A 56,850-nucleotide genomic window follows, 5' to 3' on the forward strand; every position below is an offset into this window, starting at 1 on the left:
GCCTACTTCTACAGTGAAATAAAGACTCAGGAGACACTAGCGCTTGTTCGCGAACTTCCAGGCGGTGGGCAGCGCGCCCATCGCCAGCACGGCCTTCAGGGCGTCGCCGAGCAGGAACGGGGTGAGGCCGAGCGCGACGGCCCTGGTGAGCGAGACGTGGGCGGCGAGGGCAAGGTAGGGCACGCCTACGGCGTAGATGATCGCCTCACCGAGGAGCATCGTGCCGGCCATGCGCAGCGGCGAGCGGTCGGCGCCGTGCCGGGCCAGGGCGCCGACGGCGGCCGAGGCGAGCAGCATGCCGAGGACGTAGCCGAAGGAGACCATGCCCGCGCCGGAGGAGCCGTCCGCGAACCACGGCATGCCCGCGACACCGGCGAGCGCGTACAGGGCGAGGGAGAGGAAGCCGCGGCGGGCACCCAGCGCGGTACCGACGAGCAGCGCGGCGAAGGTCTGGCCGGTCACCGGCACCGGGGAGCCGGGCACGGGGACGGCCACCTGGGCCGCGAGGCCGGTGAGCACGGCGCCGCCGACGACGAGGGCCGCGTCGCGGACGCGGGACGCGGGGAGCAGGTCGGCGAGGACTGCGCCGGGGCGAGCTGTGGCGGTGGCGATGCTCATGGGGACTCCGCGGGTGAGTGGGCAGGTGGGAACACCGTGACGCTATACCGCGTCCCTCAGGCCGATCACCGTCACCGGTCGACAAAGGCGTGCGCGGGGGCTTGGTGGGCTCCGGACAAAGGATGGTCGCCTCACCGGCTTCGGCGTGATACCGGTCACTGAGGTGGAGTGGCCCGCGCTACCTCGGCATCTGACGGGCCGTCTGTAGGGTCCCGCCAAAGAGGGAGATCGCGATCGCCGCCCACATCACCGCTGCGAACTCGTCCTCCTGGACGACCGGACGAGCCGGCACCACGCCCTCGAGGCCGACGCCTCGCACGACACGCCTCTGCTCGGGGAGGGCGTGACCGGCCGTTGACGCTGTGTGTTCCGGCTGTCCGGATGTTGGGCGGCTCCTGCGCCCGAGTGGACGGGCCGCCCAGACTGGCGGCGTTTTTGCCCGACCATTGCCTTGCCCGGGAGAGCCGCGCCCCATGCCCAGCAGCACGACCACCGAGACGCCGCCGCAGCAACGGGACGGCGCCTCCCTCTCCCACGGCCTCAAGCAGCGCCATCTGTCGATGATCGCCCTGGGCGGGGTCATCGGCGCGGGTCTGTTCGTCGGCTCCGGAGCGGGCATCGCCGCCGCCGGCCCGTCCATCGTGATCGCCTACACGCTCTCCGGCCTGCTGGTGATGCTGGTGATGCGGATGCTGGGCGAGATGTCGGCCGCGTACCCGTCCTCCGGTTCCTTCTCGGTGCACGCCGAGCGGGCGATCGGCCCCTGGGCGGGCTTCGCCGCCGGCTGGTCCTTCTGGGTGCTGCTGTGCACGGCCGTCGGCCTTGAGGGCATCGGCGCCGCGAAGATCGTCCAGGGCTGGCTGCCGGGCACCCCGCAGTGGATGTGGGTGGCCCTGTTCATGGTGGTGTTCTGCGGGACGAACCTGGCCGCCGTGAAGAACTTCGGCGAGTTCGAGTTCTGGTTCGCCGCGCTGAAGGTCGGCGCCATCGGCCTGTTCCTGGTCCTCGGCGTGCTGGCGATCGCCGGGTTGCTGCCCGGCACGCACTCCCCCGGCGCCGGGAACCTGACCGACTTCATGCCGCACGGAAACCAGGGCCTGCTGGTCGGCCTGCTCGCCTCCGTCTTCGCCTACGGCGGCCTGGAGACGGTCACCATCGCGGCGGCCGAGTCCGAGAACCCGGTGCGCGGCGTGGCCTCCGCCGTGCGCACCGCCATGTGGCGCATCGCCCTCTTCTACATCGGCTCGATGGCGGTCGTCGTCACACTGGTCCCCTGGAACTCGGCGGAGGTCGTGGCGAAGGGCCCGTATGTCGCGACGCTCGACCACCTCGGCATCCCCGGTGCGGGCCAGTCGATGAACGTGGTCGTCCTGGTCGCCCTGCTGTCCGCGATGAACGCCAACATCTACGGCTCCTCGCGCATCGCCCACTCGCTGGTCGAGCGCGGCCAGGGTCCGAAGGCGCTGGTCAGGCTGTCCGGCGGGGTCCCCCGGATCGCCGTCCTCACCTCCTGCTTCTTCGGTTTCGTCTGCGTGCTGCTGAGCTACTGGCGCCCGAACGACGTCTTCCCGTGGCTGCTGAACATGATCGGCGCGGTCATCCTGGTCGTCTGGATCTTCATCGCGGTCTCCCAGCTGCTGCTGCGCCGCCGTATCGAGCGCGAGGCCCCCGAGAAGCCGGTCGTGCGCATGTGGGCGTTCCCATGGCTGACCTGGGTCGCGCTGGCGGGCATGGCCACGATCTTCGTACTGATGGCCCGTGAGCCGGACACCCGCGTCCAGCTCCTGTCCACCGGCGGCATGACCGTGGCCCTTGCGGTCGTCGGATACCTGTGGCAGCGGGCCCGCGCCAGGCGCTGAGCCCCCGAAGCGGCACTGCCTCACGACAAGTGAAGGCCGCCGACGACAGGCTGGAGCAGCTCGCCGAGGCGTCCCTTCGCCGCTTTCAAGGCCCAGCTGCCCAAGCCCGCGTCCCCCGTGCACGGTTGGGGCCGGGGCGAGAGCGGCCCACGAGCCGCTCAGCGGCCGGCTGATCGTGGAGCAGGTCTTCGACCATCAGGGAGGGCGGACTTCGCCTGGACCATCGGACAGGTGGTCGACCGGCGGGACGCGGCCCGCCCCTACGGCGCCGTCGGGTACCGCGCCAACTCCTTCTCCTGGCTCCCTGAAGAGCCCGTCGCTCGCCCTGCCGCTCCGGTGATCACTTTCCCGGCGCATGCGCCGGGAGTGCGGGCCCGGCGCGGGGCGGCACCGGGCCCGCGCGGGGGCTCACAGGTTGCTGAAGTCCGGGCCCTTGGTCCGGGTCCGCTTGATCTCGTAGAAGCCCGGTACCGAGGCGACGGCGACGGCGCCGTCCCACAGGCGGGCCGCCTCCTCGCCCTTCGGGGCGGGGGTGACGACCGGGCCGAAGAAGGCGATCTGCTCGCCGTCGGGGCCCGGCAGCGCGATGACCGGGGTGCCGACGTCCTGCCCGACCTTGTCGATGCCCTCCTTGTGGGAGGCACGCAGCTCGGCGTCGAACTCGAAGTCCTCCTGCTCGGCGTACTCGATCAGCTCGGCGGGCAGGCCGACGTCCGCCAGGGCGCCGGCGACGGCCTCCAGGGTGGGACCCTCGCCGTTGTTGTGGATGCGGGTGCCGAGCGCGGTGTAGAGGGGGCCGAGTACGTCCGCGCCGTGCTTCTGCCAGGCCGCGGTGACCACGCGCACCGGCTGCCAGGCCTTGGTCGCAAGCATCTCCCGGTAATCCTCGGGCAGCTCGTCCAGCTTGTTCTCGTTGAGGACGGCGAGGCTCATGATGTGCCAGCGGACCTCGATGTCCCTGACCTTCTCCACCTCCAGCACCCAGCGGGACGTCATCCAGGCCCAGGGGCACAGCGGGTCGAACCAGAAGTCGACGGGGGTCTTGCCGGACTCGGACATGGCTCTCCTCAGCAAAGGCGCTCTTTCAGGCGTCAACGACGTCCTCGCCATCCGCATTCCCTGCTGACCCCTGTCAGGGGCACATGGCAGGATCGGTCCTGTTCCGCCTCATCCACGCGATCACGAGGGAGTGCCGTCCGTGCCCGGTGAGAATCTGTCCCGCGACGAGGCCCGGGAGCGGGCCGCCCTGCTGTCCGTAGACGGGTACGACGTGTCCCTGGACCTCAGGTCCGCCGTCGGCGACGGGGACGGCGGGCCGCGTACGTTCCGCTCGGTGACCACGATCCGCTTCCGCTGCAACGAGCCGGGCGCGTCGAGCTTCGCCGATCTGATCGCGCCGAGCGTCACCGCCGTCTCGCTGAACGGCCGGGACCTGGACCCGGGCGAGGTCTTCGACGGCGCGCGGATCGCCCTGGAGGACCTGGCCGCGGAGAACGAGCTGGTGGTGGACGCGCAGTGCGCCTACTCCCGCACCGGCGAAGGCCTGCACCGCTTCGTCGACCCCGAGGACGGCGAGGTCTATCTCTACACCCAGTACGAGCCGGCCGACGCCCGCCGGGTCTTCGCCAACTTCGAGCAGCCGGACCTGAAGGCGCCGTACCGTTTCGAGGTGCGGGCGCCCGAGGGCTGGACGGTGTGGAGCAACGGCGTGGGAGAACCGGCCGACGGCGTCTGGCGGTTCGCGGAGACCAAGCCGATCTCGACATACATCACGTGCGTGGTGGCAGGTCCGTACCACTACGTCACCGACTCCTACACCCACACCTTCGAGGACGGCACCAGGCTGGAGATCCCGCTCGGCGCCATGTGCCGCAAGGGCCTCGCCCCGCACTTCGACGCCGACGACGTCTTCCTGGTGACCAAGCAGGGCCTGGACTTCTTCCACGAGCACTTCGACTGTCCGTACCCGTTCGGGAAGTACGACCAGGCGTTCGTGCCCGAGTACAACCTGGGCGCGATGGAGAACCCGGGCCTGGTGACCTTCCGCGAGGAGTACATCTTCCGCGGCAAGGTGACCCAGGCGTCGTACGAGGCCCGCGCCAACGTGATCCTGCACGAGATGGCGCACATGTGGTTCGGCGACCTGGTCACCATGGAGTGGTGGGACGACCTGTGGCTGAAGGAGTCCTTCGCGGACTTCATGGGCACGTTCGCGAACGTGGGGGCGACCCGCTTCAAGGACGCCTGGATCACCTTCGCCAACCGGCGCAAGGCCTGGGCGTACCGAGCGGACCAGCTGCCGTCCACGCATCCGGTCACGGCGGACATCCGTGACCTGGAGGACGCCAAGCTGAACTTCGACGGCATCACCTACGCCAAGGGCGCCTCGGTGCTCAAGCAGCTGGTGGCGTACGTCGGCCAGGACGCGTTCCTGGAGGGAGCCCGCCGCTACTTCAAGCGGCACGCGTACGGCAACACCCGGCTCGGCGACCTGCTGTCGGTGCTGGGCGAGACCAGCGGCCGCGACATGTCGACGTGGGCGCGGTCCTGGCTGCAGACGGCCGGGGTCAACTCGCTGACCCCGCAGGTGCTGCTGGACGCCGGGGGCCGGGTGGCCGAGCTGGCGGTGGTGCAGGAGGCGCCCGAGTCACACCCCGAGCTGCGCCCGCACCGGATCGCGGTGGGTCTGTACCGACGTGCGCCCGGGGGTGCGCTGGAGCGGTACGCGCGCGTGGAGGCGGACGTGCACGAGCCGCGCACGGTGGTCGCGGACCTCGCGGGCGCCGAGGCCCCGGATCTCGTCCTGGTCAACGACGACGACCTGACGTACTGCAAGACCCGCTTCGACGACACCTCGCTGGCCACGCTGAAGGAGCACCTGGACGCGCTGACCGACCCGCTGGCCCGTGCGCTGTGCTGGTCGGCGCTGTGGAACATGACCCGGGACGCGCTGCTGCCGGCGCGGGACTTCGCCGGCCTGGTGCTGCGGTTCGCGGGCCGGGAGTCCGACATCGGTGTGCTGCAGATGCTGCACGCGTGGGCGAACTCGGCGCTGGTGCACTACGCGGCGCCGAAGTGGCGGACGGCCGGCGGCGACCTGCTGGCCGAGGGCGCGCTGCGGGAGCTGCGGGCGGCCGCGCCGGGCAGCGAGCACCAGCTGGCCTGGGCGCGGTTCTACGCGACCGTGGCCTGTGCGGAGCCGGACCTGAAGCTGCTGAGGGACCTGCTGGACGGGACGGCGGAGATCGACGGTCTGGAGGTGGACCAGGAGCTGCGCTGGGCGTTCCTGGAGCCGCTGGCCGCGCACGGGGCGGCGGACGAGTCGGTGCTGGCGGCCGAACTGGCCCGCGACGACACTGCGTCCGGCAAGCGCCACCAGGTCCGCTGCCTGGCGGCCCGCCCGTCGGCGGCGGTCAAGGCGCAGGCCTGGGCGCAGGTGGTGGAGTCCGACACGCTGTCGAACGCGCTGGTGGAGGCGACCATCGCGGGCTTCGGCCAGCCGTCCCAGCGGGAGCTGGTCGCGCCGTACGCGGAGCTGTACTTCGCGGCGATCGAGCGGGTCTGGCGGGAGCGGTCGATCCAGATCGGCATGGACGTCGTACGGGGTCTGTTCCCGGCGCTGCAGGACCGCGCCGAGACGCTCGAGGCGACGGACGCGTGGCTCCAGGCGCACCAGGACACGGCGCCGGCGCTGCGCCGGCTGGTGCTGGAGGCGCGGGACGACCTGGCACGGGCACTGCGCGCGCAGGCGTGCGACGCGTCGGCTGCCGGCCACTGACCTTTGGCCTGAGCGCGCCCGGTCGGTGACCGTTACGAAATTCGGTCAAACAGAGCCGTAACCCCTGGTCCGCACCCGACGGGACCAGGGGTTACCCGTCCCTACTCGGCAACCGAACACGTGACCTTTAGTCCCGCATCGTCCGTGTTTCTCGACGGGCGTGTAACAGCGGTTAAGGAGGGGACCGGGCGCGGGAATCCCGACGCCATGACGCACAACACCCCGCTCTCCCCCCGCCCCCTCGGGCATCTGTCCCGGGTCCACCGCCGCGTCCTGACGACCGCTCAGCTCCGCTCGCACGGTGTGACGACGGCCGAGCTGAACGAGCAGTGCCGGCCCGGCGGATCCTGGCAGATGCTGCTGCCGAACGTGGTCCTGCTGCGCCCCGGCCCGCCCACGAGCGAGGAGCGTCTGCACGGGGCCCTGCTGTACGCGGCCCGCGAGTCCGCGCCCGGCGTCCCGGCCCAGCCCACGGCGGAGGAGCCGCACCGCCAGGTCTACGCGGAGGCGGTGATCACCGGGCTCGCGGCCCTCACCCTGCACGGCTTCTCCGCCACCCCGCCGCTGCTCTCGCTGGACCGCGTCGACGTGCTGGTGCCGCGGCTGCGCCGGGTGCGCTCCACGGGCTACGTCCGGGTCCTGCGCACCCCCGCCCTGCCCACCGCGGTCGCGGTGACGGGCCTGCCGGTGGCACCGGTGCCGCGGGCGCTCGCGGACGCGGTGGCGGAACTGACTGACGCGGAGGCGGTTCGGCGGCTGCTGACCGAGGCGGTGCGCGGCCGCCACTGCGAACCGGCGGCCGTCGTGAGGGAGTTGACGCAGGCGAAGCTGCTCGACCTCCCGCACGTGGTGGACGCGGTGGACGCGCTGCTGGCGGAGGGTCGCTCGATCGCCGAGAACCGCCTGTACCGGATGGTCCGCGAGTACGGCCTGCCCGACCCGATGTGGAACGTCGACCTGCGGCTGCCCGGCGGCCCGCACCTCGGCGGCCTGGACGCGTACTGGCCGGACCAGGCGGTGGCGGTGGAGCTGGACACGAGGGCGCCCCGGCGGGACGACGACGAGCCGTGGCCGGAGTACGCGCGCAAGCGGGAGTATCTGGAACGGCTCGGGATCACGGTCGTCCACATCAACCCGAAGAAGCTCAGCGAGGCGATGGAGCAGCAGGCGACCGTGGTGCGCACGGCGCTGATGGCCTCCGCCGACCGGGATCCGGCGGCGTACGTCGTGGTGCTGCCCCGGTAGTGACGGACCGGGAGGCGCCGGGAGGGGAGAGGAGGGGCCACCGGGGGCGGTTACGGTGGCCCCTCCTCACGGGCTTCTGCGGCTCCGGGCCGCAGGCGGGCCGCATCACCCGAACGGACGAGCCTCGCGGGCGGTGCCGTTCGGGCCGCGAAAGATGAGAGGTATGCGACACAACCGGATAGCCGCGTGTACGTCCGCCCTGGTGCTCGCCACGGCCTGCCCCGCCGCCGCCCCCGCGGCGGCACAGGCGGCGCCCCGGACGGTGGCCGTGGGCTATGTGGCCCTCGGCGACTCCTACTCCTCCGGTGTCGGCGCCGGCGACTACCTCCCCGGCCGGAAGGACTGCAAGCGCAGCAGCCGCGCGTACCCCGTGCTGTGGGCCTCGGCCCACAGGATGGCATCCTTCGCCTTCGCCGCCTGCGACCATGCCCGGACGAGCGACGTCCTGGCCCACCAGCTCGGCGCGCTCGGCCCCCGTACCCGGCTGGTCACCCTCACCATCGGCGGTGGCGACGCGGGCTTCGCCAGCGTCATGACGACCTGCGCGCTGGGCGGGACCGGGCTGTGCCTGTCCGCTGTCTCCGGCGCCCGCTCCTACCTGGAGGGGCCCCTCCCGGCCGACCTGGACCGGCTCTACTCGGCCATCCGGCACCGGGCTCCCGCCGCCCGTGTCGTGGTGCTCGGCTATCCGCACCTGTACCGGATCGGCGGCATCTGCCGCTCCGGCCTCGAGGACGGCGAGCGGGCCGCCCTCAACCGCGCCGTGGACCAGCTCGACGCGGTGATCGCCCGGCGCGCCGCCGCCCACGGCTTCACCTTCGCCGACGTCCGCGCCGCCTTCTCCGGCCACGAGATCTGCTCCCGTGCCCCCTGGCTGCACAGCGTCGACCTGCTGGCCCTGACCGAGTCGTACCACCCCACGGCCCCCGGCCAGGCCCTCGGCTATCTCGCGGCGCTCGACCGGGTCTCCTGAACCCGCCCCGCTACCGCTCGTCCGGCGCCTCGTCGCCGAGCGCGCCGTGATGCGCGTCGAGACCGGCGCCGAGGACGTCGGCGGGCAACGAGCCCTGGAAGAAGCCGGGTTCGCGGGCGAGGGCGTACCGCGGGGCCTCGCCCTCCGAGGCGACCGGCGGCGCGATCACGTCGGCTACGGCGTGCGGCGCCACGATCCCCTGCCCGCCGACGTGCGCGGCGTACACCTCGTCGAGCAGCGTGGCGTACGCCGCGATCATGCGGGTGCGGCTGAAGCGCTCGCGGGCGGCCTCCAGCGCCGGGGCCAGCTCCGTGCGCCCGGCCACCGCCGCGGACCAGGCCAGGGCGATCGCGCCCGGGTCCGGCGGGGTGACGAAGCCGTGGCCGGTGACGATGTCCGCGCTGTCGCCGACGTCCGTGGTCACCGGGACCGCGCCGCACATCATGCCCTCGATCAGGCACAGCGGCGCCGCCTCCCCGGAGACGGAGGTCAGGGCGACGACGTCGGCGGCGGCGTACACGGCCGGCATGTCGTGCCGTACGCCGAGCAGGTGCACCCGCTCGGTGAGGGACGGCGCGTCGGCGAAGGCGTCGGCGAGATCCGCGCGCAGCCCGGGGTTGCCGGGGGTCATCCCGGCGCCGCACATCAGCAGGTGGCCGCCGCCCTCGCGGGCCAGCCAGGCACGGGCAGCCCGGAGCAGCAGCGGGACGTTCTTCATCGCGGCGTACCGGGCCGCGAAGACGATCACCGGCGCCCGGTCCGCGATGCCGAGGCAGGCGCGCAGGGCGAGGCGGGCGGCGGGGTCGGGGCGAAAGCGGAGCAGGTCGACGCCGTTGGGGATGACGTGAAGGAACCGGCCCGGGATGCCCGCGGCCTCGTAGGCGGCCCGGGTGGACTCGGCACAGCACACGCACGCGGCCACCGTGCCGTCGGCGAGGGCGGCCCTGAGCGCGTCGAGGGCGGGACCCTGGTTCTCCGGATCGGAGCGGTGCAGGCAGACCACGACGGGGCGGCGCGGCAGGCCTGCCTGGTTGAGCAGGGCCAGCGGCTGCTCCTTCAGGGAGAGGATCACATCCGCCCCGGCCATCGACCGAGCCGTTTCGGCCAGCTCGGGCCCGCTGAAAACGTTCGCCGCGAGCGAGCCGTCGACCAGGCCCGCGCTGCGGCCGAGCGAGGTGACCCCGACGCCGCCGGCGGTCAGCGACCGGTAGCAGTGGTCGTCCTCCATGCGCTGCCGGGTGGCCTCGCGATGGACCTCGCCGTGGATGCTGAGTACCTGGTGGGACTGGCCGCCTTCGGCCAGCCCCAGTACGACGTCGCTGTGCACGATCCGGGCTCCTCCGGAGAAGAAGCCCTCGTAGACCGACAGCACTCGCAGTCCGTGCCTCGCGCGCACGCGACCACCCGCCTTGCATAAATGATCGAGAAGATCGAGCCATCCCCGTCCAAAGCGGGTTAGCCGATATGAGGCGGTACGGACATTGCGTCCGCGTTAACACGGAATGACGCGAATGAAACAGCGGCTAACAGAATTCCCCGTCGATCACCGACCGGGGGTCCCCGGCCCAGTCGCCGTTGAAATTGACGGCGATCGCATGCTCACCGTCTGCCGTCGTGACCGCCGAGGACACCGATCCATGGATCCCGCCGTCATGACCCCACACATGAACTCCGCAGGTCAGGCGTGTGTCCATGAGTCCGAGGCCGTAGCGCGTGCCAGGGATGCCCGTGGCCTCGACGGTGGTCTTCATCTCTTTCAGCTGCCGGGGCTTCAGGAGTTTTCCGCCGAGCAGGGCGCTGTAGAAACGATCGAGGTCGGCGGAGTCCGAGATCATTTCACCGGCGGCGGAGGCGAGGGACGGATTCAGTGTGGTGACGTCGCGGACCGGGCCTTTCGGATCGGTGAATTTCGAGTAGGCGCGGCTGCTCGGGCGGGGCACGGTGACCCGGGTGCCGGGAACGGACGTGCCCCGCAGCCGCAGCGGCGCGATGATCCGGCGCTCGATCTCGGTGGCGTACGCATGTCCCGTCACCTTCTCGATCACCATGCCCGCCAGGACGTAGTTGGTGTTGGAGTACTTCCAGGAGGTGCCCGGCGCGAAGTCCGGCCTGTGCCGCATGGCGATCCGCACCAGCTCGCCCGCGGTGTGGGTGTCGTAGCGGTGCCGGAGGAAGCCGTCCTCGGTGAAGACCGCCCGGTCGAAGTCCACGTCGCCGGTGTAGTCGAAGACACCGCTGGTGTGGTTCAGCAGCTGCCGGACGGTGATGTGCCGGCCGTCGTGGCCGTGTCCGCGGACGACGCCCGGCAGCCACGTGTCCACCGTGTCGTCCAAGGACAGGCGGCCCTCCGCCTCCAGTTGGAGCAGCACGGTGGCGAGGAAGGTCTTGGTGATGCTGCCGACGCGGTACCGGTCGGCGGTGGAGCGCGGTCGGCCTGTGCCGATGTCGCCCACCCCGGCGGTCGTGGACCAGGTGCCGTGGCCGTCCTCGGCGGTGGTGGTCACCCCGGGCACGCCGGCCGCGACCGCCGCCTCGACGGCCTTGCGGGTTCCGGCGTGTCCATGGCCCCCGGAGGTGGCGGCGGCCGGAGCCACCGGGGCCGCCGAGAGGAGTAGGGCCGTGGCGGCCACCAGGGTCGTGCGTACGCGCATGTGTTCCCCCAACCTGCTGTTCGGTGCGGTCGGGGGAGGAAACCCGCGCGGTGTGCGCGAGGGTTGCTCCGCGCTGGGCCGGTTGGGTGACTCTCAGCCCTTCTTGAGCACCAGTTCGGTGTTCCGGTCGCCGCGCCGCCCGCCAGGGTCTTGTTGGCGCCGGGGGCGTTGAAGGCCAGCTCACGGTACAGGGCGGCGAGACCGGTCTGGGAGAGGTCGGAGAAGTCGGTGCGGTGCGGGGCCGCCGACTCGATCAGGGTGGTGAACACCGAGAGCGTGCCGTCCTTGTTGTCCACCAGCTCGATGACGCGGGCCAGGTGCGGGTGGTCGACGTGCGAGGCGGTGGAGATCTCCCAGAAGGAACGGCCGCCGGAGGCCTGGTGCGGGGTGATGACGTTCCTGTGGATGTGGCTGTTCACCCAGGCCAGGACACCCAGGCCAGGACATTGGCGTGGGCGCTCAGCACCGAGATCACCTCGGCGCCGCCGTGCCGCTTCTCGCCCGGACGGGGCGGGGTCGGGGCGGGTGTTGTCCATGGTCGTGCTGGTGTGGTGGCTGAAGACGACGGCGTGGGAGTCCTTGTGGTCCGTCAGCGTCCTGTCCAGCCACTTCTCCACCGACGCGCACGCCTGGCGCCCCCAGCGGCGGCAACGCGCAGCGCCGATCACCGTACGCGGATCACGGGGTACCGGTCGCGGTCACGCAGTGGATCGCGCGCGTCCGGGGGGCGGTTGATCCTCGTTCATCTCCTGGGGTACGGGAGTGGTCCCGGCGGTGAGATGACCGTGCGCGGGGCGCTCCCGCCAGAGCCGCAGCGCGGTGTCGACCAGGGGCACCCGGTTCAGGGTCGGTACGGCGGAAAGGTCCTGCCATGCAGCGAAGTCGGTGGATCCGCCGATCTCGTGGCGGAGTTCGCCGCCGACGACCTCTCCTTCGTAGACGAGACGCAGGGCGTGGTGGTCGGTGCCGCGGCCGGCGTGGTGACCGTGGACGAGCCGGAAGGAGTCGACGCCGAGGAGACCGGTCACCTCGACGTGGTAGCCGGTCTCCTCCATGAGTTCGCGGCGGACGGTGTCGTAGGGGTCCTCGCCGTGCTCCATGCCGCCGCCCGGCAGCACCCACTCGGGGGTTCCGCCGGGTCCGGGCGAGCGGGCCAGGAGGAGTTGCCCGTCACTGACGCACACGGCGTAGGCCGCCACTCTCAAGTTCCGTCGCATGGACGGACGTTAGCGCGGGGCGTCCGGATTCGCCGGTGAGTATTCCGGCGGCGACCAGCGCAGCGGCAGGGCGGCCGGCGTCCACAGGGCCCCGGTGAGGGTGAAGCGGACGTTGCGGTCGCCCCCGGCGGTGAACTCGGTGTGCGCCTCGCCGGTGAGCTGCAGGGTGGTGCCGGTGGTCCAGTCGAGGAAGAGCAGTCCCGCGCGGGGGTCGCCGCGCAGATTGCCGAGGGAGAGGAACATGGCGTTGCCGGGATAGTCCGGCCAGGTCAGTTCGCGCGGGGACGTGACCTGGACGAAGCCGGGGTTGCCGCCCCGGTGGCTGGCGTCGGCTCCGCCGGGGTGGACCGTGGCCAGGAAGAAGGTGTCGGCCGCGCGAATGAACTCGCTCTGCCGCGGGGTGAGTTCCGTGAGCCGGTGAGGTGTTCCCGGCGTGCGGTCGGCGAGTGTCTCGTACGACTGCCTGCGCTGGATGTATTTGGGGCAGTTGGAGAAGACCTGGTCCGCCTCCACCGCGAACCCCCCGGATGTCGGTCTCAGGCGGCCGTTGAGGCGCATACGGCGCCGGGTCCGGGGGTCCAGGGCGATGGTGCCGACGGGGGTGCCGGGGGTTTTCAGCGCGGTCGCGAGCCGTCCGGTGTCCACAAGCACCGACATCTGGCGGGGGCCCGTCGCCCGGACGAAACCCGGGGGACCCGTGAGCGCCGACGCCCACACCCTCCCGGTGCCCGGATCCGCCGCGCCCACCACCAGCAGGGGCTGTGCCTCCAGGAAGGCCGCCGCGATCGGCTTGATGCCCTGACCGAGGGAGCGGCCCACATGGGCGGCACGGTCGCGGACGCCCAGGAGGTCCTGCAGAGCGAGCGAGCCCGCGTGATAGGCGCCCATGGCTAGAAGAAGCCGCACGTCGGGGCGTCGGCATGGGGGGCCGGGGCGCCGTCGGGGCCGAGCGGGGCGGAGATCTCCAGGCGGATGCCGTCGGGGTCGTTGAAGAAGATCCCGCCCGAGGCGGCGCCCTCGCGGTGGGCGACCACGCCGTCGTAGGCGAAGGACACCCCGGCGGCCCGCAGCGCGGTCTCGTACGCGCGGACCCGGTCGACCGAGTCGACCGTGAGGGCGAGGTGGTGCAGTCCGGGCCGGCCGCTGTCGTACGTCCCCCGCGCCTGCTGCCAGAGGGTGACGAGCGGAGCGCCGCCGGGCTCTCCCAGCATCGCCCAGCGCCGGCCGTCCTCCTTGCCCTCGGCGAGCACGGCGAAGCCGAGGAGGTCGCGGTAGAGGGCGAGCGAGCGGTCGAGGTCGGTGACGTTCAGGCCTGTGTGCGAGAGGCGCGGGGTCATGGCTCTTCCCTTCGATATGACTAACTGTCGTAATGGACATTAGATGGTTAGATACGACGGGTCAACCGGTCACGTAGTCTTGAGGGGTTAGACCAGAAGGAGTGCCCGATGCCCCGCAGCCGCGACCCCCGCCCGCTCACCGGCGAGCCCCTCGCGCTCGACCTGCTCAACACCCGATGGAACCGGGAAGGCGCCACCCAGGACCTGCTCGCCGACACGGACGGCCTCGCGGTGTGGCTCACGAGCAACGGGCTGGCCGGGGACCATGCGGCCGGCCCGGAGGTGCTGGAGCATCTGCGCGCGGCGCGCGCGGCGCTCAAGGCGGCGGTGGACGGGTCACCGGCCGAGGCCGCGCCGCTCGTGGACGCCGTACTGGCCCACGGCCGGATCCGGGCCCGGTTGACCGCGGACGGCCCCGCCGAGGAGCCGGAGTTCGCCGACCCGTCCTGGGGACCGGCCTGGCTCGCCGCCCGGAACTACCTGGACCTGATCACCCTGGGCCCGGAACGGATCCGGACCTGTGCCGGGAGCGGCTGCATCCTGCACTTCTTCGACACGTCCCGGAACGGCACCCGCCGCTGGTGCTCGATGGCCGCGTGCGGCAACCGCGCGAAGGCGTCGCGCCATTACGCACGCTCGAAGGAAAGCTGACCGGACCGCCGTGCCCGCGGCGTCCGTCGGGCAAGGCTGAGCGCCCTCGACCGCTCGGTTCCTTCACCTCACGTGCGCGGCCCCGGACGGCGAGCCGGCCCGCGCCACCTCGCTCGGCGTCGCCGTCGAAGGCGTCTCGGGCACGGCCGCCGACCTCGGCCGGCCCGTGTACGCCCGTGTACGAGTGAGCGGCAGGCAGGTCGTCCGGTCCGCCGACGGCGACTCGCAGGAGCGGCGTCGTCCCGGCCCCCGCCGCCGGCACGAACACGGACGCGTTCTTCTCGCCCACCCCCGGCTCGGCCACGGTGGACGGCGCCACGCCGGTCGAACCCGGCGCGGGCGGGTCGGCCACGTCACCGGCCGAGCGACGGCCGCCGCCGAGGCCCCGGCCGGCCGTGGGTTCTTCGGCCGGGTCCAGTTGGTGGACGCGTGCGGCACGGTCGCGGGCGTGGGCAGCGTGACGGTCCGGAAGGTCACGCCGTGACGACGGGGTGCCTTCGGTGGGGCAGGTCGTGTGCCGGGACTCGGGCAGGGTTTCGGTGATCCAGGCGCGGTCGGCGGCCACGCGCATGTCCCCGACGGCCCACAGGCTCGCCCGCTGCTGTCCCGCGCCGACCAGGACGAGCACGTGCTGTCCCGGGCGCGGAGCCGGTTCGGCACCGTCGCCGAGCGCGAAGGCCACCTGGGCCGGGCCGTGCGGAGGGACGTACGCGGGCTTGTAGGAGCGGATCACGGTCAGCGTGATCCGGCGGGATGCGGGGTCGGGCTTGCGCTGCTCCACCTCGGCCACGGTGCCCTCCACGACCAGCCGGGAGCAGGCCAGGTCGCGCACCCGGTCGGACGGCCGCCCGCCGCCGGAGACCTTGCCGCCCGCGTCGGCGGCCCGCTTGTCCGCGCTGCCGGCACTGGCACTGTCCCCCCGGGCGCCGGAGTGCGTCACCATCCAGCCGAACCCGGCGACCAGCGCGAAGGCCACGGCCCCGGCGAGCGTCCCGAACACGATCCGCAGCGCCCGGCGAGGCCCGGAGGGCCGGCCGGGGCGCGGGGGACGGCGCCCGGCACGCACCGGCCGCGCGCCACCGCGGGGCCGCGATGCCGATCGCGGACGCCTCACCGGCGCTTTGGGGTGCAGCGCCCTTTCCGCCTCCGGTTCCGGCCCACTCTCCGCGGGCACCGCCCGCTCCCCGGTCAGCGCCTCCGCGATCCGGCCAAGCTGCTCCCTCAGCACCGCCACGTCGGCCTCGGCCGCGCGGTGCTCGGCGAGGAAGGAGGGATCCCGACGGGCCTCTTCAGGCAGCGGCTCCCCCGTGATCGCGGCCATCAGCGCGTCCATGCCGCCGTACTCCCCGCCGCTCTGCGCACGGGCCCCGCCCCCGGCGCCGCCCGCGCCTTCGTGTCCGGCGGTCACGTCACACCACCTCGTCCTCGTGCAGGCGGGCGCGCAGGGCGCGGACCGCCGTGTGCAGCCTGCTCTTGACCGTGCCCTCGGGGATGTCCAGTTCCTCGGCGATGGCCCGGACGGGCAGGTCGGCGAAGAACCGGAGGACGAGCACCTGCCGCTGGGCGGCGGGCAGTCCGTCCAGGCCCCGGGCGACGGCGAGGGAGAGCAGGCTGGTCTCCTCGCCGGAGGGGTGCGCGGGCTCGCGCAGCGCGGCCAGCCGCTCTCCCAGCCGCTCCTGGCGCCGCTTGGCCCGGTGCCAGTCCATGGCGAGATTCGAGGCGACCACCGCCGCCCACGCCGACACGTCCCGCGGCGCCTCCCGCCCGCTCGCGGTCCGCTCCAGCAGCCGCAGCCGTACCTGCTGCACCCCGTCCGGCAGGTCCGACTGCGGCACCCCACCGAGTGCGAGCACCGCCCGCACCCGGCGTTCCTGGACCGCGTCCAGCGGATCGCCGCCGGTACGGTCCCCGCGGTCCGCACCGGCCGCGTGCACCGCCCGGTCGCGGCGCGCCCCTCCGCGCAGCACAAGCCACCCCCTCACGCGTCTGCCCTACGACGCGGGAGCGCGCGGAAACGTTCGGGCAGGTTTCCGGAGGTCCGCAGAGGCGTACGTCACACCGCGGTGTGGCCGGTGACCCTACGGGCAGGGGCCGGGACAGCACAGCTTGCGGCCCGGGTGCCCGGCAGAGGGAATTTCTGCCGCTCGGCGGGGCTTGCGGGGGACGTTCGGAACCGTCCGGCGGGTGATCGTGTCCCACTCCTCGGGCACGCGTCGCAAAGAATTGGACAGGTGGACCGGGGTCGGCCGCATGATGGAAAAGCCCCGGTCATGCACGAGACACAAAGAGGGAGTCACTGTGAGGGTCGGAATCGTCGGAGCCACCGGTCAGGTCGGCACGGTCATGCGCAGGATCCTCACGGAGCGGAACTTCCCGGTGACCGAGCTGCGCCTGTTCGCCTCGGCGCGCTCGGCCGGCACCGTGCTGGACGGGGTGACGGTGGAGGACGCGGCGACCGCCGACTACACGGGCCTGGACATCGTGCTGTTCTCCGCGGGCGGCGCGACCTCCAAGGCGCTGGCGCCGGAGGTCGCCGCACAGGGCGCCGTCGTGATCGACAACTCCTCCGCCTGGCGCAGGGACCCCGAGGTGCCCCTGGTGGTCTCCGAGGTGAACCCGCACGCGGTCGCCGACCGCCCCAAGGGCATCATCGCCAACCCGAACTGCACCACGATGGCCGCGATGCCGGTGCTGAAGCCGCTGCACGAGGAGGCGGGCCTGCAGGCGCTCGTCGTCGCCACCTACCAGGCGGTGTCCGGCTCGGGTCTGGCGGGCGTGGCCGAGCTGCACGGCCAGGTGCTGAAGGTGGCCGACGAGGCCGACAAGCTGACCCACGACGGCGCGGCGGTCGACTTCCCCGAGCCGAACGTCTACGAGCGCACCATCGCCTTCAACGTGCTGCCCTTCGCCGGCAACCTCGTCGACGACGGTCTGAACGAGACCGACGAGGAGCAGAAGCTGCGCAACGAGTCCCGCAAGATCCTGGAGATCCCCGAGCTGAAGGTCTCCGGCACCTGCGTGCGCGTGCCCGTCTTCTCCGGCCACTCCCTCCAGGTCAACGCCCGTTTCGCCCGCCCGCTGTCCCCCGAGCGCGCCACCGAGCTGCTCGCGGGCGCCCCGGGCGTGGCCCTCTCCGACATCCCGACCCCGCTGCAGGCCGCAGGCCAGGACCCGTCGTACGTCGGCCGCATCCGCCGCGACGAGACGGTGGACAACGGCCTCGCCCTGTTCGTCTCCAACGACAACCTCCGCAAGGGTGCCGCGCTGAACGCGGTCCAGATCGCGGAACTGGTGGCGGCTGAGCTGTCCGAGAAGTAGGTCGCCCACCGGGCACAGGGGCGGTCACGGTCACGTGGCCGCCCTCGCCGTTTCCCCGGCCCGGCGCCGCCCGTCCGGCCCGGCTCGCCGGTCCGCTCCCTCGGCTCGGCCCCGCCGCACCTCGTACAGGAAGCACCCGTACTCCACCGCCCGCACGTGCACCAGCGCCACCTCCGGGTCTGCGAAAGCCTCGGCGAGGGCGGGAGGGAAGTCCTCGGCACGCTCCACCAGGCGGCCGCCCAGGATGCGGCCGTCGGCCGAGTAGCGGCGCAGCGTGCGGTGGGCGTCGGTGAAGGGCAGGCCGGTGCCGGACGGGCCGGGGCAGTCGCCCGCATGGATGAAGACCGGGCCCTGCTCGTCGTAGGCCCCCGGGTCCGCGCCCGTCTCGGCGGCCCAGCGGCGCAGCGGCGCGTACGAGACCAGGGCGATGTGTTCGCCCGGTTCGCTGCGGCGCAGGCAGCAGCGCAGCGGGGCGCCGCCCTCCTCGTCGGCGAAGGGGGCCGGGGGACGGCCGGCGTCGTCGGACGTCCGCAGCTCCCGCAGGACCCGGGGCGGGACGGGGCGAGCGGTGTACGTCCGTGCCGTCGGTGTCGTTCCTGCGGTGTGCGCCATCTGTGTGGTGTGTGTGGGGTGTGCCGTGGTCATGCGTCCGGCGTCCCGCCCCGGCGGCCCGCCCACCGGCGGGAACCGGACATCGCGTTCCCTGCGGGTCCCGTGGAAGGATGGCGCAACCGACACATATCGAGGAGATGACCGCGTGCCTGGCACAAACCTGACTCGCGAAGAGGCGCGGCAGCGGGCCGAGCTGCTCACCGTTGACTCGTACGAGATCGAACTCGACCTCTCCGGCGCGCAGGAGGGCGCGACCTACCGGTCCGTGACCACGGTGCGCTTCGACGTGGCCCGTGGCGGCACCGAGTCCTTCATCGACCTGATCGCGCCGAGCGTCCACGAGGTCACGCTGAACGGGGACGCGCTGGACCCCGCCGAGGTCTTCAAGGACTCGCGGATCGCCCTGCCCGGGCTGCTGGAGGGGCGCAACGTGCTCCGGGTCGTCGCGGACTGCGCCTACACCAACACCGGCGAGGGTCTGCACAAGTTCGTGGACCCGGTCGACGACCAGGCCTACCTCTACACCCAGTTCGAGGTGCCGGACGCCCGCAGGGTGTTCGCCTCCTTCGAGCAGCCCGACCTGAAGGCCACCTTCCAGTTCACCGTGCGGGCGCCCCAGGGCTGGACCGTCGTCTCCAACTCGCCGACGCCCGAGCCCGAGGACAACGTCTGGGTCTTCGAGCCGACCCCGCGCATCTCCACGTACATCACCGCGCTCGTCGTCGGCCCGTACCACAGCGTCCACAGCGTGTACGAGAAGGACGGGCAGAGCGTGCCGCTCGGCATCTACTGCCGGCCCTCGCTCGCCGAGTTCCTCGACGCGGACGCCATCTTCGAGGTGACCCGGCAGGGCTTCGAGTGGTTCCAGGAGAAGTTCGACTACGCCTACCCCTTCAAGAAGTACGACCAGCTGTTCGTGCCCGAGTTCAACGCGGGCGCGATGGAGAACGCCGGTGCCGTCACCATCCGCGACCAGTACGTCTTCCGGTCCAAGGTGACCGACGCGGCCTACGAGGTCCGGGCCGAGACGATCCTGCACGAGCTGGCCCACATGTGGTTCGGCGACCTGGTCACCATGGAGTGGTGGAACGACCTGTGGCTGAACGAGTCGTTCGCCACCTACACGTCCATCGCCTGCCAGGCGGCCGCCCCCGGCTCGCGCTGGCCGCACTCGTGGACCACGTTCGCCAACTCGATGAAGACGTGGGCGTACCGGCAGGACCAGCTGCCGTCCACGCACCCGATCATGGCGGACATCCGCGACCTGGACGACGTGCTCGTCAACTTCGACGGCATCACGTACGCCAAGGGCGCGTCCGTGCTGAAGCAGCTGGTCGCGTACGTCGGCGAGGACGAGTTCTTCAAGGGCGTGCAGGCCTACTTCAAGCGGCACGCGTACGGCAACACCCGCCTGTCCGACCTGCTCGGCGCGCTGGAGGAGACCTCCGGGCGCGACCTGAAGACGTGGTCGAGGAAGTGGCTGGAGACGGCGGGCATCAATGTCCTGCGCCCGGAGATCGTCACGGACGCCGACGGTGTCGTCACCTCCTTCGCCGTCCGCCAGGAGGCCCCGGCCCTGCCCGCCGGCGCCAAGGGCGAGCCCACCCTGCGCCCGCACCGCATCGCGATCGGCCTGTACGACCTCGACGGCGGCTCCGGCAAGCTGGTGCGCACCGAGCGGCTCGAGCTGGACGTCGACGGAGAGCTGACGGCCGTACCGCAGCTGACGGGCAAGCGCCGCCCGGCGGTCGTCCTGCTCAACGACGACGACCTCTCGTACGCGAAGGTCCGCCTGGACGAGGACTCCCTGAGGACGGTCACCGAGCACCTCGGCGACTTCACCGAGTCCCTGCCGCGCGCCCTGTGCTGGGCCTCGGCCTGGGACATGACGCGGGACGCCGAGCTGGCCACCCGCGACTACCTCTCCCTCGTCCTGTCCGGCATCGGCAAGGAGTCGGACATCGGCGTGGTGCAGTCGCTGCACCGCCAGGTCAAGCTCGCCATCGACCTGTACGCCGACCCGGCCGCGCGCGAGTCCCTGCTGACCCGCTGGACCGACGCCACGCTCGCGCACCTGCGTGCGGCCGCGCCCGGCAGCGACCACCAGCTGGCCTGGGCCCGCGCCTTCGCTGCCACGGCCCGCACCCCGGAGCAGCTGGACCTGCTGGAGGCGCTGCTGGAGGGCACGCAGACCGTCGAGGGCCTCGCTGTCGACACGGAGCTGCGCTGGGCGTTCGTCGAGCGGCTCGCGGCGGTCGGCCGCTACGACGAGGCGGAGATCGCGGCGGAGTACGAGCGGGACAGGACGGCCGCCGGTGAGCGCCACGCGGCGACCGCCCGCGCGGCCCGGCCCACGCCTGAGGCCAAGGCGGAGGCGTGGTCCTCGGTCATCGACTCCGACAAGCTGCCGAACGCCGTGCAGGAGGCGGTGATCGGGGGGTTCGTGCAGACCGACCAGCGCGAGCTGCTGGCGCCGTACGCCGACACGTACTTCGAGGTCCTCAAGGGCGTGTGGGAGGCCCGTTCGCACGAGATGGCCCAGCAGATCGCCGTCGGCCTGTACCCGGCGATCCAGGTCTCCGAGGCAACCCTGGCCAGGACGGACACGTGGCTGGCCACGGCCGAGCCGAACGCGGCGCTGCGCCGCCTCGTCTCGGAGTCCCGCGCGGGCGTCGAACGGGCGCTGAAGGCCCAGGCGGCGGACGCGGCGGCCGGCGCGTAGCCCGAGTGAGGGCGCCCGGACCGTGTGCCGGGCGCCCTTTCCCTGTGCCCGGCTACCGGCGGTCCCGTACGAGTGCCGCGAACCGCAGGGCGACCTCTCGCCACACGGGGGCGGCGGCAGGGTCCTGCCGCAGCGCGTCGCGGTACAGCCGCGCCGGGTCCACTCCGTAGCGCTCCAGCCGGCCGGCAGGCCACTGCGGAACGCGGTCCGGGCCGATCTCGGGGTGGAACTGCACCCCCCAGGCCGCGTCCCCCACCCGGAACGCCTGGTACGGACACCGCTCGCTGCCGGCCAGCCACCGGGCCTCGGCGGGCAGCCGGACGATCGCGTCGACGTGGTTCTCCATCGCCGTGACCCGTGGGGGCAGCCCCGCGAACAGCGGGTCCCCGGCCGCTTCCGTGCGCAGCGTCAGCACGGTGCTCCCGAACTCGGGTTCGCCGTACTCCGCTTCCACCCTTCCACCCGCCAGCTGCGCGAGCATCTGCCCCCCGAGGCAGATCCCGAACACGGGCGTGTTCCGGTCCAGGGCCCGGCTCATCAGGGCCCGCGTCTCCGCCAACCACGGTGCCCGCTCGTCGTCGTCCGGCATGTACGCACCGCCCAGCACGATCAGCGCGTCATGCTCCAGCCGTGCCGGCAGCGCCTGCCCGGTGTCCGCCCGGACCACCTCGAGCCGGACTCCGTCCTCGGCCAGCCAGTCACCCCACCGCCCGGGCCCGCCGTGCGCGGTGTTCTGCACCACCAGCACCGTGGCCGCACTTCCCATGGCTCGATACCGCCTTTCGCCGGCACGTCCGGCCGGCCCACCCGCCGTCCGAACCGTTCTCATACCGGACGCGCCGATGCCAACCCTGGCCGATGGACGCCGAGACGCTCTTCGTCGACGCGACGACGCTGCTCCTCTCGAGGATCGCCGTCGTGACCCCCACCCTGACACTGCGCCGGATCCGCCTGATGCACAACTCCGACCAACTTTCCTTCGCACCGAACCTGTTCAGGGAGTGCTGCGCTCCCGAATCCGTCCGCCGCGAAGAGCGTTCACGTCCGTCGAATCTTTTCGATGCCTCTTTGCAGCGATCCCGAGCGATCGCGACCTGCCTCCCCCGAGCTGTCCCGCGATCGCCGCTGTGAACGCCAGCGCCGTGCCCGCCACCTGCACCGGTGTCAGCGCCTGCCCGAGGACCGCCCAGCCGACGAGGGCCGCGGTCAGTGGGGAGAGCGGGCCGAGGAAGGCGACCTGGGTCGCGGTGAGCCGGCCGATGCCGCGGAACCAGAGCCAGTACGCCACCGCCGTGTTGACCAGGGCGAGATAGAGGTAGCCCGCCGCGGCACGGCCGTCCAGGGCGGGCGGGGCGCCCTCGGCGAGGAAGGCGACCGGCGCGATGAGCAGGCCGCCCGCGGTGAGCTGCCAGCCGGTGAGCGCCAGCGGGCCGACGCCCTCGGGGCGGCCCCAGCGTTCGGTCAGCACCGTGCCGGCGGCCATGGAGGCGGTGGCGGCGAAGGCCGCGAGTACGCCGACCGCATCGAGGGTGCCGGTCCCCCGCAGCACGACGAGACTGACACCGGACGCGGCGAGGACACCGGTGACCAGGGTGCGCGGGACCGGACGCTGCCCGAGCAGCAGTGCCGAGAGGCCCACGACGAACAGCGGCTGGATCGAGCCGACCACGGCGGCCGTCCCGCCGGGCAGCCTGTACGCCGACACGAACAGCAGCGGGAAGAAGGCGCCGATGTTCAGCGCGCCGAGCACCGCCGACCGCCACCACCAGCCGCCCCTCGGCGGCACTCCGGTCAGCGCCAGCAGGAGCAGTCCGGCGGGCAGGGCTCGCACCAGCGCCGTGAACAGGGGGCGGTCCGGAGGCAGGAAGGCGGTGGTGACCGCGTAGGTGGTGCCCCACGAGACCGGGGCGAGCGCGGTGAGCGGCACGGTGACGGATCGTTTCATGACCGGGACTCCTGGGGTGTTGCGGCACGGCCGCGAGCCTCCGTCGCCGGCAGTTGTCTCACCACTGCCGTCGACACCGGTCGTACAGCCTGTGCCGGCAGGCGGGACTCCGTCCGGATCAGGAGGGTCGCGGCGATCGCCGAGGTGAGGACGAGGACGGCCCAGGGCGCCCGGCCGTCCAGGTCGAGCAGGGCCGTGAACAGCGACGGCGCCACGGCCTTCGCCAGCGACCAGGACATCTGGTACGCCGCCAGGTACCGGCCCCGCACCGCTTCGGGTGCCGCCGCCACCGCGAGCACCTGGGCGGCGGGGCTGTGGATCAGCTCGCCGAGGGTGTAGACGAGGACCACGGCGACCAGGGCGCCGCCCAGGACCGTGACCGAGCCCGGCCGTACGGTGCCGAGCACGATCTGCCCGGCGAAGGCGGTCGCGAACAGGCACCCGCCCAGCGCCGCCGCCCGGGTGCGCCGGGCCCCGGCCCCGCGGACCCGCGCGCCGACGGCGACCCCGGCGACCGCGCACAGCACGGTGTTGAGGGTGAACGCGGCGCCGGTGAGCACCGAGGGCCCGTGCAGCCACCCCACCAGGAACAGCGGGAAGAGGACGGACAGCGCCGAATAGCTCAGCGCGTTCAGGAAGTTGGCGCCGGCGACGGTCAGGAAGGGCCGGTCGGCGAGGACGAGCCGGTAACCCGCGCCGGTCCGGACGGCGGCCGGGCCCGCGCCGGACGCGGCTTGCGGCCGTGCCGGTCGCAGGGGCCGCAGCAGCAGTGCCGCGAACCCGAAGGAGAGGGCGTTGCCCCAGGCCGCGTACGTGTAACCGGCCCCGCCCGCGAGGGAGATGACGAGGGTGGCGAGGAGCGCACCCGCCCCGCTGCCGGCGTTCTGCAGCGCGCGCGTCGACGCCTGCAGCCTGTCCCGCCCCGTCCCGCTCGCCACCTCGCCGATCAGGGACTGCTGGGCCGCCGGGAAGGCCCGGTCGGCGGCGGCCGTGACCAGGGCGACGGCGGCGAACGCGGGGAGGGAGCCGGCGAAGGGGTAGAAGGCGAAGCCCGCGGCCCTCACGCCGTACAGCGCGTACAGGACCCGCTTCGCGCCGTACCGGTCCACCGCCGTGCCCGCGAGCGGGAGCACGGCGATGCCCGCCAGGCCGGTGGCGGTGAGCACGGCGCCCACCACCGTGAAGGACAGCCCGGTCACGGCGTGGAAGAAGACCAGCGTGAACGGGACGTACATGCCGGTGCCGATGCCGTTGACGGCGGCGGCGACGGGCAGGGCCCACTCGCCGGGTATGCGCGCGCTCGCTCTCATCGGATGCCTCCACAAAGTAGCTTGGCAGCAATTAGCTTAGTACTAAGCAGCTTGCTTGCAAGCCACTTTCTTGCCGTCGAACATCCGGAGGGCGATACTCGGCGCATGAGCGCAGGACAGGACGCGGTCGACGCGATCATCGGCCAGTGGGCGGCCGTACGACCCGAGCTCGATTCCAGGGCGATGGAGGTCTTCGGGCGGATCTACCGCCTCTCCCGCGTCATGGGCGACCGCATGGAGAAGGCGTACCAGCCCTACGGCATCTCACGCGGCGAGTTCGACGTGCTCGCCACCCTGCGGCGCGCCGGGGAGCCCTACACCCTCTCGCCGCGTCAGCTGTCGGCCGCCCTCATGCTGACGACCGGTGGGATGACGGGCCGGCTGGACAAGCTGGAGAAGGCCGGCCTGCTGCGCCGCTCCCCCGACCCGCACGACCGCAGGGGCCTGAAGGTGACGCTGACCGACAAGGGGTTCGACGTCATCGACCGGGCGGTCGGCGCGGGCCTCGCCGTGCAGCAGGCGGCCCTGTCCCGCCTCGACGACGAACAGGTCGGCCAGTTGGCCGACCTGCTGCGGGAGTTGCTCGCCGGTACCCGGGACGCGCCGCACTAGGGCGTGTCGTCACCTTCGCGCGGCGGACGGGAATGTCACGACAGGCCCTGACCGCCGACGTGCGCGGTGAGCGCCGTCTCGATGTCCGTCGCGCCGGCCGCGTCGGCGGCCCAGGCCGCGTACCCGTCGGGGCGGACCAGCACGGTCGTACGGCGGTCGCCGGCCCAGTGCGCCACGGTCAGCCGCTCCGCGCGGCCGGGGGCCACCTCGCACGGCTCCGGGGTGATCAGCACGAACCGGCCGCCGCGCAGGGCCTCGTGGAGGCGGCCGCCTCCGGACAGGGCCACGTCCGGGACGCGAGTGCCGGTGAGCCGGTGGGCGCCGCGGGGCGCGGGGTAGCGGTAGCCGATGCCGGTGACCTGGCCGGCGATCCTGCGCCGGGCGGGGCCGACGGTGTTCAGGAAGGTGGTGAGCGCGGCGCGGGCGGCGAGGGTCCAGGGGCGCTCGGCCATGGCTAGGCGGACGATCCCGCCGCTGCTGCGCAGCACCGCCCTGCCCACGGGGTGCCGCTCGGCCTGGTAGGTGTCGAGCAGCGCGGGGTCCGCAGGCCCGGTGAGGACCGCGGCCAGCTTCCAGCTCAGGTTCGCCGCGTCCTGGAGCCCGGTGTTCATGCCCTGGCCACCTGCCGGGGTGTGCACATGGGCGGCGTCGCCGGCCAGGAAGACCCGGTCGGCCCGGTAGGCGGGCGCCTGCCGTTCGTCGCTGTGGAAGCGGGACATCCAGCGGGCGTCGTGCATCCCGAAGTCCCGGCCGAGTGCGAGACGGGTGATCTCCTTGACCTCGGCCAGGTCCAGCGGCGCGTCGTCGGGGACATTGCGGCTCCGATGCCAGCCGATCACCCGGTGGTAACCGTCGCCGAACGGAGCGAGGAAGGCGAAGGCGCCGCCCACGGCGTTGACGGTGAGCAGGGTCGGCGGCTCCTCGGCCAGCCGGACGTCGGCGAGGACGACGGACCGGATCACCGACTTGCCCGGGAACGGCAGCCCGATCGCCTCCCGCACGGCACTGCGCATGCCGTCGGCACCGACGACGTACGCCGCCCGGAGGCTCTGCGTGCGGCCCTCGGGCCCGCGCGCCTCGACGGTCACCCCGTCCACGTCCTGGGTGAGTCCGGTCAGTTCGGTCTCGTACCTGAAGTCGGCGCCCGCCTCGACCGCCCGCCGCTCCAGGACCTTCTCGACCTCGTACTGCGGGAGGACCAGCAGGTGGTTGAACCGGGAGGGAAGGGCGGCGAGGTCGATGCCGAGCCGGCCGAACAGACGGAGGCGGTCGAGGCGCTGCCCGACCTTCTCGAGGTCGTCGGCGAGGCCGCGCGCGTCGAACTGCTCCAGGGTGCGGGCATGGAGGACGAAGGCGCGGGAGAGGTTGCTGATCCCGTGGGGGCGCTTCTCTAGGACGGTGACCGGGACCCCGGCGGCGGCGAGGTCACCGGCCAGCAGCAGGCCGGTGGGGCCGGAGCCGACGACGATGACGGAACGGGTGCCGTTGCCCGCGCCGGGGGTGACTGCGCCGGTGCCGGCGACTTCCGGGGTGCTGGTGCCGTTGTTGTCGGCGGTGCCGGTCATGGTGGCCTCCTGGATGCCAACGCTTGCTGGTCCCACCGCGGGTCGGCGTCAATTGGTCAACCCTTGTTTGCCAACACCCGTGGGCCAACACTTGTTGACCACCGTATGCCCGGGCGACGACCTCAGTCAACGCTTGTTGGCCTACGTATGTTGGCCTACGCTCGTTGGCATGACCGCCAGCTCGAAGACGAACCAGGCCCGCCGCTCCGACGCCACCCGCACCGCCATCCTGGACGCCGCCCGGGAGCGGTTCGCCGCCGACGGCTACGAGCGGGCCACCATCCGGGCGATCGCCCGGGACGCGCGCATCGACCCGTCCATGGTCATGCGCTACTACGGCAGCAAGGAGGGCCTCTTCGCGGCGGCCGTCGCGCTGGACCTGGGTCTGCCGGACCTGACGGAGACGCCCCGAGACGAGGTCGGGCGGGCGCTGGTGGCTCACTTCCTGGGCCTCTGGGAGGAGAACGAGGAGATGACGGCCATGCTCCGGGTCGGCGTCACCAACCGGGCCGGGGCCGAGCGGATGCAGGGCGTCTTCCGGGACCAGTTGCTGCCGGTGGCACGTCAGGTGTGCCCCGACCCCGAGCAGGTCCCCGCGCGGGCCGCGCTGTGTGCCGCGCAACTGCTCGGCCTGGCCCTGACCCGCTACGTGCTGCGGCTGCCGCCGGCGCGGGAGCTGAGCCGCGAGGAACTGCTGGGGTGGCTCGGGCCGACAGTGCAGCGGTACCTGACCGCGCCGAACCCTTGAGCGGCACCGCCGCGACGGGCGGACGCACCCTCCGGCCGAGGGACCGGACCGCTCCCCCTGCCGACCCGCCCCGGAGACGGCCTCCCCGACAGACCCCGGAAGTGGCCTCCCCGACAGACCCCGGAGATGGCCTTCGCGTCAGAGCCCAAGGGTGCCGCCGGCTCCGGTCGCGCGTCCGCGGTCTCCAGGCGGAGCATGGCCTCCTCGTCGGGGGTGCCGGGTGCCGCCTGGTGGACCACCATCCGCTGGCCGCCCGTGCGGGCGAGCCGCATGACCTCGTGGGTCAGGGTCATGGGGCCGGATACCGGAAGCGCTTCTGCCCGCCGCTGCGCTCGCAGACGTCGTACCGTTCCCAGAGCCGCGCGAACCGGGGTGATTTCAGGATCAGTTCGCCGACGAGCACGGTCAGCTCGGCATCGTCCGGGTCGGCCCCCGCGACCGCCCGCAGGTGCGCCACCGAGTGGGCGACGGTCTCCTCCCCACGGCTCGTAGAGCGTCCGGCCCACCGGGTGGAGGAAGAGACAGCGGGTGACGTTGCGCAGCCAACTATCAGCAGTTGCGTGGAATGTCGGGGATCGCGGCCGGGCTGATGTTCGTGCCGATGTCGGCGGTGGTGACGGCGAGCAGCCTGATCTCGCCGCGGCTTGCGGAGCGCATCGGGCGACGCGGTGATCGTCGCCGGACAGCTGGTCTTCGTCGCGGCGATGCCGGCCATGCTGCCGCTGGCGGCGCACACCCCGGTGTGGTTGGTGCTGCTGCCGCTGAGCATCGGCGGGGCGCTCGCGGTGCCGGCGCTGACCGCACTGCTGATGGACGCCGTCCCGAGGGAGGCCGCTGGTACGGCTTCGGGGCTGCTCAACTCGTTCCGCCAGACCGGTGGGGCGCTCGCCGTCGCCCTCTTCGGCAGTCTGCTCTCCGGCCCCGGCGGCGGCTTCTGCCTGCCGGGCATGCGCGTCGGCCTGCTCGCCGTCGCGGCCCTGCTCCTGGCCACCGCCGCTCTGTGCCGCCTGCTGCCGCGCGGCTGATCCCCGGCCACGCCCGGCACCGGCCGGGACGACGGGCGTCCCGGGCGGGCGACGCCGTGAACTCCGCGCCCCTTCCGAAAGGTCCGGGCCGTCGCGAACACGCCGAGGGCGCCGGCCTCACCCGGGTACGGCGTCGCGCGCGTACCGGCGGGAGGACGGGCGCCCCCGGCGGGAGAACCGGTGTCCGGTCAGGCCTTGGTGTCGGCCCCGGGCTTCACGCTGACGCCGGACGAGGTGGTGTCCGTCTTCTTGCGGGACTTGTCCAGCGCGATCACCAGGCCGGCGATGACCGCGAACAGCGCGAGCGGGATCAGCACGTAGAGCCCCAGCGTCTGGATGACGCTCAGGCCCGGGCCGGGGTCGTCGCCGTCGTCGCGGGTCAGCGCGAGCGCGGGGGACGACATGAGCAGCATCATCAGCGTCGTACCGGCGGCCAGGGCGCCGGCGCGCAGGGCGTTCTTCTTGTCCACGGTCTCAAGTTAGCGAACCACCCGGAACGCCGCGCGCCCGGGGTCCCGTCCGGCGGTTCATCCGTCCCCGACCTGCGTGAACACCGCGAGCAGCGCCCTCAGTCCGGGAGACGCCGTCAGCTCCTCCAGCGGGACGGGCCGGCCCTCGCGGTCGGCGATCGGCAGCCGCCAGTTCGGGTACTCGTCCCAGGTTCCCGGGAGGTTCTGCGGGCGGCGGTCACCGACGCCGTCCGGAAGCCAGACGCCGATCAGGCGGGCCGGGGTGCGCAGCAGAAAGCGGTGGAGGGCGCGGATCTCCTCCTGCTCGTCGGTGCCGGGCGGACCGGCAGCGGTCAGGTCCAGCAGCCCGAGGCTGCCGAGCAGGGCGAGCCATTCGGCCGTGTCGGCGACCGCCTCGGCGCGTTCCTCGGCCGCCGGGCGGGTGAGCAGGCCCAGGCGGTCGCGCAGCTCGACGTGGTCGCCGGTGAGCCGGGCGGCGGTGGGCGGCAGGTCGTGGGTGGTGACGGTGGCCAGGCAGTCGGCGCGCCAGCGGTCGGGCGGCAGCGGGCGGCCGTCGCCCTCCCAGTCGCGTTCGAACCACAGCACCGAGGTACCGAGCACGCCGCGCCGCTGGAGGGTCTCGCGGACGCCCGGCTCGACGGTGCCGAGGTCCTCGCCGATGACGACGGCCCCGGCGCGGGTGGCCTCCAGGGCCAGGATCGCGAGCATGGCGTCGGCGTCGTAGCGGACGTAGGTGCCCTCGGTGGGCGTGCTGCCCCGAGGGACCCACCAGAGCCGGAACAGCCCCATGACGTGGTCGATGCGCAGGGCCCCGGCGTAGCGGAAGAGGGCGCGCAGCAGGTCGCGGTACGGCGCGTACCCGGACGCGGCGAGCCGGTCGGGTCGCCAGGGCGGCAGGCCCCAGTCCTGGCCGCGGGCGTTGAAGGCGTCGGGCGGGGCGCCGACGGACATGCCGGCGGCGAACACGTCCGCCTGCGCCCAGGCGTCGGCGCCGTCGGGGTGCACGCCGACGGCGAGGTCGTGCACGATCCCGACCGGCATGCCGGCCTCCAGCGCGGCGCGCTGGGCGGTGCGCAGCTGGCCGTCGGTGAGCCAGGCGAGGCGGGCGTGGAAGTCGACGCGGTCGGCGAGGTCGGCGCGGGCCCGGGCGGTGGCGGCCGAGCGGGGGTCGCGCAGGTCCTCGGGCCAGCGGCGCCAGTCGGAGCCGTGGGTCTCGGCGAGGGCGTACCAGGTGGCGTGGTCGTCGAGGGCCTGGACGTGGGCGGCGCGGAAGTCGTCGTAGGCGGCCCGGCGACCGGGGCCGAGGGGGACGTCGAGGACCAGTTCCAGCGCCTCCCGCTTCAGTTCCCACACCGCGTCCCGGTCGATGAGGGCGCCCTTGTCGAGGACGGCGGCGCGCAGCCGTTCGGCCCGTTCCAGCAGGGAGCTGAGCCGCTCGCGGTCGGCGACGTACGCGTACTCCGGGATGTCCTCGATCCGCAGATGGACGGGGTCGGGGAAGCGGCGGGACGACGGCCGGTACGGGGAGGGGTCGGTGGGCTCGCCGGGCACGGCCGCGTGCAGCGGGTTGACCTGGACGAATCCGGCGCCGGCGGTACGGCCGGCCCAGCCGGCCAGCTCGGCCAGGTCGCCGAGGTCGCCCATGCCCCAGGAGCGGCGGGAGAGCAGGGAGTACAGCTGGACGAGGAGGCCGTGGCAGCGGCCGGGCGGGGCGGGCAGCCGGTCGGGGGCGACGACGAGGTGGGCCCGGGCGGTGCGCCCGTCGGGGGCGACGGCGGTCACCCGGTGCACGCCGAGCGGCAGTTCGGTGGCCGCGTCCCGGTGCTCGCCGTCCTCGGTCTCGACGCTCAGGCGGGTGCCGGGCGGCAGCGCGGCGAGGGCGGCTGGGCCGCGCGGGTCGCCGGCCCAGTGCACGAGCGTCGGCGGCAGCAGGCGCTCACGCAGCTCGTGCTCCCGTGCGGCGAGGCAGGCGCGTACGGCGGCGGGCCCGGCGGCGTCGACGCCGAGGGCGGCCAGGACGGCGACCACGGCGGAGGCGGGGACGGCGACCGTACGGTCCGGGGCGGGGCTGTAGCAGGTGGCGACGCCGTGCAGCTCGGCGAGCCGGGCGAGGTCCTCGTCCTCGAAGTCCTCGGACGCCGCGGTCATCTACGCCCCCGTGCCGTGGACGCCGGGCGCGTACGACGGCGCGGGGAAGTCGTCGGGCTCGTACGACGGCGCGGAGAAGGCGTCCGCCTCGCTGGTCAGCGGGGTGGCGTCGGCGAGCGGCGGCTCACTGGTCAGGGGCTCGGCGTCGGGCAGGGGCGGCTCGCTGGTGAGCGGGGCCTGCGCGCAGGCGCTCTCCGCGCTGAAGACGCAGGTCCGGATGTCGTGGGGGTCGGCGGAGGACTCCGCCACGGGTTTCGCCTGGGCCGGGAACGAGAGGTGAGCCAGTGCGGCCACGGTGGTCTCCTTGTCGGTTGCAGGTCGGATGCCGTCGCTTTGAACGGATTACGGCAGGCCTACCCCGAGACGGCGGGACCACTCTCGTCAACCGGTCGAGCGGGAGACGACCGGTGGTGTGCGACGGCGCCTGGACTGCCCCCGGCTTCCTCCTGGGCCGACCACGGCCGGCTCACTGCATGGGGCGACCGGCCGCCCTGCGGGAGGCGGGCCGCGACGCCCCGTCCTGCGGGGAATGGCCTGCCGTGCCGGCGATCGACCCATCGGCCTGTCCGGCCGCGGCAGGCGTGGGCCCGCCGGCTCCGGGGACGCCGGGGGCTCCCGGAGCCGGTGCGTGCCGTGCCCGCGCGGAGGGGGCCGGCGGGTACGCGAAGGCCCGGATCCCGTCAGGCAGATATGCCGTCGATCCGGGCCAGGGCATCGTCCGCGCCGTACGGCTGCAAGTAGGGCAGCCAGCGCGGGTCCCTGTGACCGGTGCCGATGATGCGCCAGGCCAGGCCGGTCGGGGGAGCCGGTTTGTGCCGCAGCCGCCAGCCGAGCTCGACGAGGTGGCGGTCGGCCTTCACGTGGTTGCAGCGGCGGCAGGAGGCCACCACGTTGTCCCAGACGTGCTTGCCCCCGCGACTGCGCGGGATGACGTGGTCGACGCTGGTTGCGACGCCACCGCAGTACATGCACCGGCCCCCGTCGCGCGCGAAGAGCGCCCGGCGGGTGAGCGGAACGGGTCCCCGGTAGGGGACTCGGACGAATCGCTTGAGCCGGACCACGCTGGGTGCGGGGACGGTGACGGTTGCGCTGTGCATATAGGCGCCGGATTCCTCGAGGGAGACGGCCTTGTTCTCCAGCACGAGGACGAGCGCGCGGCGGAGCGGTACGACACCGAGCGGCTCGTACGACGCGTTGAGGACCAGGACATGCGGCACGGGTGCCTCCTTGGGCGTCGGCGGCGCGTGGCTCGCGCCGGGACGATCTGCAGTCAGTCTCCCCTCATGCCTGGTGGAAGCGCCACCATGTCCCGGTAACGGGCTGGGAGTGTTTTCGACCACACCTCATTCATCCCCCCGATCGCGCCCTGTTCAAGCCCACCGGACACCTGCCTGTTCACAGCGGGTGAGCCCGGTCTCTCCTGTGTGTCTCCTTGGCGAATCCGCGCGAGGCACACACGATGCCCCGTTAGTGTGGTGGCCCTGTCCGTCCGGTGACCTTTCCGTGACCTTGAAGACCTTGACCGCCCACCGGCCGGACCGCGCAGCACCTGGAGGTACCTGCCGTGTCGTCCTTGCCCGCCGTCCTGCTGGCCGCCGGAGCGTCGCCGACCCCCTCGCCCTCCGGCTCGACGGAACCGGCCGCCCCCTCGCTCCAGGACGCCCAGCAGAGCGCGACGAACGCGGCGAGCTGGGTCGAGCAGAACTGGTCGACGTGGCTCGCCATGGGGCTGCAGATCCTGGTGATCGTGGTCGTGGCCGTGGCGTTGCGCGCGGCGGTGCGGCGGGCGATCACCAAGCTGATCGACCGGATGGGCCGCACCCCGCAGGCCACGGACGGCGGCTCGCTGGGCGGGCTGCTGGTCAACGCCGAGCGGCGTCGGCAGCGGTCGGCGGCGATCGGGTCGGTGCTGCGGTCGGTGGCGAGCTTCCTGATCCTCGGCACGGCCGCGCTGATGGTGCTGGGCACCTTCAGGATCAACCTGGCGCCGCTGCTGGCGTCGGCCGGCGTGGCCGGCGTGGCGATCGGTTTCGGCGCCCGCAACCTGGTCACCGACTTCCTCTCCGGTGTGTTCATGATCCTGGAGGACCAGTACGGCGTCGGTGACGTGATCGACGCGGGCGTGGCCACCGGCGAGGTGATCGAGGTCGGGCTGCGCGTGACCAAGCTGCGCGGCGGCGACGGCGAGATCTGGTACGTCCGCAACGGCGAGGTCAAGCGGATCGGCAACCTCTCCCAGGGCTGGGCCACGGCCGGCGTGGACGTGACGGTGCGGGCGAGCGAGGACCTGGACCACGTGAAGGCCACCCTGGACGACGTCGCCGAGCACATGACCAAGGAAGAGCCCTGGAACGAGCTGCTGTGGGGCCCGATCGAGGTCCTCGGCCTGGACTCGGTCCTGATCGACTCCATGGTGGTGCGCGTCTCCGCAAGGACCATGCCGGGCAAGTCCCTGACGGTCGAGCGGGAGCTGCGCTGGCGGATCAAGCGGGCGTTCGACCGGGCGAGCATCCGGATCATGGGCGGGGCGACCTCGGTGGAGGACGCCGAGGACACCCCGGACCCGACGGCCGCGGTGGCGGCCCCCTCGGTGTACGCCAACACGGACTCGCCGCAGGCGGCGGCCACGGCACCCATCACGCCGGGGCGAGCGGCACCACCGGCCAAGTAACGGAACGGTTCAGCACACTCGTTCGAGTGAACAGGTGAGGCATTCCGGCGCGTGGTGCGCACGGGGTGCCCCATCGTTCTGCCGGGGGCCCGGCGTGGGCTCAGCCTGGCATCGGCGTGACGGAGAGAACCAGGGATGAGCGCCGGACCCTCCGGCGACGACCCCACCGAGGCGCACTACGCCAACGACACCAGGTCGACCTCGGCGAACCCCTCCCCCTCCCGGCGCCGTACCCCACCCTCGACACCACGCCCTCCCTCCGGGACCGACCGAGTGCCTGGCCCTCCCCCGAGATAACGACTCCGTCTCCTCCGCGCCGCCGTCTCTTGACGCCCGCTTCGTCCTGGCCTTACGTTCCTCCCACCCCAATAGGAAAGTTTCCTAACAGTGATCTCCGGTCGGCCAGTGATCCAAGACTGGACGTTCCCGGCGGGTCGCTGAGAAGCTGGGCGGCTGGAAAGGCAGGTGTCGACCCCATGGCAGGAACCGCCGGTACGCCGGGCACCCCGCGCGTGCTGCGCGCCATGAACGACCGTGCCGCCCTGGACCTCCTGCTGGAGCACGGGCCGCTGTCGCGCACCCGGATCGGGAAGCTCACCGGCCTGTCCAAGCCCACCGCCTCCCAGTTGCTGGCCCGCCTGGAGGCGGCCGGCCTGGTCCGGGTGACCGGCACCAGCGAGGGCCGGCCCGGCCCCAACGCCCAGCTGTACGCGGTCGACCCCGGCGCCGCGTACGCCGCGGGGCTCGATGTCACCCCCACCCGCATCCGTGCAGCGGTCGCCGACATCACCGGCCGCACGGTGGGCGAGTTCGAGCTGCCCACGCCGGGACGGCGGCCCGCGCGGCCCGTCGTCCAGCAGGTCACCGACGCCCTCGACGGCGTCGTCAAGGCCGCCGGGCTGGCGCGCTCCGAGGTGCACCGGCTGGTCATCGGCACCCCGGGCGCCTTCGACCCCAACACGGGCCGGCTGCGCTACGCCTCCCATCTGCCCGGCTGGCACTCCCCCGCCCTGCTCGACGAGCTGGCCGCCGCCCTGCCGATGCCGGTGGAGTACGAGAACGACGTCAACCTCGTCGCCCTCGCCGAACAGCGGCTGGGCGCCGCCCGCGGCCACGCGGACTTCGTGCTGCTGTGGAACCAGGAGGGCCTCGGCGCCGCCCTGGTCCTCGGTGGCCGGCTGCACCGGGGCTGGACCGGCGGCGCCGGCGAGGTCGGCTTCCTGCCGGTGCCGGGCACGCCCCTGGTGCGGCAGGTGACCCGGGCCAACAGCGGCGGCTACCAGGAGCTGGCCGGCTCCCAGGCCGTACCCGTGCTGGCCCGGGAACTCGGCATCGACGACGTGCCGTCGGGACCGTACACGGACGTGGCCACCGCCCTGGTCGCCCGTGCCGCCGACCACGCCTCCGGCCCTTACCGGGAGTTGCTGCGCGCCTACGCGACCCGGCTCGCCACCGGTCTCGCCTCGCTCGTCTCCGTCCTCGACCCCGAACTCGTCGTCCTCAGCGGCACCGCGCTGACGGCCGGCGGCGAGGTGCTGCGCGGCCTCGTCCAGGCCGAGCTGGAGGAGCTGGCCGCGGCCCGCCCCCGGCTGGTCGTCGGCGACGTCCACGAACACCCCGTCCTGCGCGGAGCCTTGGAGTCCGCGCTCGGCACCACCCGCGACGAGGTCTTCGACACCTCGCGCTAGAGCGTCCGCCCTCGTTCACCCACCCCGCCCCCGGGAGACCTCGCCATGTCCGAAGTCGTACCCTCTGCTGCCCGAAAAGCCGCTTTCGCCCTGACCACTTGCGTCGTTCTCCTGGCCGCCTCCGCCTGCACGGGGCAGTCCGGCTCCGGGGCCACGGACGACCCGTCGAAGGACACGACGATCAACTTCTGGCACGCCTGGAGCGCGCCGAACGAGGTGAAGGCCGTCAAGGCCCTGGTCGCCGGCTTCGAGAAGGCGCACCCCAACATCCACGTGAACATCGTCGGCAACATGACCGACGACAAGATCAACCAGGCGCTGCGGTCCGGCGGTGACAAGGCCCCCGACGTCATCTCCTCCTTCACCACCAACAACGTGGGCAAGTTCTGCTCCTCGGGCGCGCTGGTCGACCTCAACCCGTTCTTCGCGAAGGCGGGAATCGACCCGGAGAAGACGTTCCCGAAGCCGATGAACGAGTACACCCGGTTCGACGGCAACCGCTGCACGGTGCCGCTGCTCGGTGACGCGTACGGGCTCTACTACAACAAGACGGCGTTCCGGAAGGCCGGTATCGCGAATCCGCCGAAGACCTGGTCCGAGTTCGAGGCGGACGCCAAGAAGTTGACCGTCGCGCAGGGGGACGGTTACCGGCAGCTCGGATTCATGCCGGACTACCACGGCTGGGAAACCACCACCGAGCACTACTTCGCGCAGTTCTCGCCGACCTACTTCGACAAGGACGGCAAGTCGAACCTCGCCAAGGACCCCGCGTTCCAGCGCGGCTTCGAACTCCAGAAGCGGCTCGTGGACGAACTCGGCGGATTCCAGAAGCTGGAGAGGTTCCGGGCCACCCTCGGCGACGAGTGGGGTCCCAAGCACCCCTTCCACACCGGTCAGGTCGCCATGCAGCTCGACGGCGAGTGGCGGCTCGGGATGGCCGAGCAGGCGAAGCCGGATTTCGAGATCGGGGTCGCCCCGCTGCCCGTGCCCGACGACCAGGTCGCCCAGTACGGCAAGGGCTACATCACCGGCACCATCGCGGGCATCGCCGCCACCAGCCACAGGCAGAACGCGGCCTGGGAGTTCGTCAAGTACATCACCACCGACACGGACGCAGTGGTCGGATTCGCCAACGACATCCACAACGTGCCCTCCACGCTGGCCGCGCTGAAATCCCCGAAGCTGAAGTACGACCCGCGCTTCAGGACGTTCCTGGACATCGCCGCCGACCCGAACTCCACCACCACTCCCGCCTCCGTCAACGGCGGCCAGTACCTCGTGACGATCCAGCAGTTCGGATACGACTACGAGAGCGGTAAGGTCACCGATCTGAAGGCCGGTCTGAAGAAGACGGCCGCGCAGATCGACACCGACGTCGCGCAGGCGAAGTAGCCGATGAGTACGGTCACTTCGGCAGCAAGGCGCCGCCGGTCGGGCCTCGCGGCGAAGCGCGGAAGAAGAGCACTGCGGACTTTCGCCTTCATGTCGCCCTGGCTCATCGGATTCGCGGTCTTCTTCGCGTATCCGCTGATCTCGACGGTCTATTTCTCCTTCATGCACTACGACGGCTTCAGGCCACCGACGTGGAGCGGCGGCAAGAACTGGGCCTATGTCTTCGAGCACTACCCGCTGTTCTGGCCGGCCCTGCGCAACACCCTGTGGCTGGTCGTGGTGATGGTGGCGCTCCGGGTGGTCTTCGGACTCGGCATCGGCCTGCTCATCACGAAGATCAGGACCGGCACGGGTGTCTTCCGCACCCTGTTCTACCTGCCGTACCTCGCCCCGCCGGTGGCGGCCACCATGGCCTTCGCCTTCCTGCTCAACCCCGGTACGGGACCGGTCAACTCGATCCTGGAGAAGATCGGCGTCCCGGCGCCGGGCTGGTTCAACGACCCCGCCTGGTCCAAGCCGGCGTTGACCCTGCTGGCGCTGTGGGGCATCGGCGACCTCATGGTGATCTTCATGGCCGCGCTGCTGGACGTGCCGGCCGAGCAGTACGAGGCGGCCGAGCTGGACGGCGCCTCGGCCTGGCAGCGGTTCCGGTACGTCACGCTGCCGAACATCTCCCCGATCGTGATGTTCGCCGTCGTCACCGGCGTGATCCAGACCATGCAGTACTACACGCAGCCGCTGATCGCCGGGAAGGTCGCCTCCGGGGTGATCCAGGGCGCGGGCACCCAGTTCGAGCCCGGCTACCCCGACAAGTCCACGCTCACCCTCCCCCAGCTCGTCTACAACCTCGGCTTCCAGCGCTTCGACTACGGCTCGGCCTGTGTGGTGGCCCTGGTCCTCTTCGCCCTGTCGATGGTGTTCACCGGGTTCCTGATGCGGCGCCGGGGCGGTCTCATCCAGGCAGGTGACTGACCATGGCCCAAGTACTGGACACACCCGTGGAGTTGCGGGCGCCGGTCTCGCCCGGCGAGCGCACCGCCCGGCGCCGGGCCCTGCTCGAGTGGGTCGCCGTCCACTCCCTCGGCGTCGCCGCGGCGCTGTTCTTCACCCTCCCCTTCGTGTTCGTCCTCCTGACCTCGCTGATGAGCGACAGCCAGGCGCTGAGCCGCGATCTGATCCCGCACACCTGGGAGTGGGGCAACTACCGGAAGGTCTTCGACACGCCGGGCTTCCTCACCTGGTGGAAGAACACGCTGATCTACGCGGGCCTCGGCACCGTGCTCACGGTGGTCTCGTCGGTCCCGGTGGCGTACGCGCTCGCCAAGTTCCGCTTCCGGGGCCGCAACCTGTCGCTCATGCTGGTGATCTCGATGATGATGCTGCCCCCGCAGGTGGTCATCATCCCGATGTACCTGTTCTGGGCGAAGCAGCTGGACCTCTCCGGCACGCTGTGGCCGCTGATCATCCCGATGGCGTTCGGGGACGCGTTCTCCGTCTTCCTGCTGCGCCAGTTCCTGATGACGATCCCGAACGAGTACCTGGACGCGGCGAAGGTGGACGGCTGCGGGGACCTCAGGACCCTGCTGAAGGTCGTCCTGCCCATGGCCCGGCCGGGCATCGCCGCCGTCGCCCTCTTCCAGTTCTTCTACGCCTGGAACGACTACTTCGGCCCCCAGATCTACGCGTCCGAGAACCCCGGAGCCTGGACCCTGTCCTACGGCCTGGAGTCCTTCAAGGGCGCCCACCACACCGACTGGAACCTCACGATGGCCGCGACCGTGCTGGTCATGGCCCCCGTGATCCTCGTGTTCTTCTTCGCCCAGAGGGCGTTCGTGGAAGGCGTCACGCTCACCGGAGTGAAGGGTTGACCCGCACATGCTGCACCCCCCGGGAGGACGGCCCCGGACCCCGGCCGATGATCGTCGTCACCCGCACTGGGAAGCGAGGCACACCCCCGTGAAACTCACCGTGGTCGGCGGAGGCTCGACCTACACACCCGAACTCATCGACGGCTTCGCACGTCTCAGGGACACCCTGCCCGTCGAGGAACTCGTCCTCGTGGACCCGGCCGCCGAGCGCCTGGAGCTGGTGGGCGGCCTGGCCCGCCGTATTTTCGTCCGGCAGGGGCATCCCGGGCGGATCGTCACCACGGCCGACCTGGACGCGGGCGTGGACGGTGCGGACGCCGTCCTGCTCCAACTGCGCGTCGGCGGACAGGCGGCCCGCGAGCAGGACGAGACCTGGCCGCTGCAGTGCGGCTGCGTCGGCCAGGAGACCACCGGCGCGGGCGGCCTCGCCAAGGCGTTGCGCACGGTCCCGGTGGTCCTCGACATCGCCGAGCGCGTCCGCCGTACCAACCCCCGTGCCTGGATCATCGACTTCACCAACCCGGTCGGCATCGTCACCCGTGCCCTGCTCCGGGCCGGGCACCGCGCGGTCGGTCTGTGCAACGTGGCGATCGGCTTCCAGCGCACGTTCGCCGGCCTGCTAGGTGTCACCCCGGCGGACGTGCATCTGGCGCATGTGGGCCTCAACCACCTGACGTGGGAGACCGGTGTGCGTCTCGGCGGTCCGGAGGGCGAGAACGTCCTGCCGGGCCTGCTCGCCGAGCACGGTGACGCGATCGCCGACGACCTCCACCTGCCGCGCCCCCTCCTGGACCGACTGGGCGTGGTCCCCTCCTACTACCTGCGCTACTACTACGCCCACGACGAGGTCGTGGGGGACCTGCGCACCAGGCCGTCCCGCGCCGCCGAGGTCGCGGCGATGGAACGGGAACTGCTGAAGATGTACGGCGACCCGGCCCTGGACGAGAAGCCGGCGCTGCTCGCCAAGCGGGGCGGGGCCTACTACTCGGAGGCGGCCGTGGACCTGGCGGCGGCGCTGCTGGGCGGGGGCGGCAGCCCGTACCAGGTGGTGAACGCCTGCAACAAGGGCACCCTGCCCTTCCTCCCGGACGACGCGGTGATCGAGGTCCAGGCCGCGGTGGGTCCGTCCGGACCGGTCCCGCTGCCGGTGCCGGACCCGGACCCCCTGTTCGCCGGTCTGATCGCGAACGTGACGGCGTACGAGGACCTGGCCCTGGAGGCGGCGCTGCGCGGCGGCCGCGACCGCGTCTTCCGCGCCCTGCTCGCCCATCCGCTGATCGGCCAGTACGCGTACGCCGAGGCCCTCACCGACCAGCTGATCGCACACAACCGGGAGCACCTCGCGTGGGCCTGACCTCGACCGTGCTCGCGATCGACGCGGGCAACAGCAAGACCGACGTGGCCGTGGTCACCGCCGCCGGGGAGGTGCTGGCCACCGCCCGCGGTGGCGGCTTCCGGCCGCCCGTGGTGGGGGTGGCGGCGGCGCTGGACGCGCTCGCGGAACCGGTCGCGCGGGCCTTCGCGGAGGCCGGTGTCACCGCCGTCTCCCATGTCTCGGCCTGCCTGGCGAACGCCGATCTCCCGGTGGAGGAGGAGCAGTTGGCGACGGCACTCACGGCGCGCGGCTGGGGCACCTCGGTGGCGGTCCGCAACGACACCTTCGCGATCCTGCGGGCCGGCGTCGCCGAACCGCGCGGGGTGGCCGTGGTGTGCGGGGCGGGCATCAACTGCGTCGGCATGCGTCCCGACGGCCGTACCGCCCGCTTCCCGGCCATCGGCCGCATCTCCGGCGACTGGGGCGGGGGCTGGGGCCTGGCGGAGGAGGCGCTGTGGTTCGCGGCCCGCGCGGAGGACGGCCGGGGCGAGCCGACGGCGCTCAGCCGCGCCCTACCGGGGTACTTCGGGCTGCCGACCATGTACGCACTGATCGAAGCGCTGCACCTGGGGAACGTCGGCCACGGCCGCCGACACGAGCTGACCCCGGTGCTGTTCGCGACGGCCGCCGAGGGCGACGCGGTGGCCCGCTCGATCGTGGCCCGGCTCGCGGAGGAGGTGGCGGTGCTGGCCACGGTGGCGCTGACCCGGCTGGACCTGCTCGACGAGGAGACGCCGGTCCTGCTCGGCGGGAGCGTCCTGACGGCCGGGCACACCCTCCTGGACGACGGCGTCCGCGACCTGCTGTCCGCCCGTGCCCCGAAGGCCGACGTCCGCGTGGTCGCGGCGAGTCCGGTCCTCGGCGCCGCTCTGCTGGGCCTGGACCGGCTGGGGGCGGGGGCGCAGGCGCGGGAGCGGGCGCGAGCGCGCTGGGCGGGGTAGCCGGATCCGGCGGAACCGAACAGGTGCACAGGGCGTTTTCAAGGGCAGCGCACACTGCGATCCGATCAAGATCCAGTGAAGGCCGGTGCGGATGCCGGTGCGTGCCGCGATACTGGCGGCGAACGGGTGGCCCTGGGGGAGGTCGAGTGACACACGCGCCGCAGAGCAGTACGGCACCACCGGTGGCGGGTCCCGGCGTGGCCGCCGCCCCCGGCATCCCCGCGCAGCCCGGCCGCCCCCTCCCCGCGGAGCCCCCGGCGCCGTCCGCCCGGCGGACCGCGTTCGCCGAGGGCGTCGACCGGCTGCGGGCGGCGGCGACCACCGAGCCGGGCCGGCTGCGGATCATCGGGGCCGTACTGGCGCTGCTGGTCGTCGCGTTCGGTGCGGTCACCGCCTGGCAGGCCGGTGGGCGGGCGGCCGCCGCCGACGACGTGCTGCACCGCAGCCAGCCGCTCAGTTCCGGTGCGGCCGACATCTACCGGTCGCTGGCCGACGCCAACACGGCCGCCTCGAGCGGCTTCCTGGCCGGCGGCCAGGAGACGGCCGCCTCCCGCGACCGGTACGAGAAGGACATCCGGACCGCCGCCGGGGGGCTCGTCACGGCCGCCGCGAGCGCCGAGCCGGGATCGGCGTCCGAGGCCACCATCGCGAAGCTGAACAGGCTGCTGCCCGAGTACAAGGGGCTCGTCGAGCGGGCGCGGACGTACAACCGGCAGGGGTATCCGGTCGGCGGCGCGTATCTGCGGTACGCCAACGAGAAGATGCAGAAGGAGATGCTCCCTGCCGCGGAGGATCTCTACACCCGGGAGAACCAGCGGCTCGACGCCGACTACGGCGACGCCACGCCGTACCCGTGGCTCGCCATCGCGCTCGGCGTGCTGGCGCTGACCGCGCTCGGCTGGGCCCAGCACCGTACGTACCGGCGCACCAACCGCGTCCTCAACCACGGCCTGGTCGCCGCCTCCGCCGCCACCACGGCCGCCCTGCTGTGGCTGGTCGTCGGGCACGCGGTGGCCCGCTCGGACCTGAACGGCTCCTACGACCACGGCGTCCGCTCGCTGACCGTCCTGCACGACGCCCGGATCGCCTCCCTGAAGGCGCGCGGCAACGAGAACCTGAGCCTGGTGGCGCGCGGCGCCGAGGCCGTCACGGTCGGCGGACAGACGTACGATGCGTACTACTACGACTTCGACAAGGACATGACCGTGCTCGGCAACGGGCTGACCCGGGCGGAGAAGCTCGCCGACGACAAGGGCGGCAGCGCACCGGTGAAGGCGGCCGAGGGCAACATGGCGGTGTGGAAGCAGCGCCACGCCGCGGCCCGCACCGATGACGAGGACGGGAACTACCAGCAGGCGCTGGACAAGGTCATCGGCGCAAAGGGCGCCACGGGTGAGTGCTTCGACAGCGTCGACCGCAACCTCGCCCAGGCGATCGGGCACGAGCAGGACGAGTTCGCGCGCGCCGCGGGCGACGGGCGGGACGCCATGGCCGGGCTGCCGGTGGGCGCGGCCGTGCTCGCGGTGCTCGGCGCGGCCGGCGCGGTGGCCGGGGTCGGCCGCAGGCTTTCGGAGTACCGGTGACAGGGGGCATGACGATGTACGCGGCACGTGTACGGGCCTCCCTGCGGGGCTGGGGCGGGGTCGGCGCGATGGCGGTGCTGTGCGCGCTGGCGCTGGGCTTCGTTCTGCTGCTGCCGTGCACCCAACGGGCCCCGCAGCGGCCGCAGCGGGCCGGGCAGGCCGTCGCCGAGGGGGTGCAGACCCGCGCGAGCGGCTGCAAGGACTCCGAGGCGCAGAAGCAGACGCCGGCGCCGTCCGACGCCGACGGGCCGACGATCGACGCGATCAAGTCCCGTACGGGCGCCAAGCGCAAGCTGATCGTCGGTGTCGACCAGAACAGCTACCACTGGGGCTACCGCAACCCCGATGCTCAGGGCGCGGAGCTGGAGGGCTTCGACATCGACCTGGTGCACCGGATCGCCCAGGACGTCCTCGGCGACCCGGACGCCGTGCAGTTCAAGGCGATCCCGACCAGCCAGCGGATCTCCGCGATCCTGGACGGGCGGGTGGACATGGTGGTGCGGACCATGACGATCACCTGCGACCGGCTGTCCCAGGTGGCGTTCTCCGCGCCCTACTTCAAGACCGGGCAGCAGGTCCTCGCGCCCAAGTCGTCGTCCATCACCGGCTACAACGGCACGCTGGCGCACAAGAGGATCTGCACGGCGGCCGGTTCGACGGCCTACACCAAGCTGACCGCCGACAGGAAGAGCGGCGCGCTGCCCGCCTCCGCCGACATCTCCACCACCGTCCCGAACCAGCTGGACTGCCTGGTCCGGCTGCAACTGGGCGAGGTGGACGCGGTGGTGACCGACGGCGCGCTCGCCGCCAGCCAGGCCGCGCAGGACCCGACGGTCGAACTCAAGGGCGGGGCGTTCACCACCGAGTACTACGGCGTGGCGATGAAGAAGGACGCCTTGGATCTGGTACGCCGGGTCAATCGCATTCTGGTGGGCTACCGCGCGAACGGCTGGCAGGCGTCGTACGACAAGTGGCTGTCGGCGACACTGGGTGAGGACTCGTCGGCGTCCAAGCCGCCCGCGCCGCAGTACCTGCGGACGGGCTGAGCCGCATCCGCCCCGGAAAGACCAACGGAACAGACAAGCAGCGAGAGGTGATCGATGGGCGTCACGGACCCCGCCGGGCCGGTGATGGACCGGGACGAGGTGGACCGTGCGCTGGCGCGGCTCGGCCAGGAGCACGAGGCGATCGAGACCTCGCTGCTGGCGTTGCAGGACCACGCGGGCCGCAGACTCCTCGAGGGCGCCGAACTGACCGGGGTCACCAAGGAACGCTGGCAGGCCACGGAGGCCCGGATCACCCTGCTGTGGGGGTACTTCGACGCCTACGCCGCCGCGCTGCGCGCGGCCCGGGAGATCCGCGCCCGGCGCCGCTGGTCCAGCCGCGAGGACCTGGCGGAGCTGACCGAGCTGCTGCGCGGCGAGTCCGTCACCGTGGCCGGGAACGGCACGCTCAGCGAGTCGTTCACCCTGTCCGGCCTGGTCGACCGGATGAACGAGCTGTATGCGACGAGCCTCGACCTGGTCGTCGCCGCCGACGCGGTGTGGTCGGCGCTGCCCGCGCGGATCGATTTACTCGCCGCGGAGCTGCAGCGCACCCGCAAGCTCGCGCACTCCGTCGGCGTGCGCCCCGGCGAGCATCCGGCCGGTGACGACCTGGAGCGGATCACCCGCACGCTGACCAGGCTCAGGGAGGACGTCGTCTCGGACCCGCTCGCCTTCTGGGTGCCGGCCGAGGGCAGTGCGGCGCCCGGCGGCGGCCGTCCGGACACCACGGTGTACGACCGTGAGGCGCGCGCCCTGGAGGACGTGCGCCGGGAGATCGACGCCGTCCTGCAGGTCCGGCAGGACGCGGAGGCGCGGCTGATCCGGCTGCGGGACGTGCTCTCGCGCGCCGACCGCACCCTCGCCGAGGCCCGCACCGCACGCGGCGAGGTGCTGGCGAAGATCGCGGCGACCGAGGTGCCGGTGGTGAGCGGCCCGCCGACCGTGCTCCAGGAGCAGCTGGCGACGGCGGCCGAGTACCGCAGGCAGGGCCGGTGGCACCGCCTCTCCCCGCTGCTGGAGTCCCTGGAGCAGCGGGCGGAGGACGAACTGCTGCGCGCCCGCGAGTCGTTGACTGCGGTCACCGCGCCGCTCGCGGTCCGCGCCGAGCTGCGCGGCCGGCTCGACGCCTACCGGGCGAAGGTGGCCCGGCACGGGCTGGCGGAGGACCCGATGCTGATCGAGCGGTACGACGCGGCCCGGCGGATGCTGTGGAGCGCGCCCTGCGACCTGCGGGTGGCCGAACAGGCCGTGCTGCGCTACCAGAAGGCGGCGGCCGAGCTGCTCGGCGGCGCGGGCGCGCCGGAGGACCGTGGGGGGGACCAGTCATGAGCCGGCCGGGACGGAGCTGCCAGCGGCCGGGCTGCGAGGGGTCGTACGAGGACGTCGGCGGCGGCGAGCTGTACTGCGACACCTGCGGCCTGGCACCCGTCGTGTCGGCCGGGGGTTCCCCCGCCGGGGGCGGCATGGTCGGCTCGGCGCCCACCGGGGTGGCCAAGGGCGCGGTGGACAGCGGTGGTTCACGTTCGTCGTCCCAGTCGTCGAAGTCGCGCCGCTCGGTGTCCGGGCGGCTCTCGCGGTCCCTGTCCGGCCGGTCCAGCGGGCGCTCGGTGTCGGTGCGCAGCTCGGGCTCGTCGTCGGGGGCGTCCACGCGCGGGCGACTGGGCGCCGGCCTGGTGCACGTGCCGCAGGTGCCGCGGCCGGACCCGCGCTCGATGGTGCTGGACAATCCGGAGGTGCCGGAGCGGAAGCGGTTCTGCTCGCGTTCGGACTGCGGGGCGCCGGTGGGGCGGTCGCGGGGTGACCGTCCGGGCCGTACGGAGGGTTTCTGCACCAAGTGCGGGCACCCGTACTCCTTCGTGCCGAAGCTGAAGGCCGGGGACGTGGTGCACGGCCAGTACGAGGTCGTGGGCTGCCTGGCGCACGGCGGGCTCGGCTGGATCTATCTCGCCGTGGACCGGGCCGTCTCCGACCGGTGGGTGGTGCTCAAGGGCCTGCTGGACACCGGCGACCAGGACGCGATGGCCGCCGCGATCTCCGAGCGGCGCTTCCTCGCGGAGATCGAGCACGCCAACATCGTGCGGATCTACAACTTCGTGGAGCACCTGGACCAGCGCACCGGCTCCCTCGACGGCTACATCGTCATGGAGTACGTCGGCGGCAAGTCCCTGAAGGAGATCGCCAACGAGCGCCGGGCACCGGACGGCAGGCGCGATCCGCTGCCGGTGGAGCAGGCGTGCGCGTACGGTATCGAGGCCCTGGAGGCGCTGGGCCACCTGCACAGCCGCAACCTGCTGTACTGCGACTTCAAGGTCGACAACGCCATCCAGACCGAGGACCAGCTCAAGCTCATCGACATGGGCGCCGTGCGCCGCATGGACGACGACGAGTCGGCGATCTACGGCACGGTCGGCTACCAGGCGCCGGAGGTCGCCGAGGCCGGCCCTTCGGTGGCGAGCGACCTGTACACGGTGGGCCGCACGCTCGCGGTGCTCACCTTCGACTTCCAGGGCTACACGAACGTCTACGTCGACTCCCTGCCCGACCCGGACACCATCGACGTCCTCCGCCGCTACGAGTCCTTCTACCGGCTGCTGGTGCGCGCCACCGACCCCGACCCGGCCCGCCGGTTCGCCTCCGCGCAGGAGATGGCCGAGCAGCTGACGGGCGTGCTGCGCGAGGTGGTCGCGCTGCAGACCGGACAGCCCCGACCCGCCCTGTCGACCCTGTTCGGGCCCGAAGTGAAGGTCACGGACCGGGAGTTGTTCCCCCGGCTGGACGGGGACGTGTCCCGGCTGGGGGCGCGGGCGGTGCGCAGGCCCGCGCCTGCTGTCCCCGCGCTGCCGCCGCCCGCGCTGGTGAGGCCCGTCGACACGCCCGCCACCGCGCTCGCCCTGCCGGTCCCGCTGGTCGACCCGAACGACCCCAACGCCGGTTTCCTGGCAGGCCTGATGACCTCCGCGCCGGGCGAGCTGATCAGCGCGCTGGACGCGGCGCCCACCCGGACCGTGGAGACCCGGCTGCGGCAGGTCCGCGCCCGGCTGGAGAGCGGCGACCACCAGCCCGCCCTGACGAGCCTGGCCGAGCTGGAGGAGGAACGGCCCGACGACTGGCGGGTGGTGTGGTATCGGGGCGTCGCCGCGCTGGTCACCGGCGACTTCGAGGGTGCCGCGCTCGCCTTCGACGCGGTCTACGACGCCTTCCCGGGCGAGGCCGCACCCAAGCTGGCACTCGGCCTGTGCGCGGAGGTGCTGGGCCAGCTGGACAACGCCGCCGAGTACTACCACCTGGTGTGGGCGACCGACCCCGGCTATGTGAGCGCCGCTTTCGGGCTCGCCCGGGTGCAGCTCGCGGCCGGGAACCGGCACGGTGCCGTGCGGACCCTGGAGTCGGTGCCGGAGTCCTCCATCCACTACACGGCCGCCCGGGTCGCCGCCGTCCGGGCGCGGCTCAGACAGCGCACGGCGACCGCCGGTGACGTACCGTTCCTCGACGACCTGACGGCCGCCGCCCGTCAGGTCGAGGCGCTGGACGCGTACGGCCTGGACCCTGCGCGGCGCGAGCAGTTGTCGGTGGAAGTGCTCGGTTCGGCGCTGGACTGGATACTCTCCGGGGGCCAGGGCACCCCGCCCGCGACCGGCGGACGGGTGCTGCTGGGCAGCGGTCTGGACGAGCGCGGACTGCGCTTCGGCCTGGAGCGCGCCTACCGCATGCTGGCCCGGCTGGCGCCCGGCGGCCAGGAGAGGATCGAACTGGTGGAACGGGCGAACCGTTACCGCCCCCGGACGTGGGTGTAGTCGATGTCGCAGATGCCCCAGCAGGCCGCACTGCCGAAGTGCCCGAGCTGCGCGGAGCCCGTGGAGCCGGGCGACCTCTTCTGCGGAGCGTGCGGACACGACCTCTCCGTCGTGCCCGAGCCGCCGCCGGACCAGCCGACGCTCACCATGACCGGCCCCACCGGCGGGCCGGACGGCATGGACTGGCCCGCCCCGGAGCCGGACGGCTCGGGCGGCCCGCCGGCGGTGCACCTCCCGGCCGACCTGCCCGGCACCGACTCCGGTGGCAGGCCGCTGCCCGAGCACGAGCCGGAATCGCAGCCGGCCGGTTCCGGGGTGCGTTTCGACCGGCCCGCGGAGCCCGACGAGTACCCGTTGCAGGCGCCGGACCCGCGCGTGGCCGAGCCCGCGGCCGGCGCGGAGGAGCCCGCGCAGACGTGCGTGGCGTGCCGGGCGGGCCGGGTGGACAGCGACGGCTACTGCGAGAACTGCGGACACGCCCAGCCGCGGGAACGCGACCACATGGAGCGGGAGTCGGGGCCGGTGGCCGCCGTCAGCGACCGGGGGCTGCGCCACCACCGCAACGAGGACGCCTTCACCGTCGGTCACACCGCGCTGCCCGACGGCACCACGGCCGCCCTCGCCGTCGTCTGCGACGGCGTGTCCTCCGCGACCCGCCCCGACGACGCGTCGGCGGCCGCCTCCCGGGCCGCCGGTGACGCCCTGCTGGCCGCCCTGCCGCGCGGCACGCATCCGCAGACCGCCCTGCACGAGGCGATCGTCGCCGCCGCCCAGGCCGTCAACGCGCTCGCCGAGGAACCCGCGACGGCCCGCGAGCACGCCCCGCACCAGAACGCGCCGGCCTGCACGATCGTCGGCGCGGTGGTCACCTCGGGGCTGCTGGTCGTCGGCTGGGTCGGCGACAGCCGGGTCTACTGGGTGCCGGACGACCGGGGCGCGCCCCCGGCCCGGCTGACCGAGGACGACTCCTGGGCCGCGCAGATGGTCGCCGCGGGGCTGATGAGCGAGGCCGAGGCGTACGCCGACGAACGCGCGCACGCGATCACCGGCTGGCTCGGCGCGGACGCCTACGAACTGGAGCCGCACACCGCGTCCTTCAAGCCGGACCGCTCCGGTGCGGTGGTGGTGTGCACCGACGGCCTGTGGAACTACGCCGAGACGGCCGAGGAGATGGCCGAGGTGGTGCCGCCGGACGCGGCCCGGCGCCCGCTGCACAGCGCCCGTGTGCTGGTCGGCCACGCCCTGGACGGCGGGGGCCACGACAACGTAACAGTGGCGGTCCTGCCGTTCCCGGCGCCGCCGCAGGGGGCAGGATCGGCCTGAGACGCGGGCCGGTGGGGACCGGCCCGTTCACAGCGGTCGCCCTGCGTCGGCAGGGCGGTCAAGGGGGATTTGAGTACGCATGGCCAATTTCTCGAAGCCGCACGTGCCGCAGTTCGCGATGGACGTCTACCAGAACGAGTACCTGCCGGAGGGCGGGCGCGAGGTCAACGCGATCGTCACGGTGACGGCCACCGGCGGGGGCACGATCGGCAGCGCCGCGTCCCACGTGTACCCGCAGGGCCACGGCCCGTCCGCGGCGATGGCGATCATGGTGGACTGCTCCGGTTCCATGGACTACCCGCCGGCCAAGATGCGGGGCGCCCGGGAGGCCACGGCCGCCGCGATCGACGCGCTGCGCGACGGCACGCACTTCGCGGTGATCGGCGGCACGCACGTGGCCAAGGAGGTCTACCCGGGGGGCGGGCGGCTCGCGGTCGCCGACAGCACCACCCGTGAGCAGGCCAAGCAGGCGCTGCGGCAGCTCGGCGCGGGCGGCGGCACGGCCATCGGCACCTGGCTGCGGCTCGCCGACCGGCTGCTGAACTCGGCGGACGTCACCATCCGGCACGGCATCCTGCTCACCGACGGCCGCAACGAACACGAGTCCCCGGAGGACCTCGGGGCGACGCTGGACGCGTGCGCCGGCCGGTTCACGTGCGACGCGCGGGGCGTGGGCACCGACTGGGAAGTGAAAGAAGTCACAGGCATCGCCTCGGCGCTGCTCGGCACCGCCGACATCGTCGCCGACCCGGCCCACCTCGCCGCCGACTTCACGGCGATGATGGAGACGGCGATGGGCAAGGAGGTCGCGGACGTCTCCCTCAGGGTGTGGACGCCGGTCGGCACCACCATCCGATTCGTCAAGCAAGTCGCGCCCACCGTCGAGGACTTGACCGCCCGGCGCACCGAGGCCGGGCCGCGCGCCGGGGACTATCCGACCGGGTCCTGGGGCGACGAGTCCCGCGACTACCACCTGTGCGTCCAGGTCCCGCCGGCCGGCCTGGGCCAGGAGATGCTCGCCGCGCGGGTCTCCCTGGTGGTGCCCCAATCGGACGGATCGGTACAGAACCTCGGCGCACAGGGGCTCGTACGGGCGGTGTGGACCGACGACATGGCGGCCTCCACCTCCATCAACCCCCAAGTCGCCCACTACACCGGGCAGGCCGAACTGGCACAGGTCATCCAACAAGGGCTCAGTCTCCGCAAAGCGGGCGATTTCGATGGCGCAACGGCCAAACTGGGACGCGCGGTTCAGCTCGCCAACGCCTCCGGGAACGCCGATACTGCGAAACTGCTTGCGAAGGTGGTGGACGTGGTCGACGCCGCGACAGGTACTGTGCGGTTGAAGACGAAGGTCGCGGAGGCCGATGAGATGACTCTGGAGACCCGGTCCACAAAGACTGTTCGTGTGAAGAAGTGACCCTGGAAGCGTAGGAGAAGGGGAAGCACCGACATGCCGACCTGCCCGAACGGACACCAGTCGGGTTCCGACGACTGGTGCGAGGTCTGCGGTCACCGCATGGCCGGTGCCGTACCTCCGCCCCCGCCGCCACCGCCGCCGGGCGGGTACGGCTTTCCGCCGCCCGGCGGCCAGGCCGGCGCACGCCCGCCGGGCTCGTCGGCCTCGGAGCCCGAGCTGTGCCCGCAGTGCCGTACGCCTCGCGAGGGCGGCGCGCCCTTCTGCGAGGAGTGCCGGTGGAACTTCCTGACCAACACGGCGACCTCGTACACCCCGGCCGCGCCGCGCCCGCCGCAGCCGCGGTTCCAGCCGCCGAGCGCCACCTACGGCGGCAATGACGGGTACGAGTACCAGGGCTCGCGACCCTCGCAGATGAACCGTCCCGCCGAGCCGATCCCGTCCTTCGGCAGCGAGCCCTCGGGCCCGACGCCGTTCGGCGGCCCCGCCCGCGGCCCGTCGGGCCCGCCGACCTCCCCCGGCCCCTCCGGCTTCGGCGGGGGACAGGGGCCGGGCGGTCCCGGTGCGTCCGGTGGCCCGTCCGGCTTCGGCGGGGACCCCGGCCAGGGTCCCGGCGGCCAGGGTGGGCCCGGCGGTCCGTCCGGCTTCGGCGGCGGACAGGGGCCGGGCGGTCCCGGTGCGTCCGGTGGCCCGTCCGGCTTCGGCGGCGGCCCGGGTCAGGGACAGGGTCCCGGCGGTCCTTCCGGCTTCGGCGGGGAACAAGGGCCGGGCGGTCCCGGTGCGTCCGGTGGCCCGTCCCGCTTCGGCGGCGGCCCGGGTCAGGGACAGGGGCCCGGTGGTCCTTCCGGCTTCGGCGGGGGCCCCGGCCAGGGTCCCGGCGGCCAGGGTGGGCCCGGCGGTCCGTCCGGTCCGCCGCCGTTCGGACGCGAGCCATCGGGTCCCGGTGGCCCCTTCGGCCGTGAGGGCTCCGGCCCCGGCGGGCCCGGCCCCTCCGGGTTCGGCGGCGCCCCCTCGCGTCCCGTTCCGCCACAGCCCGGTCCGACCCCGTCGGCCGGTCCCGGTGGTGCCCCGCAGGCGTTCCAGCAGTCCGGCCCGCCCGCGCCGCCCGCGTTCCCGCGCGAGACCGGCCGGCCCGCCGACGGCCCGCCCTCGGGCGGCCCCTCGTTCGGCGGCGGTGACGACGACTGGGTGATCTCCCCTCCCTCCTCCGGCGGCCCCGGCGGCGGTCAGGGTGGCGGGTACGGCTATCCGCAGCCCGGTGTCACCCAGGCCCCGCCCGGACCGGGCGGATTCCCGCAGCAGCGGGCCACCTGGACGGCGACCGTCGGCCCGGACCGCGCGTACTTCATGGCGATGATGCAGCGCTCGGGCCCCGAGGCCGCGGGCCTGAACCTGCCCGCGTACTCGCCCGAGCAGCAGCGCACGCTCAGCGGCAACCAGGTGACCATCGGCCGCCGCCGGCACTCCACCGGTGACACCCCCGACATCGACCTGTCGGTGCCGCCGGAGGACCCGGGCGTCTCGCACCAGCACGCGGTGCTGGTGCAGCAGCCGGACGGCAGTTGGGCGGTCGTCGACCAGAACTCGACCAACGGCACCACAGTCAACATGTCCGAGGAGCCGATCCAGCCGTTCGTCCCGGTACCGCTGCAGGACGGCGACCGGGTGCACGTGGGCGCCTGGACGACGATCACCGTCCGGCGCGGCTAGGGGGTTTCGCCGCGGCCTGTCCGGCCTGATCCAGACGAAACCCCTCAGCAGGAGTCAGGGCAGGGGCCAGGCGTACGGACCTTCCGGCGCGTCCAGCCACGCCCAGACGTGCTCTGCGCCGACCGTGACGCCGTATCGCTCGCGCTCCGGCAAGCCCTCGCGCTCCCACAGCGCGTAGGCCTCCTGCGGATCGAGGGCGCCCCTGGTCAGCGCGAGCAGGAAGCGGAACGACTCCTGCTCGCGGGCCCCGCCCGGCAGCCCGGCGAGCGAGACCCCGCCCGGCACCCGGCGGCGCTCGCCGCGCAGCGGCACGAAGTAGGCGGCCGTGGGCAGGAAACGGCCCTCGCCCCCGGCCGCGTCCCGCACCGTGAGCGCGAGCAGTCCGGTGGCCAGCGGGGCGAGGATCCGGCCACCGGGACGGCACTGGGCGAGCCAGACGCGCGGGACCGTGGACAGTTCGCAGGTGGCCATGATCCGGTCGAACGGGGCGCGTTCGGGCACCCCGCGCGCGCCGTCGCCGGTGACGGCGACCGGGTGGAACCCGGCCGCCCGCAGGTGCCGGCAGGCCGACTCGGTGATCTCCGGTTCCAGCTCGACGGTGGTGACGAGGCTGTCGTCGCCGAGCCGGTGGGCGAGCAGGGCCGCGTTGTAGCCGGTGCCCGCGCCCACCTCCAGGACCCGGTCGCCGTCCTCGATCTCCAGCGCGACCAGCATCCGCGCCATCAGTGAGGGCCGGCTGCTGGAGGAGACCTGCTCCCCGTCGCGCAGCCGGGTGACCAGCGGCACGTCCTCGTAGGCACCGCGCACCCAGCGCGCACGGGCCTCCGGGTCGGGACTCTCCCCCCAGCGGCGCTCGTAGCCACGCGGACCGGCGACGTAGTAGTACGGCACGAACAGGTGCCGGGGCACCGCCGCGAACGCCTCCCGCCACACCGGGTCCCCCGACCAGACCTCCTCGGCGTCGATCTCCCGCACCAGTGCGGCCCGCGCGGCGGCGGCCAGACGCTCGGTCTCGGTGTCGTAGGCACCCATGGGTCCACAGTAGGGCTGTCACTTCGCCACGGAGAGGCCGACGCGTGACGGGAGGTTCGTCGGCGCCATGGGGCGCGAGTTGCCCCGCGCGTCGCCCGGGCCTGCTCACTCAGTAGGCACCGCTCCCGCGCAACACCGCGGGAAGAGTGCGGAAGAGGATCGACAGGTCCAGCTTGAGGGACCACGTGTCGACGTAGTCCAGGTCCAGGCGGACGGCCTCTTCCCACGCCAGGTCCGACCGGCCACTGATCTGCCACAGTCCGGTGAGTCCCGGCCGAACCCGCAGGCGACGGCGCGCCTCCCCGGTGAACGCCGAGTCCTCGACCGGCAGCGGCCGGGGACCCACCAGGGACATCTGCCCCTTCAGCACATTGACCAACTGCGGCAGCTCGTCCAGGGAATAGCGCCGCAACCAGCGTCCGGTCGCGGTCACGCGCGGGTCGTCGCGGACCTTGAACAGGTGCCCGTCCGATTCGTTGCGCGCCGCCATGGCCTTGCGCATCCTCTCGGCCCCGACGCACATCGTCCGCAGCTTGAGGACCTCGAACTCCTGCCCCCGCCAGCCCGTTCGCCGCTGACGGAAGAGAAGGGGGCCCGGCGTGTCGACCTTCACCGCGACGGCGGCCGCCAGGAGCAGCGGCGCCAGCAGCAGGAGCAGAAGGGCGGCCCCCACCACGTCGATGGTGCGCTTGACCGCTCGGTCCGGCCACGGTGAGTGCCGCCACCATGCCGACGCGTGGTGAGCCGTCTCCACAGCGGATACCACCATTTAACACCTCCTTTGGGTTGAACAGGTGAAACGCCCCTGCCCAGACGCATGTCAACAAACCAAATGCCTCAATTGGCGCATGAGTGAGCAATAGATAGATACACGACATATGCCAGAACTTTGGCAGTGGACACTGCGACTTGCCCCCGTCCGGCCTTGGGCGGTGCGGCCGAAAGGACCTGCATGCGTGCGGTAGTGACGGGCGGGGCCGGGTTCATCGGTTCCCACTTGTGCGAACGGCTCCTCCACGACGGCCACGAGGTGGTCTGCGTGGACAACTTCGCGACGTCCGGCCCGGGCAATGTCGAACGCCTCGGGGCCGAGCGGAACTTCCGGCTGGACGAGGTGGACGTCACCCAGGGCCTGGACGTGCCCGGCCCCGTGGACGCCGTGTTCCACCTGGCATCTCCCGCTTCCCCCGCGGACTACCTGAGACTGCCCCTGGAGACGCTTCGCACGGGGTCGGCCGGCACCTGGCACGCGCTGGATCTGGCAGCCGCGAAGGGTGCCCGCTTTCTGCTGACCTCCACCTCCGAGTCGTACGGCGACCCGCTGGTGCACCCCCAGCCGGAGAGCTACTGGGGCCATGTCAACCCCGTCGGCCCCCGCTCGGTGTACGACGAAGCAAAACGCTTCGGTGAGGCACTGACCACGGCCTACCGCAGACACCGCGGCGTGGACGCCAAGATCGTGCGCATCTTCAACACCTTCGGCCCGCGGATGCGCGCGGACGACGGAAGGGCCATCCCCACCTTCGTCGGCCAGGCACTGCGCGGAGAGCCGATCACGGTGTCCGGCGACGGAAGCCAGACCAGGTCGCTGTGTTACGTGGACGACCTGGTCGACGGACTGCTGCGCATGCTGGCGAGCGATCACGGCGGCCCGGTCAACCTGGGCAACCCCCACGAGGTCTCCATGCTCGAGCTGGCCGAGTGGATCAGGAAGCTGACCCGGACCACCTCCGAGATCACCCTGATTCCCCGTCCCGAAGACGACCCGGAACGACGCCGCCCGGACATCACCCTGGCCCGTGAGCTGCTGGGCTGGGAGCCCACGACCCCGGTGGAACAAGGCCTGCGCGACATCATCACCGACTTCCGGATCCGCCTGGCCTCCGGGGCCTTCGCCGAGGGCGGAAGAGGGCCCGTCGCGTCACCGCTGACGGCCGCGGCCCGCGCATGACCGCTCCAGCGACCAAGGAGCGAACGCCGGGCCCGCGCACGGCCCCCGTGGTCCGATGCATGGGGGTGCCCATCACCGCACACACCCGGGAGAGCGCCGCCCGTGACGTCGTGCACCTCGCCCGACGGATCCGCGCGACCCGCCTCCCGGGCCGGGGAGTTGCCGTCGACGCACTCCATGTCACCGACCCGGTTCCCCGTGGCGACGTGCACCTGTGCAACGCCTACACACTGGCAGTCGCCGACCGGGACCCGGAGTTGCACGGCATCCTCAGCGCAGCGCCCCTCAACCTCCCGGACGGTCAGCCCGTCGTCTGGGCCAACCGGCTCCTGCACCGGGGCACGGCTCTGCCCGCCACCCGCGTCTACGGTCCGGACCTCTTGCTGGACGTGTTCGCCCTCGGCCGGAGCAGCGGGCTGCGCCACTACCTCCTCGGTTCCACCCCGCACGTGCTGGACGCCCTGGAACGGGAACTGCGAAGCCGCTTCCCGAACGCCCTGATCACCGGCACCTGCTCCCCCCCGTTCCGGCCCCTGACAGCTCAGGAGACGCGGAAACAGCAGGAAGACATCCGGTCGGCCGAGGCGGACATCGTCTGGGTGGGACTGGGCACTCCGAAGCAGGACCGATGGGCCGCCGAACTGTGCACCGCACTGCCCGTCGTGGCCGTCGCGGTGGGCGCGGCCTTCGACTTCATCGCCGGCACCAAGCCGCAGGCGCCGCATTGGATGCGGCGCAGCGGGCTGGAGTGGGTGTTCCGTCTCGGGTGCGAGCCGCGGCGCCTTTGGCGTCGCTACCTGTTCGGCAATACGCGGTTCGTATGGGGGGTGACCAAGCAGTCGGCCGAGGCCATGGCGCGGCCTGCCAAGACGCACAAGGCTGCCTCGTCCTCTGCTGGGGAAGAGCGACGACCGTCCCAGGCCGCCGGACCATCAGGAGATTCGGGGAGAGGCAACGCATGTCATTGATCGGCAAGGTGCGGTGGACGCTGCGGCATCCCGCGTTCACGGCGCAACCGGCAGCCTCGCTGCTGCGGCTCGCCGCTTGGCGGGCACGTACCGCGGTAGGTGTCGGGGCCACCGTCTCGCTCGGGCACTGCGCAACCCGGATGTGGTGTCCGCCGGAGTGGCGGGGCAACGCGAAGCTGACGTACCTCTGGCGCAACGCCTACGAGTCCGAACTGGCCCAGCTTCACCGTTGGGTCGGCCCTGGCGACCATGTTGTGGACGTCGGCGCCCATTACGGCGCGTACACGCTTCCCATGTCACGGGTCGTCACCGAGACCGGACTGGTCATCGCGCTGGAGCCGTCGAGGCACGCGCGCGCGGTGCTGTCCAGGAATATCCGGCTCAACAGCGCGGGCAACATCCGTGTACTGCCGGTCGCCGCAGGAAGGGACACCGCCCGAGGCGTCCTGCACATCCACCGTGACCGGTCCCGTTCCTCCCTGGCCAGGCTCCCCGAGGCTGCGACTGCCGAGGAGGCCGTCGAGGTGGCGCGGCTCGACGACGTGGTGCCGAGGGACCGGCGAATCGCGCTGATCAAGATGGACATCGAGGGATACGAGCAGTTGGCCCTGGAGGGGGCCGGCTCGATCCTGACCGAGGACAGGCCCGTGGTCATCTTCGAGTACACACCCCCGGCCGCTGCCGGCGCCGACCTGCCCGCCCGGGGGGCCTGGGACGCACTGGTCGCGTACGGCTATCGGATGCACCGGGTCACGGACAGCGGTGAGGTCCGCCCGGTGTCGGACCCCGAGCACCGCTGCGGCAGCACGGACAACGTTGTCGCCATCCACCCGGCTGCTGAGGGGCGGGCAGCATGAGACACGGAGCGCGCAGGCGGGTCGTCGTCGTACAGCCGTACCTGCCGAGTTACCGCACCCGTTTCTTCGAGCGCGCGCACGAACGTCTGGACGCTCGTGGAGTCACCCTCGAGGTGCTGCACGGTCCGCCGCCACCGGGCCAGGACGCCCGACGGGATGCGGCCTCCTGTTCCTGCGCGACCGAAGTGCCCACCGCACGCCTGCTCACCGTGGGCAGCGTGTCCGTGGACTGGCACCGTGTCGGTCGTCGTGCGGGGTCCGCCGATGCGGTCGTGCTCGAACAGGCGTTGCACAGTCTGGAGGCGTTTCCGCTGGCCCTGCGCCGACGGAAGTCACTGCGGCGCAGACACCATCCGGCGGTGGCCTTCTGGGGCCACGGCCGGACCTACACACGGCCGGTGAACCGCATGGAGGCACGCGTCAAGGACGC

General features: G+C 72.6%; 47 protein-coding genes and 2 pseudogenes (1 of these 49 only partly in view). 28 read left to right on the top strand and 21 right to left on the bottom strand.

Features of this window, described 5'->3' with window-relative positions; all coding sequences use genetic code 11:
* Positions 1–36: 36 nt before the first annotated feature.
* On the bottom strand, positions 37–618 hold the full coding sequence (locus tag AC5WRT_RS28530) for a biotin transporter BioY (RefSeq protein WP_496098734.1): 582 nt from the start codon (positions 616–618) through the stop codon (positions 37–39).
* 473 nt (positions 619–1,091) lie between these two features.
* Here AC5WRT_RS28530 and AC5WRT_RS28535 point away from each other — a divergent pair, with 473 nt between their 5' ends.
* On the top strand, positions 1,092–2,477 hold the full coding sequence (locus AC5WRT_RS28535) for an amino acid permease (RefSeq protein ID WP_496098735.1): 1,386 nt from the start codon (positions 1,092–1,094) through the stop codon (positions 2,475–2,477).
* A gap of 408 nt (positions 2,478–2,885) precedes the next feature.
* On the opposite strand, the gene AC5WRT_RS28540 is transcribed toward AC5WRT_RS28535, so the two are convergent.
* A complete protein-coding gene (locus AC5WRT_RS28540; RefSeq protein WP_496098736.1) occupies positions 2,886–3,536 on the bottom strand; it encodes a mycothiol-dependent nitroreductase Rv2466c family protein in 651 nt (216 codons plus the stop codon).
* A gap of 139 nt (positions 3,537–3,675) precedes the next feature.
* Here AC5WRT_RS28540 and pepN (AC5WRT_RS28545) point away from each other — a divergent pair, with 139 nt between their 5' ends.
* From pepN (AC5WRT_RS28545) to AC5WRT_RS28555, 3 genes are all read left to right on the top strand, one after another.
* Positions 3,676–6,255, top strand: a complete 2,580-nt coding sequence (gene pepN, locus AC5WRT_RS28545; protein ID WP_496098737.1) for an aminopeptidase N — start codon at positions 3,676–3,678, stop codon at positions 6,253–6,255.
* 207 nt (positions 6,256–6,462) lie between these two features.
* Entirely contained in the window at positions 6,463–7,500 is a 1,038-nt protein-coding gene (locus AC5WRT_RS28550; protein ID WP_496098738.1) for a hypothetical protein, read from the top strand.
* A gap of 163 nt (positions 7,501–7,663) precedes the next feature.
* Positions 7,664–8,473 carry an SGNH/GDSL hydrolase family protein gene (locus AC5WRT_RS28555; protein WP_496098739.1) on the top strand — a complete coding sequence of 270 codons (810 nt, stop codon included), beginning with the start codon at positions 7,664–7,666 and terminating at the stop codon, positions 8,471–8,473.
* A gap of 10 nt (positions 8,474–8,483) precedes the next feature.
* Here AC5WRT_RS28555 and AC5WRT_RS28560 read toward each other — a convergent pair whose 3' ends face one another.
* From AC5WRT_RS28560 to AC5WRT_RS28585, 6 genes and pseudogenes are all read right to left on the bottom strand, one after another.
* A complete protein-coding gene (locus AC5WRT_RS28560) occupies positions 8,484–9,845 on the bottom strand; it encodes a glycosyltransferase (protein ID WP_496098746.1) in 1,362 nt (453 codons plus the stop codon).
* 151 nt (positions 9,846–9,996) lie between these two features.
* Entirely contained in the window at positions 9,997–11,124 is a 1,128-nt protein-coding gene (locus AC5WRT_RS28565) for a serine hydrolase domain-containing protein (protein ID WP_496100742.1), read from the bottom strand.
* Between the two features lie 93 nt (positions 11,125–11,217).
* Positions 11,218–11,735, bottom strand: a pseudogene (locus AC5WRT_RS28570) (TIGR03767 family metallophosphoesterase); the annotation flags it as partial.
* 87 nt (positions 11,736–11,822) lie between these two features.
* Positions 11,823–12,341, bottom strand: coding sequence for an NUDIX hydrolase (locus AC5WRT_RS28575; RefSeq protein WP_496100743.1), 519 nt, complete (start codon positions 12,339–12,341; stop codon positions 11,823–11,825).
* Positions 12,342–12,350: 9 nt separating this feature from the next.
* Positions 12,351–13,229, bottom strand: a complete 879-nt coding sequence (locus tag AC5WRT_RS28580) for a pyridoxamine 5'-phosphate oxidase family protein (RefSeq protein WP_496100744.1) — start codon at positions 13,227–13,229, stop codon at positions 12,351–12,353.
* 2 nt (positions 13,230–13,231) lie between these two features.
* The gene (locus AC5WRT_RS28585) at positions 13,232–13,678 is read right to left on the bottom strand and encodes a VOC family protein (RefSeq protein WP_496100745.1); all 447 of its coding nucleotides are present in this window, start codon (positions 13,676–13,678) and stop codon (positions 13,232–13,234) included.
* A 108-nt stretch (positions 13,679–13,786) separates the two neighbouring features.
* Here AC5WRT_RS28585 and AC5WRT_RS28590 point away from each other — a divergent pair, with 108 nt between their 5' ends.
* Positions 13,787–14,329, top strand: a complete 543-nt coding sequence (locus AC5WRT_RS28590; protein ID WP_496098744.1) for a CGNR zinc finger domain-containing protein — start codon at positions 13,787–13,789, stop codon at positions 14,327–14,329.
* 1,409 nt (positions 14,330–15,738) lie between these two features.
* On the opposite strand, the gene AC5WRT_RS28595 is transcribed toward AC5WRT_RS28590, so the two are convergent.
* Positions 15,739–16,296 carry an RNA polymerase sigma factor gene (locus AC5WRT_RS28595; protein ID WP_496100757.1) on the bottom strand — a complete coding sequence of 186 codons (558 nt, stop codon included), beginning with the start codon at positions 16,294–16,296 and terminating at the stop codon, positions 15,739–15,741.
* Positions 16,297–16,627: 331 nt separating this feature from the next.
* On the opposite strand from AC5WRT_RS28595, the gene AC5WRT_RS28600 reads away from it, so the two are divergent.
* A complete protein-coding gene (locus AC5WRT_RS28600) occupies positions 16,628–17,647 on the top strand; it encodes an aspartate-semialdehyde dehydrogenase (protein WP_496097621.1) in 1,020 nt (339 codons plus the stop codon).
* Between the two features lie 30 nt (positions 17,648–17,677).
* Here AC5WRT_RS28600 and AC5WRT_RS28605 read toward each other — a convergent pair whose 3' ends face one another.
* Complete coding sequence (locus AC5WRT_RS28605) at positions 17,678–18,292, bottom strand: DUF1203 domain-containing protein (RefSeq protein WP_496097622.1); 615 nt, start codon at positions 18,290–18,292, stop codon at positions 17,678–17,680.
* 112 nt (positions 18,293–18,404) lie between these two features.
* Here AC5WRT_RS28605 and pepN (AC5WRT_RS28610) point away from each other — a divergent pair, with 112 nt between their 5' ends.
* Positions 18,405–20,981, top strand: a complete 2,577-nt coding sequence (pepN, locus tag AC5WRT_RS28610) for an aminopeptidase N (protein ID WP_496097623.1) — start codon at positions 18,405–18,407, stop codon at positions 20,979–20,981.
* 52 nt (positions 20,982–21,033) lie between these two features.
* Here the strand turns inward: pepN (AC5WRT_RS28610) and AC5WRT_RS28615 are convergent, their stop codons facing one another.
* The 3 genes from AC5WRT_RS28615 to AC5WRT_RS28625 form a co-directional block, all read right to left on the bottom strand.
* Positions 21,034–21,747 carry a type 1 glutamine amidotransferase gene (locus AC5WRT_RS28615; RefSeq protein WP_496097624.1) on the bottom strand — a complete coding sequence of 238 codons (714 nt, stop codon included), beginning with the start codon at positions 21,745–21,747 and terminating at the stop codon, positions 21,034–21,036.
* Positions 21,748–21,975: 228 nt separating this feature from the next.
* Positions 21,976–22,926 (bottom strand): EamA family transporter, encoded by a 951-nt coding sequence (locus AC5WRT_RS28620; protein ID WP_496097625.1) that lies wholly within the window; start codon positions 22,924–22,926, stop codon positions 21,976–21,978.
* Entirely contained in the window at positions 22,923–24,236 is a 1,314-nt protein-coding gene (locus tag AC5WRT_RS28625) for an MFS transporter (protein WP_496100746.1), read from the bottom strand. The genes AC5WRT_RS28620 and AC5WRT_RS28625 overlap by 4 nt, the downstream gene beginning before the upstream one ends.
* A 105-nt stretch (positions 24,237–24,341) precedes the next feature.
* Here AC5WRT_RS28625 and AC5WRT_RS28630 point away from each other — a divergent pair, with 105 nt between their 5' ends.
* Positions 24,342–24,848 carry a MarR family winged helix-turn-helix transcriptional regulator gene (locus tag AC5WRT_RS28630; RefSeq protein ID WP_496097627.1) on the top strand — a complete coding sequence of 169 codons (507 nt, stop codon included), beginning with the start codon at positions 24,342–24,344 and terminating at the stop codon, positions 24,846–24,848.
* A gap of 35 nt (positions 24,849–24,883) precedes the next feature.
* Here AC5WRT_RS28630 and AC5WRT_RS28635 read toward each other — a convergent pair whose 3' ends face one another.
* The gene (locus tag AC5WRT_RS28635; protein ID WP_496097628.1) at positions 24,884–26,413 is read right to left on the bottom strand and encodes an FAD-dependent monooxygenase; all 1,530 of its coding nucleotides are present in this window, start codon (positions 26,411–26,413) and stop codon (positions 24,884–24,886) included.
* A gap of 169 nt (positions 26,414–26,582) precedes the next feature.
* Between AC5WRT_RS28635 and AC5WRT_RS28640 the strand changes: the two genes are divergently transcribed.
* Entirely contained in the window at positions 26,583–27,161 is a 579-nt protein-coding gene (locus tag AC5WRT_RS28640) for a TetR/AcrR family transcriptional regulator (RefSeq protein WP_496097629.1), read from the top strand.
* Between the two features lie 289 nt (positions 27,162–27,450).
* On the opposite strand, the gene AC5WRT_RS28645 is transcribed toward AC5WRT_RS28640, so the two are convergent.
* Entirely contained in the window at positions 27,451–27,618 is a 168-nt protein-coding gene (locus AC5WRT_RS28645; RefSeq protein ID WP_496097630.1) for an MmyB family transcriptional regulator, read from the bottom strand.
* A gap of 187 nt (positions 27,619–27,805) precedes the next feature.
* Here AC5WRT_RS28645 and AC5WRT_RS28650 point away from each other — a divergent pair, with 187 nt between their 5' ends.
* Positions 27,806–28,186, top strand: coding sequence for an MFS transporter (locus tag AC5WRT_RS28650; RefSeq protein ID WP_496097631.1), 381 nt, complete (start codon positions 27,806–27,808; stop codon positions 28,184–28,186).
* A 188-nt stretch (positions 28,187–28,374) separates the two neighbouring features.
* Here AC5WRT_RS28650 and AC5WRT_RS28655 read toward each other — a convergent pair whose 3' ends face one another.
* From AC5WRT_RS28655 to AC5WRT_RS28670, 4 genes are all read right to left on the bottom strand, one after another.
* A complete protein-coding gene (locus AC5WRT_RS28655; RefSeq protein ID WP_496097632.1) occupies positions 28,375–28,656 on the bottom strand; it encodes a hypothetical protein in 282 nt (93 codons plus the stop codon).
* 57 nt (positions 28,657–28,713) lie between these two features.
* On the bottom strand, positions 28,714–30,804 hold the full coding sequence (malQ, locus tag AC5WRT_RS28660) for a 4-alpha-glucanotransferase (protein WP_496097633.1): 2,091 nt from the start codon (positions 30,802–30,804) through the stop codon (positions 28,714–28,716).
* On the bottom strand, positions 30,805–31,098 hold the full coding sequence (locus tag AC5WRT_RS28665; protein WP_496097634.1) for a hypothetical protein: 294 nt from the start codon (positions 31,096–31,098) through the stop codon (positions 30,805–30,807).
* Positions 31,099–31,484: 386 nt separating this feature from the next.
* The gene (locus AC5WRT_RS28670; protein WP_039649619.1) at positions 31,485–32,021 is read right to left on the bottom strand and encodes an HNH endonuclease; all 537 of its coding nucleotides are present in this window, start codon (positions 32,019–32,021) and stop codon (positions 31,485–31,487) included.
* A 347-nt stretch (positions 32,022–32,368) separates the two neighbouring features.
* Between AC5WRT_RS28670 and AC5WRT_RS28675 the strand changes: the two genes are divergently transcribed.
* The 14 genes from AC5WRT_RS28675 (at position 32,369) to AC5WRT_RS28740 (ending at position 51,612) form a co-directional block, all read left to right on the top strand.
* A complete protein-coding gene (locus tag AC5WRT_RS28675; protein WP_496097635.1) occupies positions 32,369–33,475 on the top strand; it encodes a mechanosensitive ion channel family protein in 1,107 nt (368 codons plus the stop codon).
* Between the two features lie 476 nt (positions 33,476–33,951).
* Positions 33,952–35,163 carry an ROK family transcriptional regulator gene (locus tag AC5WRT_RS28680; RefSeq protein WP_496097636.1) on the top strand — a complete coding sequence of 404 codons (1,212 nt, stop codon included), beginning with the start codon at positions 33,952–33,954 and terminating at the stop codon, positions 35,161–35,163.
* 45 nt (positions 35,164–35,208) lie between these two features.
* Positions 35,209–36,555: an ABC transporter substrate-binding protein gene (locus tag AC5WRT_RS28685; protein ID WP_496097637.1), complete on the top strand. Its 1,347-nt coding sequence runs from the start codon at positions 35,209–35,211 to the stop codon at positions 36,553–36,555.
* Between the two features lie 3 nt (positions 36,556–36,558).
* A complete protein-coding gene (locus tag AC5WRT_RS28690; RefSeq protein WP_496097638.1) occupies positions 36,559–37,527 on the top strand; it encodes a carbohydrate ABC transporter permease in 969 nt (322 codons plus the stop codon).
* A 2-nt stretch (positions 37,528–37,529) separates the two neighbouring features.
* Entirely contained in the window at positions 37,530–38,423 is an 894-nt protein-coding gene (locus AC5WRT_RS28695; RefSeq protein ID WP_496097639.1) for a carbohydrate ABC transporter permease, read from the top strand.
* 88 nt (positions 38,424–38,511) lie between these two features.
* The gene (locus AC5WRT_RS28700) at positions 38,512–39,777 is read left to right on the top strand and encodes a family 4 glycosyl hydrolase (RefSeq protein ID WP_496097640.1); all 1,266 of its coding nucleotides are present in this window, start codon (positions 38,512–38,514) and stop codon (positions 39,775–39,777) included.
* Positions 39,768–40,739, top strand: coding sequence for an N-acetylglucosamine kinase (locus AC5WRT_RS28705; RefSeq protein ID WP_496097641.1), 972 nt, complete (start codon positions 39,768–39,770; stop codon positions 40,737–40,739). Before AC5WRT_RS28700 ends, AC5WRT_RS28705 begins: the two co-directional genes overlap by 10 nt.
* A 146-nt stretch (positions 40,740–40,885) precedes the next feature.
* A complete protein-coding gene (locus tag AC5WRT_RS28710; protein ID WP_496097642.1) occupies positions 40,886–42,322 on the top strand; it encodes a GlnX family signal transduction membrane protein in 1,437 nt (478 codons plus the stop codon).
* A 14-nt stretch (positions 42,323–42,336) separates the two neighbouring features.
* Entirely contained in the window at positions 42,337–43,368 is a 1,032-nt protein-coding gene (locus AC5WRT_RS28715; protein WP_496097643.1) for a glutamate ABC transporter substrate-binding protein, read from the top strand.
* Between the two features lie 54 nt (positions 43,369–43,422).
* Positions 43,423–44,697, top strand: coding sequence for a hypothetical protein (locus tag AC5WRT_RS28720; RefSeq protein WP_496097644.1), 1,275 nt, complete (start codon positions 43,423–43,425; stop codon positions 44,695–44,697).
* Positions 44,694–47,162 (top strand): serine/threonine-protein kinase, encoded by a 2,469-nt coding sequence (locus tag AC5WRT_RS28725; protein ID WP_496097645.1) that lies wholly within the window; start codon positions 44,694–44,696, stop codon positions 47,160–47,162. Before AC5WRT_RS28720 ends, AC5WRT_RS28725 begins: the two co-directional genes overlap by 4 nt.
* Positions 47,163–47,165: 3 nt before the next feature.
* Positions 47,166–48,485, top strand: coding sequence for a PP2C family protein-serine/threonine phosphatase (locus AC5WRT_RS28730; RefSeq protein WP_496097646.1), 1,320 nt, complete (start codon positions 47,166–47,168; stop codon positions 48,483–48,485).
* A 79-nt stretch (positions 48,486–48,564) separates the two neighbouring features.
* On the top strand, positions 48,565–49,905 hold the full coding sequence (locus AC5WRT_RS28735; RefSeq protein ID WP_496100747.1) for a vWA domain-containing protein: 1,341 nt from the start codon (positions 48,565–48,567) through the stop codon (positions 49,903–49,905).
* Positions 49,906–49,938: 33 nt separating this feature from the next.
* The gene (locus AC5WRT_RS28740) at positions 49,939–51,612 is read left to right on the top strand and encodes an FHA domain-containing protein (RefSeq protein ID WP_496100748.1); all 1,674 of its coding nucleotides are present in this window, start codon (positions 49,939–49,941) and stop codon (positions 51,610–51,612) included.
* Positions 51,613–51,666: 54 nt separating this feature from the next.
* Here the strand turns inward: AC5WRT_RS28740 and AC5WRT_RS28745 are convergent, their stop codons facing one another.
* Both AC5WRT_RS28745 and AC5WRT_RS28750 read right to left on the bottom strand, forming a co-directional pair.
* Positions 51,667–52,644: a methyltransferase domain-containing protein gene (locus AC5WRT_RS28745; RefSeq protein ID WP_496097649.1), complete on the bottom strand. Its 978-nt coding sequence runs from the start codon at positions 52,642–52,644 to the stop codon at positions 51,667–51,669.
* A gap of 109 nt (positions 52,645–52,753) precedes the next feature.
* Positions 52,754–53,344: pseudogene (locus AC5WRT_RS28750) on the bottom strand (sugar transferase); the annotation flags it as partial.
* A gap of 252 nt (positions 53,345–53,596) precedes the next feature.
* On the opposite strand from AC5WRT_RS28750, the gene AC5WRT_RS28755 reads away from it, so the two are divergent.
* The 4 genes from AC5WRT_RS28755 to AC5WRT_RS28770 form a co-directional block, all read left to right on the top strand.
* The gene (locus AC5WRT_RS28755; protein WP_496100749.1) at positions 53,597–54,595 is read left to right on the top strand and encodes a UDP-glucuronic acid decarboxylase family protein; all 999 of its coding nucleotides are present in this window, start codon (positions 53,597–53,599) and stop codon (positions 54,593–54,595) included.
* Between the two features lie 59 nt (positions 54,596–54,654).
* Complete coding sequence (locus tag AC5WRT_RS28760) at positions 54,655–55,563, top strand: WecB/TagA/CpsF family glycosyltransferase (protein WP_496097651.1); 909 nt, start codon at positions 54,655–54,657, stop codon at positions 55,561–55,563.
* Positions 55,554–56,420, top strand: a complete 867-nt coding sequence (locus AC5WRT_RS28765) for an FkbM family methyltransferase (protein WP_496097652.1) — start codon at positions 55,554–55,556, stop codon at positions 56,418–56,420. Before AC5WRT_RS28760 ends, AC5WRT_RS28765 begins: the two co-directional genes overlap by 10 nt.
* A 407-nt stretch (positions 56,421–56,827) precedes the next feature.
* A protein-coding gene (locus tag AC5WRT_RS28770; RefSeq protein ID WP_496100758.1) for a glycosyltransferase family 4 protein crosses the window boundary here: on the top strand, positions 56,828–56,850 show its beginning. Its footprint extends 766 nt past the window's final position; the window shows 23 of its 789 coding nt (coding positions 1–23); it begins with the start codon at positions 56,828–56,830; the stop codon falls past the right edge of the window.

The sequence above is a fragment of the Streptomyces sp. NTD91 genome (genome assembly GCF_059510455.1).

What these genes read in the sequence shown, in the direction of transcription:
- AC5WRT_RS28605 (WP_496097622.1), bottom strand. Translation starts at nt 18,292, where the DNA reads ATGACCACGGCACACCCCACACACACCACACAGATGGCGCACACCGCA.
- AC5WRT_RS28680 (WP_496097636.1), top strand. Translation starts at nt 33,952, where the DNA reads ATGGCAGGAACCGCCGGTACGCCGGGCACCCCGCGCGTGCTGCGCGCC.
- AC5WRT_RS28630 (WP_496097627.1), top strand. Translation starts at nt 24,342, where the DNA reads ATGAGCGCAGGACAGGACGCGGTCGACGCGATCATCGGCCAGTGGGCG.
- AC5WRT_RS28745 (WP_496097649.1), bottom strand. Translation starts at nt 52,644, where the DNA reads ATGGGTGCCTACGACACCGAGACCGAGCGTCTGGCCGCCGCCGCGCGG.
- AC5WRT_RS28735 (WP_496100747.1), top strand. Translation starts at nt 48,565, where the DNA reads ATGGCCAATTTCTCGAAGCCGCACGTGCCGCAGTTCGCGATGGACGTC.
- AC5WRT_RS28620 (WP_496097625.1), bottom strand. Translation starts at nt 22,926, where the DNA reads ATGAAACGATCCGTCACCGTGCCGCTCACCGCGCTCGCCCCGGTCTCG.
- AC5WRT_RS28760 (WP_496097651.1), top strand. Translation starts at nt 54,655, where the DNA reads ATGGGGGTGCCCATCACCGCACACACCCGGGAGAGCGCCGCCCGTGAC.
- AC5WRT_RS28635 (WP_496097628.1), bottom strand. Translation starts at nt 26,413, where the DNA reads ATGACCGGCACCGCCGACAACAACGGCACCAGCACCCCGGAAGTCGCC.
- AC5WRT_RS28720 (WP_496097644.1), top strand. Translation starts at nt 43,423, where the DNA reads ATGGGCGTCACGGACCCCGCCGGGCCGGTGATGGACCGGGACGAGGTG.
- malQ (WP_496097633.1), bottom strand. Translation starts at nt 30,804, where the DNA reads ATGACCGCGGCGTCCGAGGACTTCGAGGACGAGGACCTCGCCCGGCTC.
- AC5WRT_RS28715 (WP_496097643.1), top strand. Translation starts at nt 42,337, where the DNA reads ATGTACGCGGCACGTGTACGGGCCTCCCTGCGGGGCTGGGGCGGGGTC.
- AC5WRT_RS28550 (WP_496098738.1), top strand. Translation starts at nt 6,463, where the DNA reads ATGACGCACAACACCCCGCTCTCCCCCCGCCCCCTCGGGCATCTGTCC.
- AC5WRT_RS28765 (WP_496097652.1), top strand. Translation starts at nt 55,554, where the DNA reads ATGTCATTGATCGGCAAGGTGCGGTGGACGCTGCGGCATCCCGCGTTC.
- AC5WRT_RS28730 (WP_496097646.1), top strand. Translation starts at nt 47,166, where the DNA reads ATGTCGCAGATGCCCCAGCAGGCCGCACTGCCGAAGTGCCCGAGCTGC.
- AC5WRT_RS28590 (WP_496098744.1), top strand. Translation starts at nt 13,787, where the DNA reads ATGCCCCGCAGCCGCGACCCCCGCCCGCTCACCGGCGAGCCCCTCGCG.
- AC5WRT_RS28615 (WP_496097624.1), bottom strand. Translation starts at nt 21,747, where the DNA reads ATGGGAAGTGCGGCCACGGTGCTGGTGGTGCAGAACACCGCGCACGGC.
- AC5WRT_RS28555 (WP_496098739.1), top strand. Translation starts at nt 7,664, where the DNA reads ATGCGACACAACCGGATAGCCGCGTGTACGTCCGCCCTGGTGCTCGCC.
- AC5WRT_RS28625 (WP_496100746.1), bottom strand. Translation starts at nt 24,236, where the DNA reads ATGAGAGCGAGCGCGCGCATACCCGGCGAGTGGGCCCTGCCCGTCGCC.
- AC5WRT_RS28580 (WP_496100744.1), bottom strand. Translation starts at nt 13,229, where the DNA reads ATGGGCGCCTATCACGCGGGCTCGCTCGCTCTGCAGGACCTCCTGGGC.
- AC5WRT_RS28530 (WP_496098734.1), bottom strand. Translation starts at nt 618, where the DNA reads ATGAGCATCGCCACCGCCACAGCTCGCCCCGGCGCAGTCCTCGCCGAC.
- AC5WRT_RS28640 (WP_496097629.1), top strand. Translation starts at nt 26,583, where the DNA reads ATGACCGCCAGCTCGAAGACGAACCAGGCCCGCCGCTCCGACGCCACC.
- AC5WRT_RS28575 (WP_496100743.1), bottom strand. Translation starts at nt 12,341, where the DNA reads ATGCGACGGAACTTGAGAGTGGCGGCCTACGCCGTGTGCGTCAGTGAC.
- AC5WRT_RS28585 (WP_496100745.1), bottom strand. Translation starts at nt 13,678, where the DNA reads ATGACCCCGCGCCTCTCGCACACAGGCCTGAACGTCACCGACCTCGAC.
- AC5WRT_RS28695 (WP_496097639.1), top strand. Translation starts at nt 37,530, where the DNA reads ATGGCCCAAGTACTGGACACACCCGTGGAGTTGCGGGCGCCGGTCTCG.
- AC5WRT_RS28540 (WP_496098736.1), bottom strand. Translation starts at nt 3,536, where the DNA reads ATGTCCGAGTCCGGCAAGACCCCCGTCGACTTCTGGTTCGACCCGCTG.
- AC5WRT_RS28755 (WP_496100749.1), top strand. Translation starts at nt 53,597, where the DNA reads ATGCGTGCGGTAGTGACGGGCGGGGCCGGGTTCATCGGTTCCCACTTG.
- AC5WRT_RS28690 (WP_496097638.1), top strand. Translation starts at nt 36,559, where the DNA reads ATGAGTACGGTCACTTCGGCAGCAAGGCGCCGCCGGTCGGGCCTCGCG.
- AC5WRT_RS28535 (WP_496098735.1), top strand. Translation starts at nt 1,092, where the DNA reads ATGCCCAGCAGCACGACCACCGAGACGCCGCCGCAGCAACGGGACGGC.
- AC5WRT_RS28685 (WP_496097637.1), top strand. Translation starts at nt 35,209, where the DNA reads ATGTCCGAAGTCGTACCCTCTGCTGCCCGAAAAGCCGCTTTCGCCCTG.
- AC5WRT_RS28565 (WP_496100742.1), bottom strand. Translation starts at nt 11,124, where the DNA reads ATGCGCGTACGCACGACCCTGGTGGCCGCCACGGCCCTACTCCTCTCG.
- AC5WRT_RS28725 (WP_496097645.1), top strand. Translation starts at nt 44,694, where the DNA reads ATGAGCCGGCCGGGACGGAGCTGCCAGCGGCCGGGCTGCGAGGGGTCG.
- AC5WRT_RS28740 (WP_496100748.1), top strand. Translation starts at nt 49,939, where the DNA reads ATGCCGACCTGCCCGAACGGACACCAGTCGGGTTCCGACGACTGGTGC.